We start from the raw sequence: 57,220 nt of genomic DNA, 5'->3' as shown, positions 1-57,220 counted from the left end.
AGCCTACGATCTGAAGAGTTGTGGCGGCCAATACCAAAAAACCCGACGCTAAGGTCGGGTTTTTTGTTCACTGCGACATCAAACTGCCCGGTTTATGATAATTAATGCGCCCATTCACAACGGCTTAAATTGCCGCGCGTCACTTTCTGGTCTGCGTTGCTATCAATGGAATAGCGGCGAGGCTTCATTTAGTCGCCCATCAGTTGGGCAAAATAAAAGCCCTTGCTTTCGCTTGGGCTTTCGTTTTTGAGTACGACGATAATATTGCTAAAACTTTACACTTAAGGTGCAAAAGACAGCCTGTCAGCGGAACCGTTTCACGGCTTAGTGAAAACGGTTCACGCCTTAATGAAAATGACAGGTGGCTGAAATCAATCCCAGCTCAACGCCCCACCCGTCTGATACTCGATAACCCGCGTCTCAAAGAAGTTCTTCTCTTTCTTCAGGTCCATGATTTCGCTCATCCACGGGAACGGGTTAGTGGTGCCTGGGTACTCTTCCTTCAAGCCGATCTGGGTCAGGCGGCGGTTGGCGATGAACTTGAGGTAGTCCTCCATCATCGCGGCGTTCATGCCCAGGACGCCGCGCGGCATGGTGTCGCGGGCGTATTCGATTTCCAGTTGGGTGCCTTCCAGGATCATCTGGGTGGCTTCGTCCTTCATTGCGGCATCCCACAGGTGCGGGTTTTCGATCTTGATCTGGTTGATCACGTCGATGCCGAAGTTCAGGTGCATGGATTCGTCGCGCAGGATGTACTGGAACTGCTCGGCGACGCCGGTCATCTTGTTACGGCGGCCCATGGAGAGAATCTGGGTGAAGCCGCAATAGAAGAAGATGCCTTCCAGTACGCAGTAGTAGGCGATCAGGTTGCGCAGCAGTTCTTTATCGGTGTCGTCGGTGCCGGTTTCGAACTTGGGGTCGGAGATCGAACGGGTGTACTTGAGGCCCCAGGCGGCTTTTTTCGCGACCGACGGGATCTCGTGGTACATGTTGAAGATTGCGCCTTCGTCCATGCCCAGCGATTCGATGCAGTACTGGTAGGCGTGGGTGTGGATCGCTTCTTCGAAGGCCTGGCGCAGGATGTACTGGCGGCACTCGGGGTTGGTGATCAGGCGGTAGACGGCCAGCACCAGGTTGTTGGCGACCAGGCTGTCGGCGGTGGAGAAGAAGCCGAGGTTGCGCATGACGATGCGGCGTTCGTCGTCGGTCAGGCCGTCAGGGGTTTTCCACAACGCGATGTCCGCGTTCATGTTCACTTCCTGGGGCATCCAGTGGTTGGCGCAACCATCCAGGTACTTCTGCCAGGCCCAGTCGTACTTGAAGGGTACGAGCTGGTTGAGGTCGGCGCGGCAGTTGATCATGCGCTTCTCGTCGACCGCGACGCGGGCGGAGGCGCCTTCGAGTTCGGCGAGGCCTTCGGCGATGTCGAGCTGGTCGAGGGCGGCCTTGGCGCGGGCCACGGCGGCGCTGTCGTCAGCGGCGATAGCGCGCGCTTCAACAGCGGCGGCACCGCCGACCTGGTCGAGCTTGTCGATGTTCATGTCTGCCAGTTGGGCAGAGGCGTTGTTTGCTACAACGGCTTCGGCGCCGTCTTCCTTGTCAAATTCATCCCAGCTCAGCATGGCTTGGCTCCTGCTTCAGGGTCGGTGGAATAACCGGCCTGTGTGGATATACAGTGATCTTGAGTATGTTCTGTTGCGGTTTACGCGCAAGGTGAAAACGGGTGCCGCTGGTCGGGGGGGGCTGGTGTGGCTGGCCTCGCCCTTTGTTCTCTTTACTCTTTCCCGCGAGCGGGAGAGGGTGGTTATTCATGGGGAGTGGCGGTGTTGCTTGAGTAGATTGATGGGTATCGCTGCGCTCAACCTGCGCGGCGCGGCCCATCCTACGAATCTGATCGTGTGCGGCGTTGGCTTTTTTGCTCCCTTCGAGCCTGTAGTTTCGCGGCCAAGGCCCCTCCTACAAAAAGCGTGTCACCTTTGGAGCGTGTAGCTGAGCGAGTGAGCGCTAGGCGCCTGGTAGGTTGGAGCCCCTGAGCATACGACTGTATGTGATGGGGGCCGACCTACCAGGCAACAACGCGCGCGCCGCTCAGATCCGCGCGCTTATTGACACGCCTCGCAGTCTGGTTCATCGATCGAGCAGGCTTTCGGTACTGGAGCTGGGCCGGCGGACATTTCTATTTCCGGGGCTTTGACCGGTGCTGCGCTGAGGCCGTCGTTGCCACCGCTGGACACGGCGTTGAGCTTGCCGGTGTTGACGGTGGATTTCTCGGTGCTGGTGGCAGCCAAGGCGCGGAGGTAGTAGGTGGTTTTCAGGCCACGGTACCAGGCCATGCGGTAGGTCACGTCGAGCTTCTTGCCCGAGGCACCAGCGATGTACAGGTTCAGCGACTGCGCCTGGTCGATCCACTTCTGGCGGCGGCTGGCGGCGTCGACGATCCACTTGGTGTCGACTTCAAACGCGGTGGCGTAGAGGTCTTTCAACTCCTGCGGGATGCGCTCGATCTGCTGCACCGAACCGTCGTAGTACTTGAGGTCGTTGATCATGACCGAGTCCCACAGGCCGCGGGCTTTGAGGTCGCGTACCAGGTAGGGGTTGATCACGGTGAATTCGCCCGAGAGGTTCGATTTCACGTAGAGGTTCTGGTAGGTCGGTTCGATCGACTGCGACACGCCGGTGATGTTGGCGATGGTGGCAGTCGGGGCGATGGCCATGATGTTCGAGTTACGAATGCCTTTCTGTACACGGGCACGTACCGGCGCCCAGTCGAGGGACTCGGTCAGGTCGACGTCGATGTACTTCTGGCCGCGTTGCTCGATGAGGATCTGTTGCGAATCCAGCGGCAGGATGCCCTGGCTCCACAGCGAACCCTGGAAGGTCTGGTAGCTGCCGCGCTCGTCGGCCAGGTCACAGGAGGCCTGGATGGCGTAGTAGCTGACGGCTTCCATGGATTTATCGGCAAAGTCGACTGCCGCGTCCGAGCCATACGGGATGTGCTGCAGGTACAAGGCGTCCTGGAAACCCATGATGCCGAGGCCGACCGGGCGGTGCTTGAAGTTGGAGTTCTTCGCTTGCGGCACCGAGTAGTAGTTGATGTCGATGACGTTATCGAGCATGCGCACGGCGACCTTGATGGTGCGTTCGAGCTTGGCGCGGTCGAGCTTGCCGTCAACGATGTGGTTGGGCAGGTTGACCGAGCCCAGGTTGCACACGGCGATTTCGTCGGCGTTGGTGTTGAGGGTGATCTCGGTGCACAGGTTCGAGCTGTGGACCACGCCGACGTGCTGCTGCGGGCTGCGCAGGTTGCATGGGTCCTTGAAGGTCAGCCATGGGTGGCCGGTTTCAAACAGCATGCTGAGCATCTTGCGCCACAGGTCTTTGGCCTGGATGGTTTTGAACAGCTTGATCTTGCCGCCGTACTGGGTCAGGGCTTCGTAGTACTCGTAGCGCTCTTCGAAGGCTTTACCGGTCAGGTCGTGCAGGTCTGGTACTTCGCTCGGGCTGAACAGGGTCCATTGGCCGTCGTCGAACACGCGCTTCATGAACAGGTCCGGGATCCAGTTGGCGGTGTTCATGTCGTGGGTGCGGCGGCGGTCGTCACCGGTGTTCTTGCGCAGCTCGATGAACTCTTCGATGTCCATGTGCCAGGTTTCGAGGTACGCGCAGACCGCGCCCTTGCGTTTGCCACCCTGGTTGACGGCAACTGCGGTGTCGTTGACCACCTTGAGGAAGGGCACGACGCCCTGGGATTTACCGTTGGTGCCCTTGATGTAGGCACCGAGTGAGCGCACTGGGGTCCAGTCGTTGCCAAGGCCGCCGGCGAATTTGCTCAGCAGGGCGTTGTCGCGGATGGCGTCGTAGATGCCGCCCAGGTCGTCCGGCACGGTGGTCAGGTAGCACGAGGACAGCTGCGGGCGCAGGGTGCCGGCGTTGAACAGGGTCGGGGTGGACGACATGTAGTCGAACGAGGACAGCAGGTTGTAGAACTCGATAGCGCGTTCTTCTTTCTGCTTCTCTTCGATCGCCAGGCCCATGGCCACGCGCATGAAGAAGATCTGCGGCAGTTCGAAGCGGATGCCGTCCTTGTGAATGAAGTAGCGGTCGTAGAGGGTCTGCAGGCCCAGGTAGGTGAACTGCTGGTCGCGCTCGTGGTTGATCGCCTGGCCGAGTTTTTCCAGGTCGAAGGTCTTCAGGATCGGGTTGAGCAGTTCCAGCTCGACGCCTTTGTCGATGTAGGCCGGCAGGGCCTTGGCGTAGAAGTCGACCATCTCGTGGTGGGTGGCGCTGGTGGCGACACCGAGAAAGCCCAGGCCTTCGGCGCGGATGTTGTCCATCAACAGGCGGGCGGTGACGTAGCTGTAGTTTGGCTCACGCTCGACCAGGGTGCGGGCAGTCATCACCAGGGCGGTGCTGACGTCGCTCTGGGCCACGCCGTCGTAGAGGTTTTTCAGGGTTTCTTTCTGGATCAGTGCGCCGTCGACTTCAGCCAGGCCTTCGCAGGCTTCGGTGACGATGGTGTTGAGGCGACCCATGTCCAGCGGCGCTACTGTGCCGTCGGCGTGGGTGACGCGCAGGCTCGGGTGCGGCTGGGCGACGTCGCTGCCGCCGCGCTTGCGTTCCTGGCTGCGCGATTCACGGTAGATCACGTAGTCGCGGGCAACTTTCTGCTCGCCGGCACGCATCAGGGCCAGTTCGACCTGGTCCTGGATTTCTTCGATGTGGATAGTGCCGCCCGATGGCATGCGGCGCTTGAAGGTGGCGCTGACTTGTTCGGTCAGGCGCTCGACGGTTTCATGGATACGCGACGAGGCGGCTGCGGCGCCGCCTTCTACTGCGAGAAACGCTTTGGTGATGGCGACGGTGATCTTGTCATCGGTGTACGGCACCACGGTGCCGTTACGTTTGATCACGCGCAACTGGCCAGGCGCGGTGGCGCTCAGCTCCAGGTTGCCATCGTTGGCCTGTGGCGCTTGGGCCTTCGAGTTCTCGCGAGTGGTGTCGGTATGCATGTAGGCGTGTCTCCGTGATCTGTAATTTATCGAGTCGGGCGCTTTCGGTGGATCTACTGCCGCTCAACACCATTTCAATATCGCCTGCACGCAGCAGATGCTGGGGGCAGGTGGCTTACAAACTGGCTGCAAGGGACTGAGAGGGGTATGTACACGTTATCGCTTGAACCCTGCTTCGCTTGCGAGCCCGGTCAGATTGCTCATGACTGCGCGTTCGATTTGCTGGGCTCAATCCTGTGGGGCGATGCGGCGTTTCGGCTAATTGCGCCTGGCTACGCGCCCCGGGCTGGCTATCGCCCGTAACGGTGTAAATACCCTTTAGATGAAAGCGCCTCCCTGGCTTCGTGTGTTGTGTCGGCCGTGGCCGGCATTACTAGATGTAGTGGTCGGGCGCAAGGGCTACCTACCGTTATTCTGGCTCTTGCAGGCACGTTGCGCTGCTGGAGCAATGGCCGCTTCGCGTGTGCGGAGGCCGCCATCGAGGTTGTTTTTATTCACCAATTCAGGTTGGGGTCTAGACCGTTTATGGGCAATTGTGCTTGTGCCGTTTTTTCGGTCAAAACCCAACATGTAGGTGTTTAGTTCGATGGAGATACAAGATAGTGCGGTGTTGGGGGGATGGCAAGTCCCGTAGCCTGTGGATAAAGCTGTGGGTTACCTTGGGGTAACTTACGCAAACCCGCGTGTCTGCTGGGGTGGGCGACGTTGCACCGTTCGTCGTTGTCGCAGGTTTATTTTTGCGTTCATGAGCGAGTTTTGAAGTTCTTTGCATAAACACAATATGTAGTTTTTTTTGTGGCGTTTTGGCCTGCTCTGTGCAGATGCTCGCGGGGGCTTTGCAGAGTGGGTGTCTGTGCGCCGGGTGACGTGCATCTGACCGATCGGACAAGGATTATCGTCTGCTGCGGCTGCCTGGCGATGGTCGCGCTGCGGTGCATGCTGTTGTCACCTTCTTTAAGCATGCCGCTGGCGCACGCCGATCTGCGCCATGGGGTTTTGCATTGCTACAATCAGCGACTTTTCGCCGTCGTTGACCTGTCCCTGGAGGCAGCCGTGCAGCAGCAAGACACCTGGCACATCCTTATTGTCGAAGACGACCAGCGCCTGGCCGAGTTGACCCGTGATTACCTGCAGGCTAATGGCCTGGCAGTGAGCATTGAGGGCGATGGCGGCCGGGCGGCAGCGCGGATTCTGAAAGAGCAGCCGGATCTGGTGATTCTCGATCTGATGCTGCCGGGCGAGGACGGGTTTTCGATCTGCCGCAAGGTGCGCGATCAGTACGACGGGCCGATCCTGATGTTGACCGCCCGTACCGACGACATGGACCAGGTCCAGGGCCTGGAAATGGGCGCCGACGATTATGTCTGCAAGCCGGTGCGCCCGCGGTTGCTGCTGGCCCGTATTCGCGCGTTGCTGCGGCGGCGTGAGGGCGTGGCTGCGCCGGAAGGCGAAGGCACGCGGCGCCTGGAGTTTGGTCGGCTGGTGATCGACAGTGCAATGCGTGAGGCCTGGCTGAGCGGGCAGGGCATCGAGCTGACCAGCGCCGAGTTTGATCTGCTCTGGCTGCTGACGGTGAATGCCGGGCGGATCCTCTCGCGCGAGGAGATCTTCAATGCCTTGCGTGGGATCGAATACGACGGCCTGGATCGCTCCATCGATGTGCGTATTTCGCGGATACGGCCCAAGATCGGCGATGACCCCATGCACCCGCGAATGATCAAGACGGTGCGCAACAAGGGCTATCTGTTCGTCGCCGAGGCTGCCGAAGCGCTGCTATGAATTCGATCTTTCTGCGCATCTATGCCGGCATGCTGGCGGTGCTGGTGTTGGTGGCGCTGCTCGGCGTCGGTACGTTGCACCTGGTCAACGAGGTGCGCGCGGAGCAATACCGCGAGGACCTGGCGCGCGGTACCTTTCGCTTGATGGCCGACAACCTGGCGCCCATGAACGATCTGGAGCGGCGCCGTGCACTGGTGCTGTGGACGCGTTTGTTGGGTATTCCCCTGGCTATTGAGGCGCTGCCTGATGCGAGCCTCGACAGTGGCGCCCGTAACCGCCTGCAGCGCGGGCAGGTCCTGGTGCAGCAGATCGGCCCCCACGCAGCGACCATCTATAGCCAGATCAGCAAGCAGCAACCGCTATTGCTGACCGGCGAGGTGCAGCAGATCAGTGAGCAACTGTTGCGCGCTACCGTTTACCTGTTGATCGATGAGCTGGTCCGCGCGCCGCAGGACGAGCAGCCGCAACGCCTGGCCGAGCTGAAGCAGGCCAAGCAGTTTGGCTTTGATCTGCGCTTGGTCAGCCTCGACCAGGCCGCTCTGGACGCCGATCAGCGCCGGCGGGTAGATGAGGGCGATACGGTGATGGCGCTGGGCAAGGGGGGCGACAGCATCCATGTGTTCGCCGGTATCGTCGGTACGCATTGGGTGCTGGAAATTGGCCCGCTGTACCAGATGAGTCCCTATCCAGCGCAGTTGTTGGTGTTGATCGGTGTGCTGGGCCTGAGCTTGATCGGCTTGACGGTCTACCTGCTGGTGCGGCCGCTGGAGCAGCGCTTGGGTGATCTGGAGGGCGCCGCTTCGCTGATCGCCAGTGGCCGCCTGGATGCGCGGGTGCCGACTCGGGGTACGGATTCGGTCGGGCGGCTGGCAGCGGCGTTCAATGCCATGGCCGAGCATTTGCAGCGTTCCCTGAGTATTCAGCGCGAGATGGTGCAGGCGGTGTCCCACGAGTTGCGCACACCCGTGGCGCGCCTGCGCTTCGGTCTGGAGATGATCGGCGATGCCGAGAGCGAAGTGGCGCGGCGCAAATACATGGATGGCATGGACAGCGATATTCAGGACCTCGACAAGCTGGTCGACGAGATGCTGACCTATGCGCGCCTGGAGCAGGGTGCGCCGGCACTGAACTTCCAGCAGGTTGATCTCGCTCAGCTGATCGACCAGGTGATCGACGAACTGGCGCCGTTGCGCCCAGGTATACGGGTCGAGCTCGGCCCGGCACTGCCTGCCCTGGATGGCAGCGGTGCGCTGGTCGAGGCGGAACTGCGCTACCTGCACCGCGCCATGCAGAACCTGGTGAGCAACGCCATGCGCCATGCCGAATCGCGGGTGCGGGTGAGTTATCAGGTAGGTGCACAGCGTTGCCGCCTGGATGTCGAGGACGACGGCCCCGGCGTACCGGAAGACGCCTGGGAGCGCATCTTCAACCCCTTCCTGCGCCTGGACGACAGCCGTACCCGCGCCTCCGGCGGCCATGGCCTGGGCCTGTCGATCGTACGGCGGATCATCTACTGGCACGGCGGCCGCGCCCAGATCAGCCGCAGCGAACACCTGGGCGGCGCCCGTTTCACCCTGATCTGGCCGCGCAAACAGGCGTGAACGACGGCGTTATTTCAGCCCGAACCGGCTGCGCCCGCAGGCGTGAGCGACGGCGCTCCGACGAGTGCTGTCGCGGACAAGGCTAGGCGCCCCCGTCGCTCCTACATGGTCGAGCGGTGAACCTGTGGGAGCGGCGGGGCGCCTAGCCTTGTCCGCGAAGCTGTTTGATGGCGCCCACGACCTGCATGGTGACCCCGGACCCCGGATGCGCTGCGCACGCAGGCGTGAGCGACGGTGCTCCGGCGAGTGCTGTCGCGGACAAGTCCCCTCCTACATGGTCATGCGGTGAACCTGTGGGAGCTGCGGGGGGCGCCTAGCCTTGTCCGCGAAGCTTTTTTGGGTGGCGGTCGCGCATGGGCACGGCCCTGTTCGCGCGGCTTGCTTGGGTCGGATCCAGAGCGGTGCGGGCGAGTCTGAGGCCGTGGCGCGGGGGGTTATTGGTGCGCGCGGCGCACCCTACGTGACGCGTTCAGATAAGCGATATGCGCAGTCAGCATGGCGCACCCTACGTGATGCTAGAACGGCGCGGGACAGTCGAAGCGCAGGCGTTCGCCGCTTTGTGGGTGGGTCAGGCCGAGCATGCAGGCGTGCAGGCACAGGCGCGGGTAGGCGGCCAGGGCTTGTTCGTGGGCGTACAGGGCGTCACCGAGTAGCGGGTGGCCGATCGACAGCATGTGCACGCGCAGTTGGTGCGAGCGGCCGGTGATCGGCGTCAGTTCGACCCGGCAGTAATCCGCGTAGCGTTCGAGCACCCGCCAGTGGGTCAGGGCGTGTTTGCCGACTGCGTGGTCGACCACATGCCTTGGCTTGGTCGGCGGGTCGTAGCGCAGTGGCAGGTCGATGCTGCCGCTGTCCTGCTCCGGCTGGCCCCAGCACAGGGCGATGTAGTTTTTTTCGGTTTCCCGGTCATGGAACTGCCGCGACAGCTCGCGGTGGCTGTCGGCATCGCGGGCCAGGACGATAATCCCTGAGGTTTCCCAGTCCAGACGGTGGACGATGCGCGCTTCCGGGTAGCCGTTTTCCTGCAGGCGGGTGACCAGGCAATCGCGGTTGTCCTCGGCGCGACCGGGCACCGAGAGCAGCAGGGTGGGTTTGTTGATTACCAGCAGGGCGGCGTCCTGGTGGAGAATTTCTACTTGGCTGAGCGGCATGGGGATTCTTGGCTGGGGGTGCTGGAGCCTTTGTGGGAGGGGACTTGTCCGCGAAGCCTTTGTCTTGCTGGTTAAAAGCTTCGCGGACAAGTGACTAGGCGTCCCCCCCCTCCTACAGGTTCTGTGAGTGGCTTAAATAAAATGGCGGCCCTTGGGCCGCCACTTATTCAGCTTTCGCCTGCGGATACAAATTAACGATCCGGCAGGGTGATGTTGAGTTCCAGAATCGAGCAGCTGCCCTGGCTTTCCAGCGCGACCTGCACCTGATCCGAGTCGATATTGACGTACTTGCGGATCACTTCGACCAGTTCTTGTTGCAGCGCCGGCAGGTAATCCGGCTGGCTGCGCTGGCCGCGCTCGTGGGCGACGATGATCTGCAGACGCTCTTTCGCAATCGACGCAGTGGTTTCTTTCTTGCGTTCACGAAAGAAGTCAAAAATGTTCATTCACGACCTCCAAACAAGCGTTGCATGAATCCCTTCTTCTGCACATCGAGGAATCGGTGTGCCACTTCCTTGCCCAGCAGACGGTCAACCGCGTCGCTGTATGCCTGGCCTGCGTCGCTCTGGTCATCGAGGATCACCGGCACGCCCTGGTTAGAGGCTTTGAGAACAGCCTGCGACTCAGGGATCACGCCGAGCAGGCGGATGGCGAGGATTTCTTCGACGTCTTCAACGCCAAGCATTTCGCCTTTGATCACGCGCTCCGGGTTGTAGCGGGTCAGCAGCAGGTGTTCCTTGATCGGCTCTTCGCCTTTCACTGCGCGGCGCGACTTGCTCGCCAGCAGGCCGAGCATGCGGTCGGAGTCGCGGACCGAGGAAACCTCGGGGTTGGTCACGACAATCGCTTCATCAGCGAAGTACATGGCCAGGTGCGCACCTTTTTCGATACCGGCCGGCGAGTCGCAGACTACGTATTCGAAATCTTTGCGCAGTTCTTCGATGACTTTTTCCACGCCTTCTTCGGTCAGCGCATCCTTGTCACGGGTTTGGCTGGCGGCCAGCACGTAGAGGTTGTCCAGGCGCTTATCTTTGATCAGTGCCTGCTTCAGCGTGGCTTCGCCGTTGACCACGTTGACGAAGTCGTACACCACGCGGCGTTCGCAACCCATGATCAGATCGAGGTTACGCAAGCCGACGTCGAAGTCGACAATCACAGTTTTGTGCCCACGCAAAGCGAGGCCGGTACCGATGGCGGCGCTGGTGGTGGTTTTACCCACACCACCTTTGCCGGAAGTGACTACGAGGATCTTGCCCAAGGTGATTCACCCCAAAATATAAAGAAAGACGGGAATCCGAGAGCCATGCGAGGCTTCCAGATGCCTTTTTTAGTCCCTGAAAATTGGCGGCAGTATCCGTTAAAGACGGGTGATGTTCAACACGTCACCCGACAAGCTGACCTGTATTGCTTCGCCCCATAGCGGGTCGCGGCGCAGGTCTTCAGAAACCTTGTATTGCCCGGCTATTGAAAGCAGTTCTGCACCCAATTGCTGGCAGAAGATCCGCGCCGCGGTGTTGCCCTTTATGCCGGCTAGCGCGCGACCACGCATGGGTGCGTAAACATGGATGTTGCCATCGGCGAGAAGTTCCGCGCCGGAGCTGACTGGCGCCAAGACAATAAGGTCGCCACCCTGAGCATAGACCTGCTGGCCGCCACGCACCGGGCTGGTGATGATCTTGCTCGGTCTGACCTCTGGTTCTGCGGGGGGTTCCGGCTTTTTGGGTGCGGCGTTACCGTCGCTGGGTTCGATCGGCCGTTCGCGCGCGCCGGATGGCGGTAGCACGGGTAAGTCCAGGGCGCTGGCAGCGGCGATGTCGTTCTCACGGTTGGCGCGCACGGCCAGGGTGCGCAAGCCATGCCTGCGGCACAAGGTAATCAAGGCGCCCAGGTCAAGGCTGCCTTCGCCTTCTGGCAGCTTGTCCAGCGCCAATATCAACGGCGCGTTACTGAAGAAGTTCGGTGCCTGGGCGACTTTGGCCGCCAGTTGCTGGTCGAGGCGCTCAAGGTCGTTGTATGCCAGTTCCATCACGGTGATGGCCAGCATACTGCCCTTGAGTTGGAATACGGGGTCTTGGTCGAGTAGATCGGCTTGGCTCATGGTCTGCCTGATACGCCTTGTCGGTCGTGACGAAAGTAGCCGGGACTTATAGCGATAACCCCGCTGTGCTGCAAGCCGGGCCGCGCTTTTGCGCGATTTCTGATAAAACGCGGGTGATAAAAACGTCGGTGCTAGAATGCCCCGCTTTACGCTTTGTTCGGGATAGTTGATGGATCGTCCAGTCTTTCGTGCCTATTTCCTGCATCCACGCTTCTGGCTGCTGTGGGTGGGGCTTGGTTTGCTGTGGTTGCTCGCGCTGCTGCCTTATGCGTGGTTGATGTGGCTTGGCCGCCGCCTTGGTGGGCTGATGTACCACCTCGCCGGGGCGCGCCGGGAAATTGCCGCGCGCAACCTGGAGCTGTGCTTCCCTGAGCTGTCTGCCGCTGAGCACAACAGCCTGCTACGCGAAAACTTCGCCTCGACGGGCATGACTTTTTTCGAGATGGCGATTAGTTGGTGGTGGCCGGCTGCACGGCTGGCCAAGCTGGGCCAGGTCGAGGGGCTAGAGCATCTGCGCGCGGCTGAGGCCGACGGGCAGGGCGTGCTGTTGATGGCCTTGCACTTCACTACCCTGGAAATGGGTGGCGGCCTGCTGGGTATGCGCCAAGACATGTATGGCATGTACCGCGCACACAAAAATCCATTGTTCGACTATGTTCAGCGCCGTGGCCGCGAGCAGCGTTTGCAGGGGGTGATCGAGCGCGACGATGTGCGCGGCATGCTCAAGTTGCTGCGCGCCGGCAAGGTGATCTGGTACGCGCCGGATCAGGACTATGGCGCGCAACGCAGTATTTTCGTGCCGCTGTTCGGCGTGCCGGCAGCGACTGTGACGGCGACCAGCAAGTTCGCCCGCCTCGGTCGGGCGCGGGTTATACCGTTCACCCAGACACGCCTGGCCAACGGTGGCGGCTATAAAGTGGTGGTGCACCCGCCACTGGCGGATTTCCCCGGGGAGAGCGAGGAGGCCGACTGTTTGCGGGTCAATCAGTGGATCGAGGCGGCGATCCGCCAGCAGCCGGAGCAGTATTTGTGGGCCCACCGGCGCTTCAAGACGCGGCCGCCGGGTGAGGAAAAGCTCTACAAGAAGCGTCGCGGGTAGTGTCGGCAATAGTGGCGAGGAGCGAAGGCGCGCGCGATTGGCGATCAATGTCTTCGACGCCGCGCTGTCGCGCAGCACACTGTGTAGGAGCCCGGGGGACGCCTAGTCCTTGCTGCGGTTCGGCGCTCCGACGATGCTTTTGATCTGCAGGTATCGCCAGATCGCCAGCAAGCTGGCTCCTACAGGATTCATGTCAGGATTTAATTTATACATATAAAACAACAGGTTATTTTTTTGACAAGAGGGCTTCAGTCGCGAAGCTTTTGCTGTACATCGGAAATTTCGCGGCCTAAGCGGGGGTGTTGCTCAATGAAACGCCCTCCTGCCAGGCCCTACAGCCTTTCAGGCTGCAAGTTAAGGATTCGGAATCCCCTATGACGCCAAACACTCCTTCCAGCGAACCGGTCACCGGGCTGATTCTTTCCGGTGGCGGCGCGCGGGCGGCCTATCAGGTCGGGGTGTTGGCGGCGATTGCCGATTTGCTGCCGGATGCCGCGCAGAATCCGTTTCCGGTAATCGTCGGCACCTCGGCCGGGGCTATTAATGCAGTCGGTCTGGCGTGTGGCGCCTTGCATTTTGGCGAGTCGATCCGGCGCCTGACCAAGGTTTGGCAGGGCTTTCATACCGCCCAGGTGTACCGCAGCGATTGGCCGGGTGTGTTGCGTCAGGCCAGCCGTTTTGTCGGCCACAGCTTGCTGGGCTTGGGCGGGGACGTGCCGGTGGCGCTGCTCGACAGTGCGCCGTTGCGTGAGTTGTTGCAGCGTGAACTGGATCTTTCCGGGATCGCCGCGTCGGTGCGTCATCGTCAATTGCGGGCGGTGGCGGTGACGGCGTTCGGTTACGAGTCCGGGCATGCCGTGACCTTCTATCAAGGGCGCGCCACCATCGACCCCTGGATGCGCCATCGCCGGGTCGGCGTGCCGACTCGCCTGACTGTCGACCACTTGCTGGCCAGTTCTGCGATTCCGCTGCTATTCCCGCCCGTGAAGATCAATCGCGAGTATTTCGGCGACGGCGCTGTACGCCAGTCCGCCCCTATCAGTCCGGCACTGCACCTGGGCGCTACCCGGGTATTGGTGATCGGTGTTGGCGGCAAGCCGCAGGCTGAGCCAGACGGCGCTGTCAGCGGCACGATGCTGGCTGCCAAGCCGCCGAGCCTTGCGCAAATCGGTGGGCATCTGCTCAACAGCACCTTTATTGACAGCCTGGAAGGCGATATCGAACTGCTCGAGCGCCTCAATGTGATGAGTGATCTGATCCCGCCGGAGCATCGCCCGCGCGGTCTTGGGCTCAATCCGGTGGAGGTGCTGGTGATTTCGCCAAGCCAGCCGCTGGACGTAATCGCCGCCCGCCATCGCCACGAACTGTCGGCGGTGCTGCGCCTGTTTTTGCGCGGGCCGGGGGCAACCAAGGCCAGTGGCGCGGGGGTGCTCAGCTATTTGCTGTTTGAAGCCGGCTATTGCAACGAGCTGATCGAGTTGGGTTACCAGGATGCGATGACCCAGCAAGCTGCCTTGAGCGATTTTCTAGGCCTGAGTAGCCAGCCGGTGGAGCAGGGGCAGCCGATCACGGCGTAGCGTCGCGTCAACCATGATATGTCGGTTCAATGCCAGGCTTGTGTGGGAGGGGCTTTAGCCGCGATTGACCTTGAAGGCGCTGAAAGCATCGCGGCTAAAGCCCCTCCCACGGAAAGCGACAGATTATTCGTGTCGCGACACGAGCCAAGCGCTAAAACCTGCCGGTCAGCTTGTGGATAATCTCCGCGCGCTGTGCACGGAAGTGGCGAACAGCGTTTAAACTGCGCCTTCCCGACGCTTTCTGTCGCATTTGCGAAAGCTCAGGTTTTCCTCGGGTTGGCGCTATAAGAAGTTGTCGCATAGCGGCAATGCCGGCCCCGAATCAATCCCTACAATCCACCAACTGCCTGCCACTGCATGCAGGTGTTACTCGTCAGGAGAGTTCCGATGTCCGTTCAGCACGACCCGGTTCAACGCGCCGATTTCGACCAAGTGATGGTTCCCAACTATGCCCCGGCCGGCTTTATTCCGGTGCGCGGTGCGGGTTCCCGAGTCTGGGATCAAAGTGGTCGTGAGCTGATCGACTTCACTGGCGGCATCGCCGTGAATGCCCTGGGTCATTGCCATCCGGCTCTGGTCGCGGCGTTGACCGAGCAGGCCAATACGCTGTGGCATATTTCCAACGTGTTCACCAACGAGCCGGCCTTGCGCCTGGCGCACAAGTTGGTCGAGGCGACGTTCGCCGATCGGGCGTTTTTCTGTAACTCCGGCGCCGAAGCCAACGAGGCCGCTTTCAAGCTGGCCCGTCGGGTGGCTTTTGACCGGTTCGGTGAAGACAAGTACGAAATCATCGCGGCAACCAACAGCTTTCACGGCCGCACGTTGTTTACCGTCAGCGTAGGTGGTCAGCCTAAGTATTCCGATGGCTTTGGGCCGAAGATCCAGGGCATCAGCCATGTGCCGTACAACGATATCGAGGCGCTCAAGGCCTTGGTTTCCGCCAAGACCTGCGCCGTGGTGCTGGAGCCAATCCAGGGTGAAGGCGGTGTTTTACCAGCCGATCTGGCCTACCTGCAGGCGGCCCGCGATTTGTGCGATGAGTACGATGCGCTGCTGATCTTCGACGAAGTGCAGAGCGGCATGGGCCGCAGCGGTTCGCTGTTCGCCTATCAGCATTACGGGGTGATCCCGGACATTCTCTCCAGCGCCAAGAGTTTGGGCGGTGGTTTCCCGATCGGTGCCATGCTCACCACCGAAGCGCTGGCCAAGCATTTGGCGGTCGGCACCCACGGCACCACTTACGGCGGTAATCCGCTGGCTTGCGCGGTGGCCGAGGCGGTGATCGATGTGGTCAATACCCCGCAGGTGCTCGCCGGGGTGAAGGCCAAGCAGCAACGCTTCAAAACCACCCTGGAGCATCTGGGCGAGCAGTACGGGGTGTTCAGTCAGGTACGCGGCCTCGGTCTGCTGATCGGTGCGGTGTTGAGTGATGCCTGGAAAGGCAAGGCCAAGGCGATTCTCGATGCCGCGGCATTGCACGGCGTGATGGTGCTGCAAGCCGGTCCGGACGTGGTGCGTTTTGCCCCGAGCCTGGTGGTGGAAGATGCCGATATTGATGAGGGTCTGGCGCGCCTTGAACGTGCGCTCATTGAGCTGACGCAAGCCTGAGTCGACAGCCTGGCGGTGAGTCGTTTGTGCTCGCCACGGGCTGCGCTTGCTTGGTTTATGGATAAACCGAGCCACTTCCAGGGATGACTTTCTCCGTGTGTGCTGTGGCCTTCGGGTTGCGGTTTCCCCAGGTTGTTCGTGATGAGCGGTCTGGGGCTTTTCTTGAAAAGGAGTGACACCATGCTGGTGATGCGTCCCGCGCAAATGGCCGACCTGAGCGAAGTGCAGCGTCTCGCCGCGGACAGCCCGGTTGGTGTGACTTCGCTGCCGGATGATGCCGGACGGCTGCGCGACAAGATCGCGGCGTCGGATGCATCGTTGGCCGCCGAGGTGAGCTTCAATGGTGAAGAGAGCTACTTCTTTGTCCTCGAAGACAGCGACAGCGGACGCCTGCTCGGCTGCTCGGCGATTGTCGCCTCGGCCGGTTATTCCGAGCCGTTCTACAGCTTTCGCAACGAAACCTTCGTGCACAATTCCCGCGAACTTAAGATCCATAACAAGACCCATGTGCTCTCGCTGTGCCATGACCTGACGGGTAACAGTCTGCTGACCAGCTTCTATGTCGAGCGGCCGTTGGTGGGCAGCGTCTGGTCCGAGCTGAATTCGCGCGCGCGTCTATTGTTCGTTGCCAACCATCAGGAACGGTTTGCCGATGCGATGGTGGTGGAGATCGTCGGGCACAGCGACGAGCATGGTGACTCGCCATTCTGGGACGCCGTGGGGCGCAACTTCTTTGACATGACCTACGCCGAGGCCGAGCGCCTGTGCGGGCTGAAGAGCCGGACCTTTCTCGCCGAGTTGATGCCGCATTACCCAATATATGTGCCACTGCTGCCGGATGCGGCGCAGGAAGCCATGGGTCAGGTGCACCCGCGGGCTCAGGTGACCTTCGACATTCTGATGCGCGAAGGCTTCGAGACCGATCATTACATCGACATTTTCGACGGCGGGCCAACCCTGCATGCGCGTACTTCGGGGATTCGTTCGATTGCCCAGAGCCGTGTGGTGCCGGTCAGGATCGGCGAGCCGATCAAGGGTGGGCGTGCATACTTGGTGAGTAATGGCCTGTTGCAGGATTTTCGCGCGATTGTCGCGGACCTCGACTGGGTGCCTGGCAAACCGGTCACTCTCAGTCTTGAAGCTGCCGAAGTACTCGGCGTCGGCGAGGGCGCCAGCGTGCGCCTGGTTGCGGTTTAAGGAGTTAGCGCATGATCGTTCGTCCCGTTCGCACCGCCGATCTACCGGCTTTGATTGATCTGGCTCGCTCCACCGGTGCCGGCCTGACTACCTTGCCCGCCAATGAGGAGCGCCTGGCGCATCGCGTCGGCTGGGCGGAGAAGACCTTCGCCGGCGAGGCCGAGCGCGCCGATGCCGACTACCTGTTCGTGCTGGAAAACGACGCCGGCCAAGTGGTGGGTATCTCCGCCGTGGCCGGCGCGGTCGGGCTGCGCGAGCCCTGGTACAACTACCGCATGGGCCTGACCGTCTGCGCCTCGCAGGAATTGAAGATTCACCGGCAGATTCCCACCCTGTTTCTCGCCAATGACCTGACCGGCAACTCCGAGCTGTGTTCGCTGTTTTTGCGTAGCGATCACCGTTCGGGGCTCAATGGCCGCCTGCTGTCCAAGGCGCGCCTGCTGTTTATTGCCGAGTTTCGCGAGTTGTTCGGTGACAAGGTGATCGCCGAGATGCGTGGCATGTCCGACGAGCAGGGCCGTTCGCCATTCTGGGAAAGCCTGGGCCGGCACTTCTTCAAGATGGAGTTCAGTCAAGCGGACTACCTGACCGGGGTCGGCAACAAGGCCTTCATCGCCGAGTTGATGCCCAAGTTTCCGCTCTATACCTGCTTCCTCTCCGAAGATGCACGCAACATCATCGGTCGCGTCCACCCGGATACCGAGCCGGCGCTGGCCATGCTCAAGGGTGAAGGCTTCAGTTATCAAGGCTACGTCGACATCTTCGACGCCGGTCCGGCCGTCGAGGCGGAAACCGCGAAAATCCGTGGCGTGCGTGACAGCCAGGCGCTGGTGCTGGCCATCGGCACGCCTGGGGACGATGCCACCACCTTCCTGATCCACAACCGCAAGCGCGAAGACTGCCGTATCACCGTCGGTGCCGCACGTCTGGCCGCTGGCACCCTGGTGGTCGATCCGTTGACTGCCAAACGTCTGCAGTTGGCCGTTGGCGACCAGGTAAGAGCGGTGCCACTGTCGGCCCGCGGCTGACTGCTTCACGCCTGATTCGTGCCGCTCAATCGAATAGTCCACCCGGGGCAACGCCGGGTGATTAAATTGCTGAGAGTGATAAAACAATATGAGCACTCATTACATCGCCGGTAGCTGGCAGCTTGGTCAGGGCGAAGCCCTGGAATCGTTGAATCCGGTCAGTCAGGCTGTGGTCTGGCGTGGCCAGGCGGCCTCCGCCGCCCAGGTCGAGGCCGCTGTGGTGGCCGCCCGTGCAGCCTTTGCGGACTGGGCTTGCTGTTCACTGGACGGGCGTATCGCCGTACTGGAGCGTTTCGCTGTGGCCCTCAAGGCACATGCCGACGAGCTGGCTCAGGCGATTGGCGAGGAAACCGGCAAGCCGCTGTGGGAGTCTGCCACCGAGGTGACCAGCATGGTCAACAAGGTTGCCATTTCGGTGCAAAGCTACCGCGAACGTACCGGCGAGAAGAGTGCGCCACTGGCCGATGCTACTGCCGTGTTGCGGCACAAGCCGCATGGCGTGGTGGCGGTGTTTGGCCCTTACAACTTTCCTGGTCACCTGCCCAATGGTCACATCGTTCCGGCGCTGCTGGCGGGTAACTGCGTGCTGTTCAAACCCAGCGAGCTGACGCCGAAAGTCGCTGAGCTGACGGTCAAGTGCTGGATCGAAGCCGGTCTGCCGGCCGGCGTGCTTAATCTGTTGCAGGGCGCGCGGGATACTGGCGTGGCTTTGGCTGCCGAGCCAGGCATCGACGGGCTGTTCTTCACCGGGTCGAGCCGCACCGGCAACCTGCTGCACAGCCAGTTTGCCGGTCGCCCGGAGAAAATTCTGGCCCTGGAAATGGGCGGTAACAACCCGCTGGTCGTCGATCAGCTCGCCGATTCAGAGGCGGCGGTCTACACCATTATCCAGTCCGCGTTTATTTCCGCCGGTCAGCGCTGCACCTGTGCGCGCCGTTTGCTGGTGCCGCAGGGCGCGTGGGGCGATGCCTTGCTCGCGCGTCTGGTGCAGGTCGCCGGGCAGATCAAAGTCGGTCGTTATGATGAACAGCCGGCGCCTTTCATGGGCTCGGTGATTTCTCTGGGCGCAGCCGCACAGCTGATCACGGCCCAGCAACAGTTGCTCGACAAAGGCGCCACGGCGTTGTTGGCGATGACCCAGCCGCTGCCAGGTGCCGCCTTGCTGACGCCCGGGATTATCGATGTGACGGCGCTGACCGAACGGCCGGACGAAGAGTTCTTCGGCCCGTTGCTGCAGGTCATCCGCTATGCCGATTTCGAGGCTGCGATCACTGAGGCCAACAACACCCAGTTCGGCCTGGCCGCCGGTTTGCTGTCCGACTCCCACGCACGCTACCAGCAGTTTTGGTTGCGCAGCCGCGCGGGCATCGTCAACTGGAACAAGCAGCTGACTGGCGCAGCGAGCACGGCCCCGTTCGGTGGCGTCGGCGCTTCTGGCAACCATCGCGCCAGTGCTTATTACGCGGCGGACTACTGCGCCTACCCGGTAGCCTCACTGGAAAGTGAACGCCTGAGCCTGCCTGCCACCCTGACTCCGGGAGTAAGTCTGTGAAGCCTGCGTATGAAGTGAATTTCGATGGATTGGTCGGCCCGACGCACAACTACGGCGGCTTGTCCTACGGCAACGTTGCTTCGCAGAGCAGCAGTCAGGCCGCTTCAAATCCGAAGCAAGCGGCCAAGCAAGGCCTGGAGAAGATGAAGGCGCTGATGGACATGGGCTTCAAGCAGGGCGTACTGGCCCCGCAGGAACGCCCGGATGTCGCGGTACTGCGGCGCCTTGGTTTTACCGGCAGCGACGCCCAGGTGATCGAGCGGGCAGCGAAGGACGCCATGCCGTTGTTGGTTGCGAGCTGCTCGGCCTCGAGCATGTGGTCGGCTAATGCCTGCACCATCAGTCCAAGTGCCGATACCGTGGACGGTCGGGTGCACTTCACTGCAGCCAACCTCAATTGCAAGTTCCACCGTTCAATCGAGCATCCGACTACCAGCCGCCTGCTCGGCGCCATGTTCGCCAATACGCAGCACTTCGCTCACCACGCTGCCTTGCCGGCGGTGGCGCAGTTCGGCGACGAGGGCGCGGCCAACCACACGCGCTTCTGTAAAGGCTATGGCGACGCCGGGGTGGAGTTTTTCGTGTTTGGTCGCAGTGCCTTCGACAGCCGCTACCCGGCGCCGCAACGCTACCCGGCGCGGCAGACCCTGGAAGCCTCGCAGGCGGTGGTGCGCCTGCATGGGCTGAGCGAGGCGGGGGTGGTCTATGCTCAACAGAATCCGGCGGTGATCGATCAGGGCGTATTCCACAACGATGTGATCGCGGTGGGCAATGGTGAGGTGTTGTTCTATCACCAGGATGCCTTTCTCGATACCGACAGGGTGCTGGCTGAGCTGAGCGAGAAGCTCGCTCGTCGTGGCGGTAACCTGCAGGCCGTTTGCGTGCCGCGCGATGCGGTCATGGTCGAGGATGCGGTGAGGTCCTACCTGTTCAACAGCCAGTTGCTGTCGCGCGCCGACGGCAGCATGTTGCTGATCGTGCCCGAGGAGTGCCGCAACAACGCCACTGTGTGGAGTTACCTGCAGCAGCTCACCAGCGGCAGCGGGCCGATACGCGAGGTCAAGGTGTTCGATCTCAAGCAGAGCATGCAAAACGGTGGCGGCCCGGCCTGCCTGCGTTTGCGCGTGGCGCTCAAGGAGCATGAACTGGCTGCGGTGAATCCGGGGGTAATCATGACCCCGGATCTGTATGACACGCTCAACGTCTGGGTCGACAAGCATTACCGCGATCGCCTCAGCGAGAGCGAGTTGGCTGACCCGCAATTGTTGATTGAATGTCGCACGGCACTGGATGAATTGACCCAGATCCTTAAACTGGGCACGGTTTATCCTTTTCAATTAGCCTAAGTGGCAAGGTCATAGGGTGGATGTCGCTTTTTACATCCACCATTTTCTCGCCATGGTGGATCGATAAAGCGTGATCCACCCTACGTCCAAATCTGTGGAGATTTTATGAGCGACGCCCTGCAACTGATCCTCGAAGACGAAGATGGTACCCAGCTGGAAACAACCTGCACCCGTTTTGCGGTGATGTGGCAGGGCAAGGAAGTCTGGTTTCAGCAGGTAGGTAACGGTCAACTGATGATCGGCGTTGACGTGGAGGAGGGGGACAGCGAATACGCCAACCTGCTGCTGCGCCCGCTGGCCACCAACCTGGTCAGTCTGGAATTGGAGATGGAAGCGGCAGAGCCCGGCGACGACGAGCACGTGCACGGCCCTGATTGCAATCACGAGTGAGGTAACTCCTATGCTTGCCCTCGGCAAACTGCTTGAACTGACCCTGGCCGGTTTTGAGCCGTCAGCGAAGATCCAGCTCACGCCTGAGGGCGCGCGTTTACGCTGGCTTGCCGAGGGCGCGCTGGAGGTGACGCCGCCAGTGGCCAGCGACAATGGCCTGGACCTGCTGCTTTCGGCGGGCATCCACGGTAACGAAACAGCCCCTATCGAATTACTCGACCGCCTGCTGCGCGGCATTGCTCGTGGCGAGCTGAAGCCGCGGGCGCGCATCCTCTTCCTGTTCGGTAATCCACCGGCGATCCGTCGCGGTGAGCGTTACATCGACCAGGACATCAATCGCCTGTTCAATGGTCAGCACGAGCAACATGCCGGGGTCGAAGCCATGCGTGCTTGTGACCTTGAGCACCTGGCCGCGAGATTTTTCAGCAACCCCGAGCGCGAGCGCCTGCATTACGACCTGCATACCGCGATCCGCGCCTCGCAAATCGAGCAGTTTGCACTCTACCCCTGGCAGGAGGGACGACCGCGCAGCGTGCGTGAGCTGGCCCGGTTGAACGCCGCAGGAATCGAGGCGGTGCTGCTGCACAACAAGAGCTCGATCACCTTCAGCGCATACACCTACACCCAGCTGGGCGCCGAGTCGTTCACCCTGGAGTTGGGCAAGGCGCGTGCCTTTGGGCAGAACCAGCAGGTCAACCTGGATCTACTCGAACAGCGCCTGCAACACATCATCGAAGGCAGTGAGCCAGAACCTGAGCCGCAAGGGCGCGAGCTGGAAGGGCTACAGATGTTTGCCGTGGCGCGGGAAGTCATCAAGCACAGCGACACCTTCAAGCTGCACTTGCCGGCGGATATCGAGAACTTCAGCAAGCTGCCGGTTGGCTACCTGCTGGCCGAGGACCTTGCGGGCACTCGCTGGGTAGTTGAGGAGCCGGAGACGCGGATCATCTTCCCCAACCCCAAGGTGAAAAACGGTCTGCGCGCGGCCATCCTCATCGTTCCCGCCGTAGACGTGCAACTGGCCTGATCGCCCCTCAGAGGGGAACCCACAAGCCTCGCTGCGCTCAACCGTCGTAGGGTGCGCCGTGCGCACCAAGGTAATGCGGTGCATGATTGGCTTCGGGATGATCCATGTATTCGGTGCGCACGGCGCACCCTACGGGGGTAGCCGCTCCCGCATGCCCAGACCGGCCATTCGGACGCAAAACCCAGGTTGTACCACGCCGCGATGGGCATCGCCGCGCTCAGCGGTCGTAGGGTGCGCCGCGCGCACCAAGGTAATGCGGTGCATGATCGGCTTCGGGATGATCCATGTATTCGGTGCGCGCGGCGCACCCTACGGGGGTAGCCGCTCCCGCATGTCCAGCCCGGCCGGGCGCACGCAAAACCCAGGTTGGGCCCGGCCGCCATGGGTATCGCCGCACCCTACGGGGGATATATTGACCCATCTGTACCTTGTTCCCATGCCAGGGGCGCCTTAGCATCGGGTTTTTCGTCACGTTAAAGGGAACCGTTCATGGCCATCATCGACCTGCGTAGCGACACCGTCACTCAGCCGACTCCGGGTATGCGCGAGGCCATGCTGGCGGCCGAGCTGGGCGATGACGTCTACGGCGAGGACCCTACGGTCAATCGCCTGGAGCGCTATCTGGCCGCTGAATTGGGCTTTGCCCGCGCGCTGTTCGTGCCGACCGGCACCATGAGCAACCTGCTCGGCCTGATGGCCCATTGTGAGCGAGGCGACGAATACATCGTCGGCCAGCAGGCGCACACCTATAAATACGAGGGCGGCGGCGCCGCGGTGCTGGGCTCGATCCAGCCGCAGCCGATCGAGGGCGAAGCCGATGGCTCGCTGGACCTGGCCAAGGTCGAGGCGACCATCAAACAGGACGACTTCCACTTCGCCCGCACTCGCCTGCTGGCGCTGGAAAACACCATGCAGGGTAAGGTCCTGTCGTTGAGTTATTTGGCGGCTGCCCGCGAGTTGACCCGCAGACGTGGCCTGGCCCTGCATCTGGATGGCGCGCGGCTGTACAACGCGGCGGTCAAGCTGGGCGTGCCGGCGCAGGAGATCACCCAATATTTCGATTCGGTTTCGGTCTGCCTGTCCAAGGGCCTTGGCGCGCCAATTGGCTCGGTGTTGTGCGGCAGCGACGAGTTGATTGGCAGGGCGCGGCGCTGGCGCAAGATGGTTGGCGGCGGCATGCGCCAGGCCGGCATCGTGGCTGCCGCTGGACTCTATGCCCTGGAGCATCAGGTGGCGCGCCTGGCCGAAGATCACTCCAATGCCGATCGGCTGGCTGCCGGGCTGCGCAGCTTGGGTTACTCGGTCGAGCCGGTGCAGACCAATATGGTCTATGCCCAGGTTGGCGAACAGGCCGGCGCACTCAAGGCTTTCTGCGCCGACCGCGGGGTCAAGCTGACGGCTGCGCCGCGCCTGCGCATGGTTACGCACCTGGATGTTCGCGCCGAGGATATCGGGCGGATACTCGAGACCTTTGCCGCCTTCCGGCGCTAGGCTGGGGCGGGATTACGGATCCTGTCAGGCGACCCCCGTAGGAGCCAGCTTGCTGGCGATAGCACTGGCATGATCGCCAGCAAGCTGGCTCCTACATGTTGTGCGGCTGGTGATCAGCCTGGCTGCTTGAATAAGACGCGCTACAACGTCCGTGCAGCAATTTGCTTGTCGGCATTGCCCTCATCTATTAATAAAGGTACTAGCCCCATAGCCCAGGCCCGATATAATGCGGCCCTTTGCCGGCTTTGCAGTGGCCGCCTGTTTCCGTGGATGATCCTATGAAAAGCGCAGAAATCCGTGAAGCCTTCCTCAGCTTCTTCGAAGAGAAGGGGCACACCCGTGTCGCTTCCAGCTCCCTGATTCCGGGCAATGACCCGACGCTGCTGTTCACCAACGCCGGGATGAACCAGTTCAAAGACTGCTTCCTGGGCCTGGAAAAGCGCGCCTACACCCGCGCCGCGACCAGCCAGAAGTGCGTGCGTGCCGGTGGCAAGCACAACGACTTGGAAAACGTCGGCTACACCGCACGGCACCATACTTTCTTCGAGATGCTGGGAAACTTCAGCTTCGGTGATTATTTCAAGCGTGATGCCATCCACTTCGCCTGGGAGTTTCTCACCGGCGAAAACTGGCTGAAGCTGCCGAAGGACAAACTCTGGGTCACCGTCTACGCGACCGACGATGAGGCCTATGACATCTGGACCAAGGAAGTCGGCGTGCCGGCCGAGCGGATGATCCGTATTGGCGACAATAAAGGTGCGCCATACGCCTCCGACAACTTCTGGACCATGGGCGATACCGGCCCGTGCGGCCCCTGCACCGAGATTTTCTTCGACCATGGCGAGCACATCTGGGGCGGCCCACCCGGCAGCCCGGAAGAGGATGGCGACCGCTACATCGAGATCTGGAACAACGTGTTCATGCAGTTCAACCGCACCGCGGATGGCGTGCTGCACCCGCTGCCGGCGCCGAGCGTGGACACCGGTATGGGCTTGGAGCGCATCAGTGCGGTGCTGCAGCACGTCAACTCGAACTACGAGATCGACCTGTTCCAGAGCCTGCTCAACGCCGCGGCCAAGGCCATCGGCTGCGCCAACGAAGGCCAGGCTTCGCTGAAAGTGGTGGCCGACCATATCCGCTCGTGCGGCTTCCTGGTTGCCGACGGCGTAACCCCGTCCAACGAAGGCCGTGGCTATGTGCTGCGCCGCATCATCCGTCGCGCCTGCCGTCACGGTAACAAGCTGGGCGCCAAGGGCAGTTTCTTCTACCAGATTGTTGCCGCGCTGGTGGCCGAAATGGGTGAAGCTTTCCCGGAACTGACACAGCAGCAGGCGCATATCGAGCGCGTGCTGAAAACCGAAGAAGAGCAGTTCGCCAAGACCCTGGAGCAGGGCCTGAAGATTCTCGAACAGGATCTGGCTGAGCTCAAAGGCACGGTGATTCCGGGCGATGTGATCTTCAAACTGTACGATACCTTCGGCTTCCCGATGGACCTGACCGGCGACATCGCCCGTGAGCGCGAGCTGACCCTGGATGAAGAAGGTTTCGAGCGCGAGATGCAGGCCCAGCGCGAGCGCGCCCGTTCGGCCAGTTCGTTCGGCATGGATTACAACGCCCTGGTCAAGGTCGATAGCGACACGCGTTTCCTCGGCTACAGCGGCACCAGCGGCAGCGGTGCGATCATCGCGCTGTTCCAGGGTGATAAGGCGGTCGACAGCCTGAGTGAAGGCGAGGAGGGCGTGGTGGTCCTCGACCAGACGCCGTTTTATGCTGAATCCGGTGGTCAGGCGGGCGACTGCGGTTTCCTTGAGGGTGCCGGCGTACGCTTCGATGTGCGTGACACCACCAAGGCCGGTGGCGCTTTTCTGCACCACGGCATCGTCAGCAAGGGCGGCCTGAGCGTAGGTGCTTCGATCAAGGCCGAAGTTGACGCCAATGTGCGTCAGGCCACTGCACTCAACCATTCGGCGACCCACCTGTTGCACGCCGCCTTGCGTCAGGTGGTTGGCGAGCATGTGCAGCAGAAAGGCTCGCTGGTCGATAGCCAGCGTCTGCGTTTCGACTTCAGCCACTTCGAGGCGATCACGCCGGAACAGTTGAAGGCCCTGGAAGATATCGTCAACACCCAGGTGCGCAGCAATAGCGCTGTGGAGACCGTCGAAACCGATATCGAAACCGCCAAACAGAAAGGCGCCATGGCGCTGTTCGGCGAGAAATACGGCGATCAGGTGCGCGTATTGAGCATGGGCGGCGATTTCTCCGTCGAGCTCTGTGGCGGCACTCACGTATCCCGTACCGGTGACATCGGCCTGTTCAAGATCACCAGCGAAGGCGGTGTGGCGGCGGGCGTGCGACGTATTGAGGCGGTCACCGGTGCAGCTGCTTTTGCTTATCTGAATGCCGCTGAAGAACAGTTGAAAGAGGCCGCGGCACTGGTCAAGGGCAGCCGCGACAACCTGCTGGACAAGTTGACTGCCATGCTGGAGCGCAATCGTCAGCTGGAGAAAGAGCTGGAGCAGTTCAAGGCCAAGGCCGCCAGCGCCGCCGGGAACGATCTGGCCGGCTCTGCTGTCGAGGTCAAGGGCATCAAGGTGCTCAGTGCGCGGGTTGATGGCCGGGATGGCAAGGCCTTGCTGGCCATGGTCGATCAGTTGAAGAACAAGCTTGGCAGCGCAGTGATCCTGCTTGGCGGCGTGCAGGACGACAAGGTCGTGCTGGTGGCCGGCGTGACCCAGGACCTGACTGGCAAGCTCAAGGCCGGCGATCTGATGAAGCAGGCTGCAGCAGCAGTCGGTGGCAAGGGCGGCGGTCGTCCGGACATGGCGCAGGGTGGCGGTATTGATGCTGGCGCGCTGGATGGCGCGTTGGCGCTGGCCGTGACCTTTACCGAGCAAGGTCTGTAAGCATCGATCTGGGCGAGTGCGAGCACCAGGCTCGGCACTACGCCCGGTAGTGTATTGAGTTGACTGTTTAATGGGCGCCCTTCACGGGCTGAGGCGGCTTTGAAATGGCTTTGATCGTACAGAAATTTGGCGGCACCTCCGTCGGCACTGTTGAGCGTATTCAGCAGGTTGCCGAGAAGGTGAAGAAATTCCGCGAAAACGGCGATGACATTGTGGTCGTGGTTTCCGCCATGAGCGGTGAAACCAACCGATTGATCGAACTGGCCAAACAGGCGAGCGATGATCAGCCGGTGCCGCGTGAACTCGACGTAATGTTGTCCACCGGTGAGCAGGTGACCATTGCCCTCTTGACCATGGCGCTGATTCGCCGTGGTGTGCCGGCGGTGTCTTACACCGGTAATCAGGTGCGTATTCTCACCGATAGCGCGCACAATAAGGCGCGTATCCTGCAGATTGATGACCAGAAACTGCGTGCCGACCTCAAGGCTGGGCGCGTGGTCGTGGTTGCAGGCTTCCAAGGGGTGGATGAGCACGGCAATATCACCACGCTCGGGCGTGGTGGCTCCGATACCACCGGTGTGGCCCTGGCGGCCGCACTGAAGGCTGACGAGTGCCAGATCTATACGGATGTCGATGGTGTCTACACCACTGATCCGCGTGTGGTGCCTCAGGCTCAGCGTCTGGAAAAGATCACCTTTGAAGAAATGCTGGAAATGGCCAGCCTGGGTTCCAAGGTGCTGCAAATTCGCTCGGTGGAATTCGCCGGCAAATACAACGTCCCGCTGCGCGTATTGCACAGCTTTAAAGAGGGTCCGGGTACCCTCATTACCCTTGATGAAGAGGAATCCATGGAACAGCCGATTATTTCCGGCATCGCTTTCAATCGCGACGAAGCCAAGCTGACTATCCGTGGCGTACCGGACATCCCGGGCGTGGCGTTCAAGATTCTCGGCCCGGTCAGTGCCGCCAATATCGAAGTCGACATGATCGTGCAGAACGTGGCGCACGATAACACCACCGATTTCACCTTTACCGTGCACCGCAACGACTACCAGGCCGCGCAGCAGGTATTGGAAAATACCGCGCGTGAGCTGGGTGCGCGTGAAGTGGTTGGCGACATCAAGATTGCCAAGGTTTCTATCGTCGGCGTCGGTATGCGCTCCCATGCGGGGGTTGCCAGCCGGATGTTCGAGGCGTTGGCCAAGGAAAACATCAATATCCAGATGATCTCTACCTCGGAAATCAAGGTGTCCGTGGTCATCGAGGAGAAATACCTGGAGTTGGCAGTGCGTGCTTTGCACACTGCGTTCGAATTGGATGCCCCCGCCCGACAGGGTGATTGACGGCATTGCCCAAAAGGCGCGCACTATTTGCGCGCCTTTTGTCTTTTTGGTTGGCGTGGATGGACTTTCTTTCTGTCCACACTAGTCAATACTTGGGTGAAGGCCTCGTTTGAGCTGTAGGGGGCCGCCACCATTTGCTTTTTTGCAGACTGCTGTATTGGACTTAAATCCGTGAGGAGAAAGGAATGCTGATTCTAACTCGCCGGGTCGGTGAGACCCTGATGGTGGGTGACGAGGTCACTGTCACCGTGTTGGGCGTGAAGGGTAATCAGGTGCGCATTGGCGTTAACGCGCCGAAGGAAGTAGCCGTGCATCGTGAGGAAATTTACCAGCGCATTCAGAAGGAGAAGGACGAAGAACCAAGCCATTAATTTTTATCTGATTTTTGGCTTTGCAAGCGGGGCGTTTATGAGTATTATACGCCCCGTGTTGCGGAGAGGTGGCCGAGTGGCCGAAGGCGCTCCCCTGCTAAGGGAGTACATCTCATAAGGGTGTCGGGGGTTCGAATCCCCCCTTCTCCGCCATTATTCAGTGTTGTAGGGTGTGGTCCTGCTTTGATCAGTAAGTTGTTGAAATTAATCTGATTCAGGCTTGATTGATAAATTTTTCACCCTATAATGCGCCCCGGACAGTGCACTCATAGCTCAGCTGGATAGAGTACTCGGCTACGAACCGAGCGGTCGGAGGTTCGAATCCTCCTGAGTGCACCATATTGAAGATGACCTGCAGCAATGCAGGTCGTGTTTAAAGCCAGCGGTGATCTGGTTAAAAAGCGCCACTTGCACTCATAGCTCAGCTGGATAGAGTACTCGGCTACGAACCGAGCGGTCGGAGGTTCGAATCCTCCTGAGTGCACCAACAAATAGAAGGGCCTGCAGCGATGCAGGCCCTTTTTCTTTGTGCCGCCGAAAGTAGCCGTTTAGCGCGGCATGCCACGCCTCGATGCCCTGTCAGGCATGGGTTGCCCTGCAGACCTACCAATACCAGCTCGATCTCCTCCCAAAGTACCATTCTGTCGCGGGCGTTCTGGGTGCATAACTAGCACTGCCGGAATTCACCGGTTTTGATAAGAAGAGGACCGCGCCATGTGGACTAAACCCGCCTTCACCGATATGCGCATTGGTTTCGAAGTCACCATGTACTTCGCCAATCGTTGATCCGCCTTGCCCCGGCCCTGTCGGGGCATCTCACCCGGAACTCATCATGCATATCCAGATTCTCGGTTCCGCCGCTGGCGGTGGTTTTCCTCAGTGGAATTGTAATTGCCACAACTGCCGTGGCGTGCGTGACGGCAGCCTGAATGCGCAGCCGCGTACCCAGTCGTCCATTGCCCTGTCCGACGATGGGGTCAACTGGATACTGTGCAACGCCTCGCCGGATATCCGCGCGCAAATCGAAGCCTTTCCGCTCCTGCAGCCGGCACGCAAGCCGCGTGATACGGCGATTGGCGCGATTATCCTGCTGGACAGCCAGATCGATCATTGCACCGGTCTGCTGACCCTGCGCGAAGGCTGTCCGCACAAGGTCTGGTGTACCGAGATGGTGCATCAGGACCTTACCAGCGGATTTCCCCTGTTCACCATGCTCGACCACTGGAATGGTGGTCTGCAGCATCAACTGATCGAGCTGGGCGGGGTGCCGTTCACGATCCCGGCCTGCCCGAACCTGTCGATCACCGCCATTGCCCTGCGCAGCAGTGCTCCGCCTTATTCGCCGCACCGCGGCAACCCGCACCCAGGCGACAATATCGGCTTGTTCGTCGAGGACCGGCGCACGGGCGGCACGTTGTTCTATGCCCCGGGGCTGGGGCAGGTTGACGATGCCTTGCTGGCCTGGATGCGTCGTGCCGATTGCCTGCTGGTCGACGGCACCCTATGGCGCGATGACGAAATGCGTCACTGCGGGGTGGGCGACAAGCTCGGCAGCGAAATGGGTCATCTGCCGCAAAGCGGTTCCGGTGGCATGATCGAGGTGCTTGACGGCCTGTCGGCAAAGCAGAAGATCCTTATTCATATCAACAACACCAATCCGATCCTCAATGTCGACTCGCCTGAGCGCGCTGAGTTGTGCGCCCACGGCATAGACGTCGCCTGGGACGGTATGAGCATCAATCTTTAGGGTGCGCCGTGCGCACCGAAGGCAGACCACAAGAGCACCGGAGAGCTGCGATGAGCCAGACCGCCATGAGCCCCGCCGAATTCGAGCAGGCGTTGCGCGCCAAGGGCGCTTATTACCACATTCATCACCCTTTCCACCGCGCGATGTATGCCGGTCAATCCAGTCGCGCGCAGATTCAGGGCTGGGTCGCCAACCGTTTCTATTACCAGCTGAATATCCCGTTGAAGGATGCGGCGATCATGGCCAACTGTCCGGATCGCGACACGCGCCGTGAGTGGGTGCAGCGCATTATTGACCACGATGGCGCACCCGGCGAGGAGGGCGGAATCGAAGCCTGGTTGCGCCTGGCCGAAGCTGTAGGGCTGGATCGAGAGCAGGTGCTGTCCCAGGAGTTGGTGTTGCCAGGGGTGCGCTTCGCGGTCGATGCCTACGTCAACTTCGCCCGCCGTGCCTGCTGGCAGGAGGCAGCCAGCAGTTCGTTGACCGAACTGTTCGCACCTACCATCCATCAGTCGCGCCTGGATGCCTGGCCGCAGCATTACCCCTGGATTGATGCCAGCGGTTATGACTACTTTCGCAAACGCCTGAAAGAGGCGCGCCGCGATGTCGAGCACGGCCTGCGCATCACCTTGCAGCACTACACGACCTATGAGGGCCAGCAACGCATGCTGGAGATCCTGCAGTTCAAACTGGATGTGTTGTGGAGCATGCTTGATGCCATGAGCATGGCCTATGAGCTGGAACGAGCGCCTTACCATTCGGTGACGACTGAACGGGTCTGGCATAAGGGGATCGCGCTGTGAGCAGCCGTCTACTGGTGCGCCTGGCGCACCCTACGGCCGGCGTATCCCTCTTAGGGTGCGCGGCGCGCACCACTGCGGAGTCGAGTGTATGAGTCAGTCCCTTGCAAGCAAGATCCCCACGTTGCGCCGTGGCTTTCGTCTGCAGTTCGAGCCCGTGCAAAACTGCCACGTGCTGCTTTATCCGGAAGGCATGATCAAACTCAACGACAGCGCCGGGGAAATCCTCCAGCAGGTCAATGGTACGCACAGCGTCGGTGAGATCATTGATACGTTGAGCGAGCGCTTCCCGGATGTGCCGGGGCTCGATGAAGACATCCTGGCCTTTATGGAGGTAGCCAATGCTCAGTTCTGGATCGAGTTGCAGTAAGCCTGGGCATGAACCCGGTCCACCGTTGTGGCTGTTGGCCGAGCTGACCTATCGCTGTCCGTTGCAGTGCCCGTACTGCTCCAACCCGCTGGATTTTTCTCAGCAAGGTCAGGAACTGACTACTGCTGAGTGGATCGAGGTGTTTCGTCAGGCGCGCGCGCTGGGTGCCGCGCAATTAGGCTTTTCCGGTGGCGAGCCGCTGGTGCGCCAGGATTTGGCCGAGCTGATCAAGGCGGCGCGGGACCTGGGCTATTACACCAATCTGATTACCTCCGGCATCGGTTTGAGCGAAGCGCGCATCGCCAGTTTCAGCGAGGCCGGTCTGGATCATATCCAGATCAGCTTCCAGGCTGCCGATGAGGAAGTGAACAATATGCTGGCCGGCTCGAAGAAGGCCTTCGCCCAGAAGCTGGCGATGGCCCGGGCAGTCAAGGCGGCTGGTTATCCCATGGTGCTGAACTTCGTTACCCACCGGCACAACATCGACAATATCGAGCGAATTATCGAGCTGTGTCTGGAGCTGGAAGCGGACTTCGTCGAGTTGGCCACCTGTCAGTTCTATGGGTGGGCCGAGCTCAACCGTGCGGGCCTGTTGCCGACTCGCGCCCAGTTGGAGCGTGCCGAGCGCATCACTAACGAATGGCGCGCCAAGCTGGCGGCTGAGAACCACCCATGCAAGCTGATCTTCGTCACCCCGGATTACTATGAGGAACGGCCCAAGGCCTGCATGAATGGCTGGGGCAACCTGTTCCTCGATATCACGCCGGATGGCACCGCGCTGCCGTGTCACAGCGCGCGCCAGCTGCCGGTGCAGTTTCCCAACGTGCGCGAGCACAGTATTGAGCACATCTGGCGCGACTCTTTCGGTTTCAACCGCTTTCGTGGTGACGACTGGATGCCCGAGCCGTGTCGCTCCTGTGACGAAAAGGCCAAGGACCTCGGTGGCTGCCGCTGTCAGGCTTTCATGCTCACGGGCGACGCCAGCAACGCCGATCCGGTGTGCAGCAAGTCGGCGCACCACGGCATCATCCTCGCCGCGCGCGAAGAGGCCGAGCAGGCGCCCGGAGCGCTGGAGAACCTGGTATTTCGCAACGAGAAGGCCTCCAAGCTGATCTGCAAGGCCTAGGGCGCATGAGGCGCACCGAACAGGCCGAGGGTATTTGGAATGCCGTCCAGGCCGCAGCCGCCAGTGGCGATTTCGCCGAACTGCATGCCGCTCATGGTGGCTTGCTGTGGGTGGCTTTCGATCCGCAGCAGGCACGCTGCGGTCTGTTCTTCTGGCGTGACGACGAGGTGCGCGAGCTGACCCCGGCGGATTTTTCCGTGCGCAGCCGCGTCTACGAGTACGGCGGCGGCGCCTGCTGCGCCACCGAGCAGGGTGCGGCGTTCGTCAACGAGACTGACCAGCAGATCTATCTGCTGCCTTGTGGGAGCGGCCTTGGTCGAGAATTATCGACGCCGCCCCAGCAACTGACCACCCGCCCGGATTGCCGTTACGGCGATCTGTCCTTTGTCTCGGTCTGGCAGGCGCTCCTAGCCGTGGAGGAAAGTCATGAGGCGGCCGGGGTGATCCACCGCCTGGTGCGCATCGGTCTGGACGGCAGTCGGCGGGTGCTGGTTGAAGGCGCCGACTTCTATGCCGGCCCGGTTGCCAGTGCCGACGGTCGCCAGTTGGCCTGGATCGAGTGGGACAGGCCCTATCAACCCTGGGTTGCCACTCGCCTGTGTTTGCGTGAGGGGCAGGGCGCCAAGCGGGTTCTGGCCGGCGATGCTAACGACCAGTCTCTGCAGCAGCCGCGCTTCGCTGCCGATGGCCGGCTCTGGGTGCTCTCCGACCGCCACGGCTGGTGGCAGCCGGTGTGCGCTACGGATGTTTCGTCTGCGGCGGCCAGCGCGTACGCCGCACCCTACGATCATGCGCCGGCGCCCTGGCAATTGGGCGGCTGTACCTACCTGCCACTCGAGTCGGGTGACATGCTGCTGAGCCGTTTCGAGCAGGGCTTCGGCGTGCTGCTTGAACGGGCCGTAGGGTGCGCTGCGCGCACCGATGCTTTCAGCGAGAGCACCACTGATGTGCATGGTCACGGCGGCCCTGCGTCGCCGGGCGAGCGGCGTCTGGCCTCGGGCTTCAGCCGCTTTCGCTGTCTGGCCGCAGACGCCGAACATTTTTACTGCATTGCCGGGGCGCCGGATCGTCTGCCAGCGATTCTGGCCATCAGCCGTGACAGTGGGGTGGTGCGCATTCTTGTCGGTGGTGAGCCGCCATTGGGCAAACAGTACCTGCCCATGCCGCAGCCGTTTAGCTGTCCGGTCGGTGAGGGCGAACGCAGTCATGGGTTTTTCTATGCGCCAGCGGGGCTAGCCGAGAAGCCGCCGTTGCTGGTGTTTCTGCACGGCGGACCCACTTCTGCCTGCTATCCGGTGTTCGATCCGCGCATTCCTTTCTGGACGCTACGCGGCTTCGCTGTGCTCGACCTCAATTATCGCGGCAGCAGCGGTTATGGGCGTGCCTATCGGCTGCGCCTGGCGGGCGAGTGGGGGTGTATCGAGGTGGCGGACGCCGAGGCGGCGGTGGCGCACCTGGCCGCCGGTGGTTTGATCGATCCCGCACGTGCATTTATTCGCGGTGCCAGTGCCGGCGGCTACACGGCATTATGCGCCCTGGCCTTCAGTCGGCGGTTTCGCGGCGGTGCGAGTCTCTATGGGGTCAGTGATCCGCTGGCTTTGCGCAAGGTGACGCACAAGTTTGAGGCTGATTATCTGGACTGGCTGATCGGCGATCCACTGCGCGATGCTCAGCGCTATCGGGAGCGCACGCCGCTAATGCACGCCGACCGGATCACCGCGCCGGTGATCTTTTTTCAGGGCGGCCTGGATGCGGTAGTGTTGCCGGCGCAGACCGAGCAGATGGTCGCTGCGCTAAGGCTGCGCAGCGTACCCGTGGAATACCACCTGTACCCGCAAGAGCGTCATGGTTTTCGCCAGGCGACGAACATGGCTCATGCTCTGGAGCATGAGTGGCGCTTTTATCGGCAGCTGCTGACGTCGTGAGTCGGTCCAGGTCTCGCCCGCGGGTGTGGTGGGGCGCCTGGTCAGTATTTTGTAGGGGTTTGCGGATTTCATGGTCAATACCCTGACAACCAGCGTCCCTGGTGTTGCTCGCATGAGTCTGGCGACTGCAGGAGCATTGCATTGGCAGGCGAATGCAGTACGCTGCCCGGTAGTCAAAATAACAAGCAGTAGGCCGTGGCATGAGCCCCGATATTAGTCTTCATCGTAAATTCGTCTCGCCGGAAATTGTCTTTGGTGCTGGTTGCCGGCATAGCGTGGGCAACTACGCCAGTAACTTCGGTGCGCGCAAGGTCCTGTTGGTTTCTGATCCAGGGGTGCAAGCTGCCGGTTGGGTGGCTGATGTGCAGGCCAGCCTATTGCGGCAGGGCATCGAGCACTGCCTGTACACCCAGGTATCGCCCAACCCACGCTGCGAAGAGGTGATGCTCGGCGCCGAGCTTTACCGCAGCCAGGGCTGCAACGTGATCGTAGCGGTGGGCGGTGGCAGCCCAATGGACTGCGCCAAGGGCATCGGCATTGCGGTTGCCCATGGCCGCAATATCATCGAGTTCGAGGGGGTGGATACCCTGCGTGTACCGAGCCCGCCGCTGATCCTGATTCCAACCACTGCCGGTACGTCGGCAGATGTCTCGCAGTTCGTGATCATCTCCAATCAGGATGAGCGGATGAAGTTCTCCATCGTCAGCAAGGGGGCGGTGCCCGACGTCTCGCTGATTGACCCGGAAACCACTCTGAGCATGGACCCGTTCCTCTCGGCCTGTACCGGCATCGATGCGCTGGTGCACGCGATCGAAGCCTTCGTGTCCACTGGCGCCGGACCCTTGACCGATTCCCACGCGCTCGAAGCCATGCGCCTGATCAATGGCAACCTGGTAGCAATGATCGCTAACCCGAATGAAATCGCCCTGCGCGAGAAGATCATGCTTGGCAGCATGCAAGCCGGTCTGGCCTTTTCCAATGCCATCCTTGGCGCGGTGCATGCGATGTCGCACAGCCTGGGTGGATTCCTCGATCTGCCGCACGGTCTGTGTAATGCGGTATTGGTCGAGCATGTGGTGGCGTTCAACTACAAGGCCGCACCGGAGCGCTTCAAAATGGTGGCCGAAACCCTCGGCGTCGACACCCGCGGCCTCACTCATCCGCAAATTCGCCTGCGCCTGGTCGAGCACCTGATTCAGTTCAAGCACGCCGTTGGCTTCCATGAAACCCTCGCGCTGCATGGCGTGGGCAGCTCGGACATCCCGTTCCTGTCACGCAATGCCATGCAGGACCCCTGCATTCTTACCAACCCGAGGGATTCGACCCAGCGCGATGTCGAGGTCGTCTATGCCGAAGCCCTCTGATCAGCAGCGCCAGGCGCTCACCGAACTGCTCGGGCTGGGCAGTCATTCGGTGCGCAAGAGCCATTACCCGGAGTTGCTGGCGCGTCTGGAAGACCTGGAAACCGAGCGTAATCGCTATAAGTGGCTATTCGAGCACGCGGTACACGGCATCTTCCAGGCCAGTCTGCAGGAGGGCCTGCGCTCAGCCAATCCAGCTTTGGCGCGGATGCTGGGTTATGACGATCCACACGAGGTGTTGTGGTCGCTGACCGATCTGGCCAACTACCTGTTCGTGGGTGGTCGTGAGGAGTTGCAGCATATTCGCCAGGTGCTGGAGCATGCTCCCGGGCTGTTTGGCTATGAAACCCAGTTACGCCGCAAGGACGGCAGCGCCATTGATGTCTTGATGAACTTACTGCTCAAGCCTGGTGAAGATGGCCTCATTGAGGGTTTCGTCGCTGATATCACCGAGCGCAAGCTGGCGCAGCAGCGCTTGCAATTGCTCAATGAAGAGCTGGAGCTGCGGGTCAAGGCGCGCACTGTCGAGTTGCAGGAAGCCAACCGCAACCTGTTGCAACAGATCGTCGAGCGCAAGCGCATCGAGCAGGAGCTACGCGAGGCGCGTGATGCCGCGCAAGCTGCCAACCACAGCAAGGATAAGTACCTGGCAACCGCCAGTCATGATCTGTTGCAGCCACTTAACGCTGCGCGTCTGTTGATCTCCACCCTGCGCGAGCGCAGCTTGCCGGCTGCTGAGCATAATCTGGTCGAGCGCAGCCACCAGGCACTGGAGGGCGCCGAGGACCTGCTCACTGACTTGCTCGATATCTCCAAGCTCGATCAGGCGGCGATTAAGCCGGATGTTGATGTATATCGTCTGCAGGATCTGTTGGCGCCTCTGGCGTCCGAGTTTCAGTCGGTGGCCGCTGCCGAGGGTTTGCGCCTGAGGACGCGAATTCCCGACTATACGATCAGCACGGATTTCCGCCTGCTGACGCGCATCCTGCGCAACTTCCTGAGCAACGCCTGCCGCTATACCGAGCACGGCCGCGTCCTCTTGGGCGTGCGAAAACGTGGTGATTTCCTCGACCTGCAGGTCTGGGACACCGGCCGTGGGATATCCGAGGATCAGCTGGGAAACATCTTTCTGGAATTCAACCAGCTGAATGTAGGGCGCGCTGCAGAGCGTCGAGGGGTGGGGTTGGGTCTGGCAATCGTCGAGCGCATCGCACACATGCTGGGCTACCCGGTCGAGGTGCGCTCGCAGCCTGGGCGCGGTTCGGTTTTTTCCATTCGGGTGCCGTTGGCAGTGCGGGGCATGAGTGCGCCACCGGTGGTTTCATCGGTTCAGCCGTTAGTCGGTGATCCTCTGCCGGGGCGGCGCCTGTTGGTGCTGGATAACGAGCTGAGTATCCTGCACAGCATGGCGGCGCTGCTTGAGCAGTGGGGCTGCGTGGTGGTAACAGCTATCGATCAGGATGCTGCCGTCCAAGCGCTTGAAGGGCAGGCCCCAGATTTGATTCTGGCGGACTTTCACCTTGATCATGATGTGCAGGGTTGCGATGTGGTGGCGTATTTACGGGAGCATTTCAGCGCGCCGATTCCTGCGGTGATGATCACGGCGGACCGCAGCGACCAGTGCCGCCGAGAGTTGCAGCGCATGGGTATGCCGTTGCTCAATAAACCGGTCAAGCCTGGCAAGTTGCGCGCGGTGGTCAGTCAGATGCTGCGCGATACAACCCTCTTGTGAGGGCGATGAGCGCGAGACAGTTACATGCGTTATATTGATTATGTTGAGATTGAACCTATTCAAGCTGTTCTGTTCTAGAGATACGGTTCATCAAGGAGATAACCTGAATGCACAATTATTCGTTCTTCCGTCGTATGGCTGCCATGTTGGCGGTGTTTCACGTTTTGATGATTGTCCAAATGCCCTTGGCTAACGCGGCCATGATAGGCACCGGTGAGGTGCTGGCCGAGCAACAGCAGCAAGTCGATAGGCAGCAATTGCTGAGCATGCTCGATGAGCAGGGTGTCCAGGAAAAATTGCTGGGCATGGGGGTTGACCGCGTTCAAGTGGAAGACCGTATCAACAGCCTGACCAGTGCCGAACTGGCACAGTTCAATCAGCAGCTGTCAGAAGCGCCAGCAGGTGCTGGTGTTGTTGGGGTCATCGTGTTGTTTCTGGTGGTCTTCATCATTACCGACATGCTCTGTGCAACTAATGTGTTCAGTTTCGTCAAGTGCATAAATCGTTGATTGGTAGGTATGTCCCGCTACTCGTTCTGACACTTCTGCTTGCCGCTTGCGCGAAGTCTCCGGTGTTGCCACCCGAGACGTCGCGTTTGCCTGAACGGGTAGAGCTGAGCGATGTGCCGTTTTTTCCGCAGAGCGCCTATCAATGCGGGCCGGCGGCGCTAGCGACGATGCTCAATCAGCGCGGCGTCGTGACCAGCCCCGGTCTGCTCAAGGACAAGGTGTTTATTCCGGCGCGTGGCGGTAGCCTGCAAGTCGAGATGGTGGCGGCCGCGCGTACACACGACATGCTGGTGTACCCACTGCAACCGAACCTGCAGGCAATACTTGGCGAGGTGGCGGCGGGTAATCCGGTGTTGGTCTTGCAAAACCTGGCTTATGACTGGTACCCGCTCTGGCACTTCGCTGTGGTAGTCGGCTATGACCAGCGTGAACGGACCTTGATCTTGCGCTCGGGTACCACGCGGCGCGCAATGACCAGCTTCAGCAGCTTCGATAAGACGTGGGCGCGCGGTGGGCGTTGGGCTGTTTTGACCTTGCCGACGGATACGCTGCCGGCTCAGGCTGAGCTGCGGCCGTGGCTTAAGGCGGCCAGCGACCTTGAGGAAACCGGGCGGGTTGCTGCCGCGCAGCGTGCCTATCGCAGCGCCACCCAGCAATGGCCGGCTGAGTCTCTGGGGTGGTTTGCCTTGGCCAATAGTCGCCATGCCAGCGGCGATTCGCTGGGGGCCGAAGAGGCTTTACGGCAAAGTCTGGCGCAGCAGCCAGACTTCGCTGCAGGCTGGTTTAATCTGTCGCAGGTGCTGGTCGATCGTGGTTGCCCGCAGGCAGGCGAGCAGGCGAGGGCTTGTGCTCAGCGGCTAGCTCCGGACGATCAGCGCTTTGCCGCAGGGGTGAAGCCCGCCACTGGTGGGGCAGCGCAGCAGTGCTCGTCTCCCCTGGTCTGCCCGCAAGCTAACTGAGTGAGCAGACAAAACAACGGCGCCATAAGGCGCCGTTGCTTTGTCCGGGCAAGTGGCTAGAAGCCGAGCTTGTCGCGCAGGCTGTAGTACCAGGCGCCCATTGCCGTAAAGGGGATGCGCAGCAGTTGGCCGCCGGGGAAGGGGTAGTGCGGCAGTTCGGCGAAGGCATCGAAGCGCTCAGCCTGGCCACGCAGCGCTTCGGCCAGCACCTTGCCCGCCAGGTGGGTATACGTCACGCCATGGCCGCTGCAACCCTGTGAGTAGTAGATGTTGTCGCCAAGGCGGCCGACCTGAGGCAGGCGCGACAGGGTCAGTAGAAAGTTGCCGGTCCAGGCGTAATCGATCTTCACGTCTTTGAGCTGCGGGAAGGTCTTGAGCAGGTTCGGCCGGATGATCGCCTCGATGTTGGCCGGGTCACGCGCCCCATAGACCACGCCGCCACCGAAGATCAGGCGGTTATCCCCACTCAGGCGGTAGTAGTCGAGCAGGTAGTTGCAGTCTTCGACGCAGTAATCTTGCGGTAGTAGGCTCTTTGCTACCTCGTCTGACAGCGGCTCCGTAGTAATGACCTGAGTACCGCAGGGCATCGACTTGGCCGAGAGTTCGGGGATCAGATTACCCAGGTAAGCGTTACCGGCAACCACCACAAACTTGGCCTTGATTCGGCCGTTGGGGGTATGCACCACCGGGTTGGCGCCGCGCTCGATACGAATGGCCGGGGATTGTTCGTAAATCACTCCGCCCAGGGATTCAACTGCAGCGGCCTCACCAAGCGCCAGATTGAGCGGGTGGATGTGCCCGCCGCTCATGTCGAGCATGCCGCCGAGGTAGCTGTCGGTCGCCACAACTTCGCGGATGCGTTTGGCGTCCAGCAACTCCAGTTGAGTGTGGCCGTAGCGCTCCCACAGCTTCTTCTGCGCTTCCAGGTGGCCCATCTGCTTGGGTGTTATTGCAGCGAACACACCACCATCTTTGTGGTCGCACTGGATATCGTACTTGGCAATTCGCTCGCGGATGATCCGCCCGCCTTCGAACGCCATTTGGCCTAATAGCTGTGCCTGCTTGGGGCCCACGGTGCGCTCTATGGTGTCGATGTCGCGGCTGTAACTGTTAACGATTTGACCGCCGTTACGGCCGGAGGCGCCAAAGCCGACTTTTGCAGCCTCGACAATACTCACCTTGAAGCCGCTTTCGAGCAGGGCTATGGCCGTGGACAAGCCGGTGTACCCTGCGCCGATGATGCAGACGTCCGTTTCCACGTCGCCATGTAGCTCCGGGCGCGGTGGAGCCGGGTTGGCTGAGGCAGCGTAATAAGATTGTGGGTAAGCCGTGTGCGCCATATTGCAACCTCTGTTCTTTATTTTTTACGGATGCACTGATGCTACCCGAGTTGAAAATGCCCGGCTAGTGTCCCGTGCGAAATATTAAACGCCGCGATGAACAGTAAAAAATTCATTTATTCAGACAGTTAGATAAAAAAGTGTTGACTCTTTTTAGCGCCTCCGTAGAATGCGCACCCATCGGAGGCACATAGCTCAGTTGGTTAGAGCACCACCTTGACATGGTGGGGGTCGTTGGTTCGAATCCAATTGTGCCTACCAATTCGATAAAAAGGGTCGCCTCGGCGACCCTTTTTTATTGGGCGGCTTGCCAGTGCTAAGGCTTTCTGGAAGCATCCGGTCGTTGCTTAATGCGTATTAACCTCCAGTGACCCCGGTTCAGTTTTGGTTGGCTTAACAAGCTCCTGCCACTGTAAGGCAGGCATACCGCCGAATCGCTTACTGGCTCATCCCAACCCATGTGGCCTTTGGTAGAGGTCACCACTAGGAGAGGAGGCGCCATGCCCATCATTACTCTTCCCGACGGCAGTCAGCGTACGTTCGATCACCCGGTATCCGTACTCGAGGTGGCGCAATCCATTGGCGCTGGTCTGGCCAAGGCCACGGTGGCCGGTAAGGTCAATGGCAAGTTGGTTGATGCGTGTGACCTGATCGACAGCGACGCAACCCTGCAGATCATCACGCCGAAAGATCAGGAGGGGCTAGAGATTATTCGCCACTCCTGTGCGCACTTGATTGGTCATGCCGTCAAGCAGCTGTTTCCGACTGCCAAGATGGTGATCGGTCCGGTTATTGAAGAAGGTTTCTATTACGACATTGCCAGCGAGCGTCCTTTTACACTGGATGACGTGGCAGCTATCGAGCAGCGCATGCAGCAGCTGATCGAAAAAGACTACGACGTGGTCAAGAAGGTGACTCCGCGCGCCGAAGTGATCGATGTCTTTGCCTCCCGTGGCGAGGACTACAAGCTGCGCTTGGTTGAAGACATGCCGGATGAGCAGGCCATGGGCCTGTACTACCACGAAGAATACGTCGACATGTGCCGGGGTCCGCACGTGCCGAACACGCGTTTCCTCAAGGCGTTCAAGCTGACCAAGCTGTCCGGCGCCTACTGGCGTGGCGATGCCAAGAATGAGCAGCTACAGCGCATCTATGGCACAGCATGGGCCGACAAGAAGCAGTTGGCCGCCTACGTCCTGCGTATCGAAGAAGCCGAGAAGCGCGACCATCGTAAGATCGGCAAACGCCTGAATCTGTTTCATACCCAGGAAGAAGCGCCGGGTATGGTGTTCTGGCACCCCAATGGTTGGACCCTCTATCAAGTCCTTGAGCAGTACATGCGCAAGGTGCAGCACGAGAATGGCTACCTGGAAATCAAGACCCCGCAGGTGGTAGATCGCTCGCTGTGGGAGAAGTCCGGGCATTGGGCCAATTACGCCGAAAACATGTTTACCACTGAGTCGGAAAGCCGCGATTACGCGATCAAGCCGATGAACTGCCCGTGCCATGTGCAGGTGTTCAATCAGGGCCTGAAGAGCTACCGCGAGCTGCCGATGCGTCTGGCCGAGTTCGGTGCCTGTCACCGTAATGAGCCGTCCGGCGCGCTGCACGGCATCATGCGTGTGCGCGGCTTTACGCAGGACGATGCGCATATCTTCTGCACTGAAGAGCAGATGCAGGTTGAGTCCGCCGACTTCATCAAGCTGACCTTGGCGGTCTATGAGGATTTTGGCTTTACCGATATTCAGCTCAAGCTCTCGACTCGCCCGGACAAGCGCGTTGGCTCTGACGAGTTGTGGGATCGCGCTGAGGCTGCATTGGCGTCGGCCCTTGACAGTGCGGGGCTGGCTTATGACCTGCAGCCTGGCGAAGGTGCCTTCTACGGACCAAAGATCGAATTCTCGCTGAAGGATTGTCTGGGTAGGGTCTGGCAGTGTGGTACCCTGCAGCTCGATTTCAACTTGCCAGTGCGTTTGGGTGCCGAGTACGTCAGCGAGGACAACAGCCGTAAGCATCCGGTTATGTTGCACCGAGCGATTCTTGGTTCCTTTGAGCGGTTCATCGGAATTCTCATCGAGCATTACGAAGGCGCGTTCCCAGCTTGGCTGGCGCCAACTCAGGCTGTGGTGATGAATATCACCGATAAGCAGGCCGAATTTGCCTTGGAAGTGGAAAAAACACTCAGCCAAAGCGGTTTCCGTGCCAAGTCTGACTTGAGAAACGAAAAAATTGGCTTTAAAATCCGCGAGCATACTTTGCTCAAGGCTCCTTATCTCTTGGTTATCGGAGATCGGGAGGTAGAGATGCAAACTGTCGCCGTGCGTACCCGTGAAGGTGCTGATCTGGGCTCGATGCCCGTCGCTCAATTCGCTGAATTTCTCGCGCAGGCGGTTTCCCGGCGTGGTCGCCAAGATGTGGAGTAATCATTATTAAGCGTGAAATGAGACAAGATAAACGAGCTGCCCCGAAAGCCCCGATCAACGAGAATATCTCGGCACGCGAGGTTCGGTTAATTGGCGCTGAAGGCGAGCAAATTGGCATCGTCTCGATTGATGAAGCGCTTAGAATCGCCGAAGAATCCAAGCTGGATCTGGTAGAGATTTCTGCTGATGCGATTCCTCCGGTTTGCCGAGTCATGGACTACGGCAAGTCGATCTTCGAAAAGAAGAAACAGATCGCCGCTGCAAAGAAAAACCAGAAGCAAATCCAGGTTAAAGAAATCAAGTTTCGTCCAGGGACGGAGGAAGGGGATTACCAGGTAAAACTGCGCAACCTGGTACGTTTCCTGAGTGAAGGGGACAGGGCCAAGGTGTCATTGCGATTCCGAGGCCGTGAGATGGCGCATCAGGAGCTGGGTATGGAGTTGTTGAAGCGGGTTGAAGCTGACTTGCTTGAATATGGCTCTGTTGAACAGCATCCAAAGATGGAAGGACGCCAACTGATAATGGTCATCGCCCCCAAAAAGAAGAAGTAACCACCAGGGCACGGCAGGCCTTGCGGTTATGTTTATCAACTGAATGCGGAGTACCGAACATGCCAAAGATGAAAACCAAGAGTGGTGCAGCCAAGCGTTTTCTTAAAACCGCTAATGGCTTCAAGCACAAGCACGCTTTCAAGAGTCACATCTTGACCAAGATGTCCACTAAGCGTAAGCGTCAACTGCGCGGTAGCACCATGGTGCATCCGTCTGACGTGAGAAAAGTGGCGCGCATGCTGCGCGTTCGTTAATCGGTCAAGGTAGAGGAAATTACTCATGGCTCGTGTTAAGCGCGGCGTTATCGCTCGCAAGCGTCACAAAAAAATTCTGAAACTCGCTAAAGGCTACTATGGTGCGCGTTCGCGCGTATTCCGCGTTGCCAAGCAGGCTGTGATCAAGGCAGGCCAATACGCCTATCGCGACCGCCGTCAGAGGAAGCGTCAGTTCCGCGCCCTGTGGATCGCTCGTATCAACGCTGGTGCTCGTGTTAACGGTCTGTCCTACAGCCGTTTCATTGCCGGCCTGAAAAAAGCGTCCATTGAGATCGATCGTAAAGTTTTGGCCGATCTGGCAGTGAACGAAAAAGCGGCGTTTGCTGCGATTGTCGAAAAAGCTAAAGCCACTTTGGCCTAAGTCCCCGACAATCACCGGGTTCGCCCGGTGCAAGAACGTGTTCAAGGTCGTTACAAGCGATGGTCAGGCTGGCTTCTAACGCAGCATGTCCGAGCGCAGTAACACGTTGGCTCGTTCGAAACGTCACCAATAGGGGAAGAGCCTTGGCTCTTCCCCTATTTCGTATCTGGAGTCTGTAAATGGAAAATCTGGATGTGCTGGTCTCGCAAGCGCTAGAGGCCGTTAGCCACACCGACGATGTGAACGCCCTCGAGCAGTTGCGGGTTCACTATCTGGGCAAGAAAGGCGAGCTGACTCAGGTGATGAAGACCCTGGGTAATTTGTCTGCTGAGGAGCGCCCGCAAGCCGGTGCGTTGATCAATGCTGCGAAAGACAGCGTTCAGGAAGCCCTGAACGTGCGCAAAGCCACTCTGGAAAGTGCTGCGTTGAGCGCTAAGCTGGCTGCTGAGCGCATTGATGTGACGTTGCCTGGCCGCGGTCAGACCTCAGGCGGCCTGCACCCTGTTACCCGGACTCTGGAGCGTGTTGAGCAGTTTTTCACTCGGATAGGCTACGGCATTGCCGAAGGCCCTGAGGTGGAAAACGATTACCACAACTTCGAAGCGCTCAATATCCCTGGCCATCACCCGGCCCGGGCGATGCACGACACCTTCTATTTCAACGCAAACATGTTGCTGCGCACCCACACCTCGCCGGTACAGGTGCGCACCATGGAATCCCAGCAACCGCCGATCCGCATCGTTTGCCCGGGGCGCGTCTATCGTTGTGATTCCGATATCACTCACTCGCCGATGTTCCATCAGGTCGAAGGCCTGCTGGTCGACGAGAATGTGAGCTTTGCCGACCTCAAAGGCACGATTGAAGAGTTCCTTCGGGTGTTCTTCGAGAAGCCCCTGGGCGTGCGTTTCCGTCCGTCCTTCTTCCCCTTCACCGAGCCCTCGGCAGAAGTCGATATGCAGTGCGTAATGTGCAGCGGTAAAGGTTGTCGCGTGTGCAAGCAGACCGGCTGGCTGGAAGTTATGGGCTGCGGAATGGTCCATCCAGACGTACTGCGTATGTCCGGTATCGACCCCGAGAAGTACCAGGGTTTTGCCTTCGGCATGGGCGTCGAGCGTTTGGCCATGCTTCGATATGGTGTCAACGATTTACGCCTGTTCTTCGATAACGATCTGCGATTTTTGGCGCAATTTCGCTAGAGCCGCACGACCGTAACCGAATTGTTTAGGAGAGCAGGATGAAATTCAGTGAACAATGGCTGCGTAGCTGGGTAAGCCCGCAGGTTTCCCGTGACGAGCTGGTGGCGCGCCTTTCCATGGCGGGCCTGGAAGTCGATAGCGTGACCCCGGCAGCGGGTATTTTTAGTGGTGTGGTGGTAGGCGAGGTGCTCAGCACCGAGCAGCATCCGGATGCCGATAAGCTGCGGGTGTGTCAGGTCAGTACTGGTGTGGAAACCTTCCAGGTAGTGTGCGGCGCGCCGAATGTGCGCCCCGGCCTGAAGATTCCCTTCGCCATGATCGGCGCCGAGTTGCCGGGCGACTTCAAGATCAAGAAGGCCAAACTGCGCGGCGTCGAGTCCAACGGCATGCTGTGCTCGGCCTCTGAGCTGCAGATCAGCGAAGAAAACGATGGCCTGATGGAGTTGCCCGCCGATGCGCCTGTGGGTCAGGACATTCGGGCTTATCTCGAGCTGAACGATGCCAGCATTGAGGTCGATCTAACGCCTAATCGCGGTGATTGCTTGTCGCTGGCCGGTCTGGCTCGTGAAGTTGGCGCTTTGTATGATGCGCCGGTAACCCGTCCCGTGATCGCCGCAGTTGCACCGAGTCATGATGAGGTGCGCCCGGTTGAGGTGTTGGCGGCGCAAGCCTGTCCGCGTTACCTCGGTCGCGTGGTGCGCAACGTCGATCTATCCAAGCCAACACCGCTGTGGATGGTCGAGCGCCTGCGTCGTGCTGACGTGCGCAGCATTGATGCCGCGGTGGATATCACCAACTACGTGATGCTCGAGCTGGGCCAGCCGCTGCATGCCTTCGATCTTGCCGAGATCAATGGCGGCATCCGTGTGCGCATGGCCGAGGATGGCGAGAAGCTGGTTCTGCTGGATGGTCAGGAAGTAAGTCTGCGTGGCGATACGCTGGTCATTGCCGATCACCAGCGCGCATTGGCAATTGCCGGCGTGATGGGTGGCGAGCACAGCGGCGTGAGCGACAAGACCCGCGACCTGTTCCTTGAAAGTGCCTTCTTCGACACCATAGCCATTGCCGGCAAAGCCCGTTCCTACGGGCTACACACCGACTCCTCGCACCGTTTCGAGCGCGGCGTAGATTGGCAGCTGGCTCGTGAAGCCATGGAGCGGGCAACTGGATTGTTGTTAGATATCGTTGGCGGTGACGCTGGTCCGATCATTGAGGTGGTTGATCCGCAGCAGCTGCCTAGCGTCGCCGCTGTGACTCTGCGTGCCGAGCGCATCGAGCAAATGCTTGGCCTGAAAATGGACGACGACGAAGTCGTGCGCTTGTTGGTCGGTCTAGGCTTGGGTGTCAGCGCCAGCAGTGAGGGGCAGTGGCAAGTAACTGTTCCCAGTCACCGCTTCGATATCAGCATAGAAGTTGATCTGATCGAGGAATTGGCGCGGTTGTACGGTTACAACCGCCTGCCGGTGCGTTATCCGCAAGCCCGGTTAGCACCGCAGCCCAAGATTGAGGCGGCTGTTGAGTTGCCGGTTCTGCGTCGTTTATTGGTGGCGCGCGGTTATCAGGAAGCCATCACCTACAGTTTTATTGATCCGAAACTGTTCGAGCTGTTCCATCCCGGTGTTGCGCCGTTGATGCTGGCCAACCCTATATCGGTCGATATGTCCGCGATGCGTTCATCGTTATGGCCGGGGCTGGTCAAGGCGCTGGAGCATAACCTTAATCGTCAGCAGTCGCGTGTACGTCTATTTGAAAGCGGTTTGCGCTTTGTTGGCCAACTCGAAGAACTCAAGCAGGAGCCGATGCTCGCTGGGGTGATTTGCGGTAGTCGGCTGTCGGAAAACTGGGCAAATGGTCGTGAAAATGTCGACTTCTATGATGTGAAGGCCGACGTTGAGGCATTGCTGGCGAGTGCAGGAGCAGGCGACTGCTTCAATTTTGTTGCTGCAGAGCATCCAGCCTTGCACCCTGGGCAAACCGCGCAAATTGAGCGCGATGGGCGACTGGTTGGCTTCTTGGGGGCGATGCACCCGGAGCTGAGCAAAACGCTTGGGTTTGATCAGCCGGTGTATATGTTCGAATTATTACTGGCTGAAATCACTCAAGGTCGCATGCCAGCGTTTCAGGAGCTCTCGCGCTTCCCTGAAGTGCGCCGAGACCTGGCTCTGCTGGTTGACCGTGACGTGCCTGCGGCGATGTTGCTCGCGGCTATCCGTGATGCAGCTGGCGAGTGGTTGACTGACCTCAAGCTATTTGACGTCTATCACGGTAAAGGCATTGATCCGCATAGAAAAAGCCTTGCCGTCGGCTTGACCTGGCAGCATCCATCGCGCACTCTTAATGACGATGAGGTGAGTGGTGCAGCACAAAACGTTCTCGCCTCCCTGGAACAAAGGTTTAACGCAACGTTAAGGAAGTAGCGTATGGGGGCTCTGACGAAAGCTGAAATGGCGGAACGTCTGTATGAAGAGCTAGGCCTGAACAAGCGGGAAGCCAAGGAATTGGTGGAGCTGTTCTTCGAAGAGATCCGCCAAGCGCTGGAACTCAACGAACAGGTCAAGCTCTCGGGGTTCGGCAACTTTGATCTGCGCGATAAGCGTCAGCGTCCCGGTCGTAATCCAAAAACGGGAGAGGAAATCCCCATCACGGCTCGCCGTGTGGTGACTTTCCGTCCAGGGCAGAAACTGAAAGCCAGGGTCGAGGCATATGCTGGAACCAAGTCATAACGATGAACTGCCCACCATACCTGGTAAGCGGTATTTCACGATCGGCGAAGTAAGCGAGCTTTGTGCAGTAAAACCGCATGTTTTGCGTTATTGGGAGCAAGAGTTCCCGCAACTCAATCCGGTCAAGCGGCGTGGAAATAGACGTTATTATCAGCGCCAGGATGTGCTGATGATCCGTCAAATTCGTGCGCTGCTATATGACCAAGGTTTTACCATCGGCGGGGCGCGTCAGCGTCTCTCAGGTGATGAGGCGAAAGACGACACTACTCAGTACAAACAGCTCATCAGGCAGACCATTGCCGAGCTTGAAGATGTGCTCAGCGTGCTCAAAAAATAGCGGCCATATTCAAAAAAGTTTCCATATTTCAGGAACTTATTGTATAGTCCGCGAGGTTTTAAGCAGTATGAAAATAGTTTAACGCCTAGTCGGGGCGTAGCGCAGTCCGGTAGCGCACTAGCATGGGGTGCTAGGGGTCGAGTGTTCGAATCACTCCGTCCCGACCATATTTTTCAATGACTTAGCCCGGTTCCAAAAGGATCGGGCTTTTTCATGCGCGTGACTTTTGCGTGACAGGTTCAGATTTCACGCCTGCCTCCTCTTTAAAATTGTCAGCACTGGTCCACGAGAGTCAGTCGCTGAAACCTTGTTAGCTGATTCAATTAGCTGTCCGAGTTCTGCCCCAGAGTAGTGACTGGTGATGCTGCCGTTCTTGTGGCCGAGCAAAGCCTTACGATCTTCTTCTGTCACCCCTGCAGCTCTTAGTCTGCGCCCAAACGTATGTTTGAGATCGTGAACCCGGATTGACAGATAACCGGGGTGTGCTGGGTGCAGGTTTTTATCGGTCCAAATTTTTGCTGCTCGTAAACGGGCTTTTTTCCAGGCCGAGTCGTTCATTCGGTGCATGGCAGTGCCGTTATACGGAAAAACCCACTCGTGACTTAGCCCTCGTTGCTTCTCGATGATCGAGCTCGCCACGCTGTTAAGCACCACAAGTCGATCGTCGCGATTCTTTACACCCGCTCGTTCATGCCGGCCGCCAAAATCAGCGGGTATCAGGAATACACTCGCACCGATTTCTGGCACCTGAATCTCCCAATCCCAGCGCAGCTTGCACACTTCCTGTTCGCGGCAACCGGTATTTACTTTAAATGTAGCCATGACCTTTAAGTGGGGTGGTAGTTCTGCGAAGAGAATCGATTGCTCTTCCCATGAAAGTGGATAAGGCTTGCGACTTGATGTCTTCTCTTCCAGCTTAGTCAGCATCGGTACGCTATCGAGCCATGGTCGGCGATCATCGTCCCTCCATTTGCGTGCGCATAGGTTCAAAACGCGGATCACTCTCTCAATCGAGATATTTATCGTCCGATTACTGACGGCTTTTTTAATCTTGCCGTTTGGTAGCGTCTTCTCTGCCAATCTGTCTCGGATGAATGGAGCCAGAGCACGGTCGTCAACATGAGTCAGTGGCAAATCACCAAGAAATCGGTCTAGATCTTTCAGGTGGTGTGCTGACAACTTAATCGAGGACTGGTCCTTGAACTCTATTAAGAATCGCGTCGCTGCTTCTCGCCACGTTCGTACTATTCGTACACCGTAGATTTTTTCTTGTCGTAATTTTTCTAGTCGATGGATCAAGTAGCGCTCGGCTTCCTCCCGGTCACTAGTTCCAGTGCTTTCGTAAAGGCGTTCTCCTTTGACTCGTTTGTCAATGTGCCAAATTCCGGCCCTTTGCGAGAGGCCGGTGATTGTTTTTCGCGCCATGGCATTTTCTCTTCAATACGCTCGTGGGTAAGCTCAAATCCTCGTGTCGAGGTTCTCTTTTTTTCTATCGCATTAATTACGGCATATTCGTCTGCCCACACATCCAGCTCCTCTCGGTCAAATCCAATGCCTCGCATACCGATAGGAAACTCTCCTACATAAGGTCTAACTGTTTTATTGAATTCATCACGGCACATCGCTAGATATGCTGGAGCGTCTCCGGCTCGTATAAATCGGGGGGCAATACCCCGCCGTCGACTACGACAGACTTGCGGTAAATTGTCTTTGCTCATGGGTAGCTCTGGCCATTTAACTGGTTTCGAAATTTTCAATTGCTTAGCACCGACACTGGTGCTATCTGCTGTTGAGGTCATTCTGACCAGTTAATTTTCCCGTTGTGCATCTATTCGGTACCGTTTAGGGACCGAATACAGATGAGCCTTGCTTGTCGCCTTTTCAGATGACGTGCCCCATTCCAAGAGGGCCTGAATTCAATCCATAAGTGCAATGCTTACCCCTGCATAGACACTTCGTATGGGGGCTTCCAGCCGAAGCGTATACGAGAGTGTAAATGGATCTTCGCAACTACCTGATTTACGCTTTCAATGTTCAGCGCACTTAGGCCGCGGCTTTTGGGGAATACTTGCGCAACAGACTATTGGTGTTTTCATTGCTACTGCGCTGGCAGTATGAATACGTTTTGAAAAAATACGCTTGGCGGCGGTTCTTTAGGGCGGTGCGTTCATGGCTCGTAAACTCCTTGCATTAGTCTAGGGGGCGTATGCACGAGATGACCCTTGAACTGCCAGTTGATCTCCCGAGTGGCCTGCTGGCGGGTTCGGCGTTTGATCGGGTAAGTGCAGTTGTGTCTTCGTTTAATCACTCAGCTACATAGATTATGGTCATCGAAAATCTCCCGATCTGTTGAGTGACGGATGGTGCACTTGGACTGGTTAGCGATAGGTCCGATAGAGATTTGCATTGCAATGGTTGCAGGCATGTACCCGGCGCTGATCATTACGCGCCTCTAAACCTAACTGGCGGATGCTGCGGGAGCCGCAGTAGCAGCAAGCACTGCCATTCCGGCCGCTGCGACTGAGTGGGTTCCGTTGATTGTATTTATCGACAACAGGTAGCCTTAGCCAGCCGCGATGAATGCGGTCTCGCTCCCGCTGTTTAAGCATCACAGACCAATACACCAAGCCAATGCCTAGAATGATGAACGCAGCAATCAGTTTCATATCGTTTTTTTCCTATGGCTTTATGAGTGGTCGTGAGCTTGGAGGGCGAATTTCTCTGCGCGTCTAGCGTTGTCTTGATCCTGCCACTGCTTCTGGATGCGCTGACTGGCTGTTACTTGAGCTGGCAGCAGAGGGCGATAGCCATTGGCAATAGCAGTGAGTGCGGTTTCCTGTCCGGCCTGAACCAAGTAGTGCGTTGGGGCCGTCAGGAACGTGGAGAGCGAAATAGCGAGCAGTTCCGCGATGTGTGCTTTGACGTAAATATCTGCCCAAGCATCGAGATGTGCTGGTTGGATGGCGTCGAGTGGAAGTGAATTTTGATATTTCATTAACTGGCTCCGTCTGGATTACGGAGTCCAGTTTCCTTTGCTTTCAAAAAATGCAAGCCCAGTTGCTGGCGTACTTGCGAGGCGCTCTGCATATTGTCTATCAGGCCTTATAGAAATAAGGCCTGAGAGGTGGCGAGAGGCCACCGCTGCGAGTGCAAGCCAGAGGTAAATTGCCCGGCGAGCGTTTATGGTTCGATAAACAGGTATTGCTTACCTTGGTTCATGATCGACCGCGGAGCTACACCCGCCAAGCCAGGGCTGTAGATATAAAACCACGCAGGAAGTTGCTCGGACATTTTCAGTGTCATTTGCACATCCTCTGCCTTGGTATACCCACCCCAGGCACCGATGAAGATCGGTCCATATACCTTGCGCTTGGTTTTCATGAAGGGTGGTGCATCGACCAGGTTTGGGGTGTGATCCGTTATCAAGTCCTGAATTCAACTCATAAGTGCAACGCTCACCCCTGCATACACTTCGTACGGTGTCTTCCAGCCCAAGCGTTTGCGTGGTCGTAAATTGATCTTCGCAACAACCCGATTCACGCTTTCCACCGTCAGTGCACTGAAGTCACTGCCCTTGGGAAAATACTGGCGTAACAGGCCGTTGGTGTTTTCGTTGGTGCCGCGCTGGCAGGACGCATACGGGTCGGCAAAATACACCTGGCAGCGGCTCTTCAGGGCGATGCGTTCATGGCCCGCAAACTCCTTACCGTTGTCCAGCGTCAGCGTGTGCACCACATGCCCCTTGAACTGTAAATTGATCGCCCGCGTGACCTGCCGGCGGGTTCTGCGCTTGACCGGATAGGCACTCAAGAAGCCGCTTTTTCGATCCACCAGCGTCACCAGATTGCCACCCACGCCATGCACCGTATCGCCTTCCCAATCCCCCAGCCGCTCGCGAGTTTCGACCTCAGCGGGGCGCTCAGTAATCGACACGCGATTGCGAAGTTGCCCTCGCCGGTCGTGGCTTCCATAGCGTTTGCGGTAGCGCTTTCGACGATGCCGAAGGTGCAGGTAAAGCAACCCGCCGCCCCTTTTATCCACATCGACAAAGCGGTAAATCCACTCATGACTGACGGCTTGATCAGGCTGTTCCAGCTTCAAGCGCTGTGCGATCTGCTCGGGACTAAAACCCTGCTCCAGCCAGAGCGGAATATGCGCATGCAGCCACACTTTCGGCTTGCAGAACTTGTGTGCGCTGCGCTGGCGAACGTCGCTTTGCTGGTCTGCCAAGACCGCCCTGTAGGCCTGTTGAGTCCCATTACGACGAACTTCCCGACTGACCGTCGCGGGATGTACGCCCAGCTGTTTGGCAATGCGCACTTGAGTCATGCCACAGGCCAATCCAGCCTCAATCTGGTAACGTTGGGCCCGGGTCAGCTGCCGGTAATGCGTAGTCATCTGCGCTTGAATCCTTTGGTGTGAGAGCCTGGATTCTACCGGTGGCTGGCCCTCTGCCTATCGTTTCAAGCGTTGCACTTATTCTATGAATTCAGGGATTAAAAACGTAGCAATCAAGAGACTGCGATCAGTCCTCAGCAGAAATAGTTGATGCTTGACTGGCCTCCGCGGCCATCTTCAATCGATCAGCCTTACAAATGTATGTGGACTTACTTTTTGGCGCCAGCTTGGCACTGGCTTTTTTGGCATGCGCCTTTAATAACTGGTTTATCTTTTTACGCCGATTCATGTGTTTCTACCCACGTTATAAACTGTCGAATACTGTCCGCTTTAAATACCGATCCCGCCCCTGTCACGCACCCATGGTGTGTGGCAACTGAACGGAGGCGGCATTTTGCATACTCCTGCAAACGAAGCAAACGATTTGCGCCAGCCATAGGCATTCTCATACGCGGCTGGGGTGATAAGGCGCAGACCACTGTCGTGGCCTAAGCAATCACGTGCAACCAGCCTGGCTGTTCTATTCAATCCTGCTTTTTCTCCGGCATCATAGAAGAATGGTGGCTGGTAATTAGCCACTGCGAACCATTCCAACGATACGTATAGGTGTAGCGGCCACTGACCTTCGCCCCAGTCGTAGCAAACGAGAAGGTATACAGACCGGTATCAACCGCCGTGTTACAACCAAGTTCAACTGTACGCATGTCGATCATGCCTGAGGGGCGGTTCGCCAAGAAGTGCTGGAAGTAGTCCTCTTTCTCCGCCTGCGTGAAGCGTGGTTTGTTTGAAAGGGTCGGCAAGAGCACCGAGCTTTCTGCATAGTTGGCCACCACCTTTTGCGGATCGCCAGTGTGTAACGACTGATTCCAACGATCAAATAGAGAGGCGATTTCCTGCTCTGTAGTGGCCTTACACATTTCCGTACGATCCCCCGGCCCAGTAAGCGACACGTGCGAGGTGGCGCAGCCGGCAAGCAATGCGGAAAGTAGCAAAAGACCTGCATAATTCATCTTCAATTTAACGTCCTCTTTTCTTGTGAATGCAGCGTTGGGTGCCTAACAACCAAATTATGGGAGGGGCTTTAGCCCGATCCAGAGCGCAACAGGTAACGTGCGCACATGTGCTCTACCAATATGCAGGGTTATTGAACGCCTTAGAAGGTGTTAGGGGACATAATGATTAACGCAGCGAATACGCTGACTACACCTGCGTCAGTGTTTTTAATGAACAGGGGACAATTATCTTGTGCAGGGGGGCGACAAAAAACATGTAGATTTTGCCAAGTGCATTATTTACATGCACAACGGTGGTTACGTGAACAATTGCATGCTCGCCATCAGGCTCAAGCAAAAATGAAATGCGCACATCTAGATGCTTGTCGCGGTCTTCCAACACGGCTTCATGTGTTGAATTAGCCACCAGCTTGAATAAACCGATTATGTCACCGACCTTGTAGCCTCTACTGGCCTCGGCGTGCGCAAATTCGTTTATTTTCCCAAGGTCCTTAAGACCCAGTTTAGAGACAATCCAGTTCCTGACATTCATCAGCTCAACCACCCAGCGGGGAGTGTTCTTCGCAACTGTAAGGTACACGTCCAGAGCTGTTTGATTATCGTATCTTGTTTTGACTGAGTAGCTATCCCAGTAATACGCGCTTTCTAACGAGCTCAGAAGCATGGTGTTCTTTGGTGCATTCACTTGTTACCTCCGCAAGTAGTGGGAGCAGCGCGTGACGCCGTCCACCGTAGACTACTGTTAGCCGCCTCGTTCATACGTGCCACATCGCGAGGAATAGGATCAGTGCTATCACGAATGCAAAGAACGAAAAAAGGGAGCAGATTTATTTTCGGCATACTTTCGGCAGCAGGTGTTGCTGAATACATAGGTAAACTCCCTTTCAATCGCTTGTCGTTGCTCTGCGAATTGACTAAGTCCAGCCAGAAACTAAAATCAGGCTTCCCAGAACAAATGGTAAAACGCCAAGTAATAAAAAACAGAATCGAAATATCGGATCAATGATGTGTTTTTCACCGGTATCACGCCAATGCTGTGGATACACGCTTTCGTTAGGCAAATAAAGACCAGGTTCTAAAAGACCATGAATATTGTCCAGGCGAATCAAGATGGCTTGGTGTTCTTCAGTTTTTTGTTGAATCAGCCGCGTCAAGTATGCCCCCGCCCAGCCGAGCAGAGCGAGAATGATACATACGGATATCAGCATGGTTCGAGTAGGGGATGTGGTGCTCAGCGCGAACCCTGCTAGAGCGATGGAACCAGTAACGATGAATATAGTGGAATCTACCGCAAGCTTGTGCCAGTAAACTGCATATGAAGCTACAACCTGACGGACACTCAGTAATATTTGGTGGCGGCGCTCTTCTGCAGCGTCGAATATTGCATCTTTCATTTAAAATCTACCCAAGTAAAATTCATGAAGCTTAACGTTTTAGCTCAGGGCGCGGCCCGTCAGGGACGTCGGCCATGCAGCGAATGGTTGAGCACCACAGCGTACCCGCTGCTTACGCTCGAATATTCTGACACCGACTCCCTGTTTCAAACGGCGGGCATCCCTACTCTACCGGGATCAGAACTTCATTGCGCCTCAGGAACCAAGGCGTGAAAGGCGCATTGTAGCGGGCCCATATTTCGCTTCCTGTAGTGGTCAAACCGTTCTTGCGCACCCATGCCTCAAGTTCAGATTTTTGACGCGAATAGTTTTTTTCACTCCATGTCCCCGAGTAGCGCACGACCGCCATTTTCTGCGCAGGCACCTGCCGTAAAACTACGCTCGGATCCTTTGGCTGCGGTAATGTACTGAGCGTATAGGATTTAGGCATCATGAAACTTACCGCCCACTGCTCCTCGACACGTTGTTGTCCCACGGGAGCAGTCATCTGAATCTTCTCGCTCGCCGGCACTTGGGAAACTGGAGCCGTCATTGCCACCTTTGTACGCGACACGTTGTCGCCAGAGATATATCCAAAAAGCGTCTGGAATGCTTTGCCTCCCGCGCTTTCCAGATCACCAGTCACAAGCGTTTCAGCGAGGACGTGTGGCGCGTACTCACGAACCTCAAATTTTCCGTCGCTTTTAAGGAGCACGTAACTCGCTTCTTCGACTGCCATAGTTTCTTGCGTCCCAATTATCAGCAACAGCGCTGCAAAAAATGCTTTGGACTTCATGTGAACTCTCGCTTTTGGTGCCCAACGTTTGGTTAAGGGGCGGGCTTTAGGCCGTCCCAGAGAACGAAGTGAGTTATTTCAGCGCCTTGTTAGATGCCGTAATCACGCTCGACCTTGGATATTCTGACTTTGAATGATGAGTACCATTTTTCGTGACCGATTTTTTGAGCCTGCTTGTGCACGACATTGGCCTTCCAGTTCTTGATTGATTCGAGATCAGACCAATATAAAACAGTAATGCCTAGGTTTTATTTTGCGGACTCGATGCCTAAATAGCCGGGCTGCTGCGCCGCAAGCTCGATCATATTATTTGCCATATCACCATCGGTACGGTGAGAAGTAAAAATAACGGCATAGTAAGGTGGCTGTGGTGTAGCTGCGATTGTCGACACGGTTTTCCCCGTAGGCATCTAACGTTTGGTTAAGGGGCGGGCTTTAGCCCGTCCCAGTGAGCGAAGCTAGCGATTTGAACCGCTAGTTAGGTGCTTACTGATCGGCCAAATATTTTGCTAAGTTCTGGAATAAAGTCGCGCTCAATTTCTTGAAGTAAACCTGACTCTTTCAAGGCGCTCAACCTGGTTTCATTTTCTTGATCAGTTAACGCAAGCCTCATCCATGCTTCTGTTAAGGCCATGAATGTTAATTTTGCTTTTCTATTCATGAAGCGGAAACTTGTTAGTAAGTTCATGAGCTTCTCACGACCTAGATCTGTATACGGTGAAAATATTGTTGTGCGCGAAATGTTGTGGGTGATGAAGTTTCGTTGTTCGATGTAGTCGGTCATGAACTCATCGAACTCAGGGCTAATCCCTATTTTTGCTCTTAATAAATCAAGAAATTGGCCAAGTGTTTTTTTGGCATATATTTTTTTAAGGTGCTCTATTGACTCAGCCACGGAAAGCCCAAAAACGAGAGACATCACCAAGTGTAATGTCGCCTCTGTTTCTTGCGTCTCATAAGTTACGTACCCTAGGGCTAACATCACGTCATCTTGGCTTGGAGACATTGTTTCACCTAACGTTTGGTTAAGGGGCGGGGTTTAGCCCGTCCCAGTGAGCGAAGCGAACGATTTGAATGCTGTAATGGACTCTCCCCGCGCCACCGTTCTATACCGAGAGTGGTGGTGACTGATCATTGGGAGAGGCGTTATGAAGCGAATTGCGGTTGATCTAGCCAAGTCCGTTTACCAAGTTGCCGAGAGTGTCCGTTCCGGCCAGGTGGTGCAGCGTAAGCGGCTGAACCGAGAGGCGTTTAGGCGATATATACAGGAGCAGGCCGAGCCGGTCGAGTGGGTGATGGAGGCCTGTGGTACGGCCCACTACTGGGGTCGTGTGG

At 58.5% G+C, this 57,220-nt stretch carries 51 protein-coding genes, 5 tRNA genes and 2 pseudogenes; 39 read left to right on the top strand and 19 right to left on the bottom strand.

Features of this window, described 5'->3' with window-relative positions; translation table 11 throughout:
* Window positions 1–371 precede the first annotated feature (371 nt).
* Both Q8K09_RS06285 and Q8K09_RS06280 read right to left on the bottom strand, forming a co-directional pair.
* Window positions 372–1,622 carry a ribonucleotide-diphosphate reductase subunit beta gene (locus tag Q8K09_RS06285; protein WP_305254111.1) on the bottom strand — a complete coding sequence of 417 codons (1,251 nt, stop codon included), beginning with the start codon at window positions 1,620–1,622 and terminating at the stop codon, window positions 372–374.
* A gap of 480 nt (window positions 1,623–2,102) precedes the next feature.
* The gene (locus tag Q8K09_RS06280; RefSeq protein WP_305254110.1) at window positions 2,103–5,009 is read right to left on the bottom strand and encodes a ribonucleoside-diphosphate reductase subunit alpha; all 2,907 of its coding nucleotides are present in this window, start codon (window positions 5,007–5,009) and stop codon (window positions 2,103–2,105) included.
* Window positions 5,010–6,062: 1,053 nt separating this feature from the next.
* Between Q8K09_RS06280 and Q8K09_RS06275 the strand changes: the two genes are divergently transcribed.
* Window positions 6,063–6,788 carry a response regulator gene (locus Q8K09_RS06275; RefSeq protein ID WP_305254109.1) on the top strand — a complete coding sequence of 242 codons (726 nt, stop codon included), beginning with the start codon at window positions 6,063–6,065 and terminating at the stop codon, window positions 6,786–6,788.
* Window positions 6,785–8,389, top strand: coding sequence for an ATP-binding protein (locus Q8K09_RS06270; protein ID WP_305254108.1), 1,605 nt, complete (start codon window positions 6,785–6,787; stop codon window positions 8,387–8,389). The genes Q8K09_RS06275 and Q8K09_RS06270 overlap by 4 nt, the downstream gene beginning before the upstream one ends.
* A gap of 515 nt (window positions 8,390–8,904) precedes the next feature.
* On the opposite strand, the gene Q8K09_RS06265 is transcribed toward Q8K09_RS06270, so the two are convergent.
* The 4 genes from Q8K09_RS06265 to minC form a co-directional block, all read right to left on the bottom strand.
* Window positions 8,905–9,630: an RluA family pseudouridine synthase gene (locus tag Q8K09_RS06265; RefSeq protein ID WP_305254107.1), complete on the bottom strand. Its 726-nt coding sequence runs from the start codon at window positions 9,628–9,630 to the stop codon at window positions 8,905–8,907.
* A gap of 101 nt (window positions 9,631–9,731) precedes the next feature.
* Entirely contained in the window at window positions 9,732–9,986 is a 255-nt protein-coding gene (minE, locus tag Q8K09_RS06260; protein ID WP_305254106.1) for a cell division topological specificity factor MinE, read from the bottom strand.
* Entirely contained in the window at window positions 9,983–10,798 is an 816-nt protein-coding gene (gene minD, locus Q8K09_RS06255) for a septum site-determining protein MinD (protein WP_305254105.1), read from the bottom strand. The genes minE and minD overlap by 4 nt, the downstream gene beginning before the upstream one ends.
* A 99-nt stretch (window positions 10,799–10,897) precedes the next feature.
* A complete protein-coding gene (gene minC / locus Q8K09_RS06250; RefSeq protein ID WP_305254104.1) occupies window positions 10,898–11,638 on the bottom strand; it encodes a septum site-determining protein MinC in 741 nt (246 codons plus the stop codon).
* Window positions 11,639–11,807: 169 nt separating this feature from the next.
* On the opposite strand from minC, the gene Q8K09_RS06245 reads away from it, so the two are divergent.
* The 26 genes from Q8K09_RS06245 (at window position 11,808) to Q8K09_RS06120 (ending at window position 39,099) form a co-directional block, all read left to right on the top strand.
* Complete coding sequence (locus Q8K09_RS06245) at window positions 11,808–12,737, top strand: lipid A biosynthesis lauroyl acyltransferase (RefSeq protein WP_305254103.1); 930 nt, start codon at window positions 11,808–11,810, stop codon at window positions 12,735–12,737.
* 374 nt (window positions 12,738–13,111) lie between these two features.
* The gene (locus tag Q8K09_RS06240; RefSeq protein ID WP_305254102.1) at window positions 13,112–14,314 is read left to right on the top strand and encodes a patatin-like phospholipase family protein; all 1,203 of its coding nucleotides are present in this window, start codon (window positions 13,112–13,114) and stop codon (window positions 14,312–14,314) included.
* Between the two features lie 387 nt (window positions 14,315–14,701).
* The gene (locus Q8K09_RS06235) at window positions 14,702–15,922 is read left to right on the top strand and encodes an aspartate aminotransferase family protein (protein WP_305254101.1); all 1,221 of its coding nucleotides are present in this window, start codon (window positions 14,702–14,704) and stop codon (window positions 15,920–15,922) included.
* 180 nt (window positions 15,923–16,102) lie between these two features.
* The gene (aruF, locus tag Q8K09_RS06230) at window positions 16,103–17,119 is read left to right on the top strand and encodes an arginine/ornithine succinyltransferase subunit alpha (protein ID WP_305254100.1); all 1,017 of its coding nucleotides are present in this window, start codon (window positions 16,103–16,105) and stop codon (window positions 17,117–17,119) included.
* Window positions 17,120–17,130: 11 nt separating this feature from the next.
* A complete protein-coding gene (gene astA, locus Q8K09_RS06225) occupies window positions 17,131–18,147 on the top strand; it encodes an arginine N-succinyltransferase (RefSeq protein WP_305254099.1) in 1,017 nt (338 codons plus the stop codon).
* Window positions 18,148–18,235: 88 nt separating this feature from the next.
* Window positions 18,236–19,699 carry a succinylglutamate-semialdehyde dehydrogenase gene (astD, locus tag Q8K09_RS06220; RefSeq protein ID WP_305254098.1) on the top strand — a complete coding sequence of 488 codons (1,464 nt, stop codon included), beginning with the start codon at window positions 18,236–18,238 and terminating at the stop codon, window positions 19,697–19,699.
* Complete coding sequence (astB, locus tag Q8K09_RS06215) at window positions 19,696–21,045, top strand: N-succinylarginine dihydrolase (protein ID WP_305254097.1); 1,350 nt, start codon at window positions 19,696–19,698, stop codon at window positions 21,043–21,045. The genes astD and astB overlap by 4 nt, the downstream gene beginning before the upstream one ends.
* 105 nt (window positions 21,046–21,150) lie before the next feature.
* Window positions 21,151–21,435 carry a topoisomerase II gene (locus tag Q8K09_RS06210; protein WP_305254096.1) on the top strand — a complete coding sequence of 95 codons (285 nt, stop codon included), beginning with the start codon at window positions 21,151–21,153 and terminating at the stop codon, window positions 21,433–21,435.
* 10 nt (window positions 21,436–21,445) lie between these two features.
* Window positions 21,446–22,462: a succinylglutamate desuccinylase gene (gene astE, locus Q8K09_RS06205; protein ID WP_305254095.1), complete on the top strand. Its 1,017-nt coding sequence runs from the start codon at window positions 21,446–21,448 to the stop codon at window positions 22,460–22,462.
* A gap of 489 nt (window positions 22,463–22,951) precedes the next feature.
* Complete coding sequence (ltaE, locus tag Q8K09_RS06200) at window positions 22,952–23,953, top strand: low-specificity L-threonine aldolase (RefSeq protein ID WP_305254094.1); 1,002 nt, start codon at window positions 22,952–22,954, stop codon at window positions 23,951–23,953.
* 278 nt (window positions 23,954–24,231) lie between these two features.
* The gene (gene alaS / locus Q8K09_RS06195) at window positions 24,232–26,856 is read left to right on the top strand and encodes an alanine--tRNA ligase (RefSeq protein WP_305254093.1); all 2,625 of its coding nucleotides are present in this window, start codon (window positions 24,232–24,234) and stop codon (window positions 26,854–26,856) included.
* Between the two features lie 104 nt (window positions 26,857–26,960).
* On the top strand, window positions 26,961–28,199 hold the full coding sequence (locus Q8K09_RS06190) for an aspartate kinase (protein WP_305254092.1): 1,239 nt from the start codon (window positions 26,961–26,963) through the stop codon (window positions 28,197–28,199).
* 185 nt (window positions 28,200–28,384) lie between these two features.
* Entirely contained in the window at window positions 28,385–28,570 is a 186-nt protein-coding gene (gene csrA / locus Q8K09_RS06185) for a carbon storage regulator CsrA (RefSeq protein WP_010490393.1), read from the top strand.
* A 62-nt stretch (window positions 28,571–28,632) separates the two neighbouring features.
* Window positions 28,633–28,723 (top strand) — tRNA-Ser (locus Q8K09_RS06180).
* A 109-nt stretch (window positions 28,724–28,832) separates the two neighbouring features.
* Window positions 28,833–28,909, top strand: a tRNA-Arg gene (locus tag Q8K09_RS06175).
* Window positions 28,910–28,980: 71 nt separating this feature from the next.
* Window positions 28,981–29,057: transfer RNA gene (locus tag Q8K09_RS06170), tRNA-Arg, on the top strand.
* Between the two features lie 227 nt (window positions 29,058–29,284).
* Window positions 29,285–29,356: a pyrroloquinoline quinone precursor peptide PqqA gene (pqqA, locus tag Q8K09_RS06165; RefSeq protein ID WP_003284930.1), complete on the top strand. Its 72-nt coding sequence runs from the start codon at window positions 29,285–29,287 to the stop codon at window positions 29,354–29,356.
* A 46-nt stretch (window positions 29,357–29,402) separates the two neighbouring features.
* A complete protein-coding gene (gene pqqB, locus Q8K09_RS06160; protein WP_305254091.1) occupies window positions 29,403–30,317 on the top strand; it encodes a pyrroloquinoline quinone biosynthesis protein PqqB in 915 nt (304 codons plus the stop codon).
* A 50-nt stretch (window positions 30,318–30,367) separates the two neighbouring features.
* A complete protein-coding gene (gene pqqC / locus Q8K09_RS06155; protein ID WP_305254090.1) occupies window positions 30,368–31,120 on the top strand; it encodes a pyrroloquinoline-quinone synthase PqqC in 753 nt (250 codons plus the stop codon).
* Between the two features lie 88 nt (window positions 31,121–31,208).
* Window positions 31,209–31,487, top strand: a complete 279-nt coding sequence (gene pqqD / locus Q8K09_RS06150) for a pyrroloquinoline quinone biosynthesis peptide chaperone PqqD (RefSeq protein WP_305254089.1) — start codon at window positions 31,209–31,211, stop codon at window positions 31,485–31,487.
* Window positions 31,459–32,613 carry a pyrroloquinoline quinone biosynthesis protein PqqE gene (gene pqqE / locus Q8K09_RS06145; protein ID WP_305254088.1) on the top strand — a complete coding sequence of 385 codons (1,155 nt, stop codon included), beginning with the start codon at window positions 31,459–31,461 and terminating at the stop codon, window positions 32,611–32,613. Before pqqD ends, pqqE begins: the two co-directional genes overlap by 29 nt.
* Before the next feature lie 5 nt (window positions 32,614–32,618).
* Window positions 32,619–34,538, top strand: a complete 1,920-nt coding sequence (locus Q8K09_RS06140) for a prolyl oligopeptidase family serine peptidase (RefSeq protein WP_305254087.1) — start codon at window positions 32,619–32,621, stop codon at window positions 34,536–34,538.
* Between the two features lie 200 nt (window positions 34,539–34,738).
* Window positions 34,739–35,902 (top strand): alcohol dehydrogenase-like regulatory protein ErcA, encoded by a 1,164-nt coding sequence (gene ercA / locus Q8K09_RS06135; protein ID WP_305254086.1) that lies wholly within the window; start codon window positions 34,739–34,741, stop codon window positions 35,900–35,902.
* Window positions 35,886–37,631, top strand: coding sequence for a NahK/ErcS family hybrid sensor histidine kinase/response regulator (locus Q8K09_RS06130; RefSeq protein ID WP_305254085.1), 1,746 nt, complete (start codon window positions 35,886–35,888; stop codon window positions 37,629–37,631). The genes ercA and Q8K09_RS06130 overlap by 17 nt, the downstream gene beginning before the upstream one ends.
* Before the next feature lie 107 nt (window positions 37,632–37,738).
* Window positions 37,739–38,140: a PA2779 family protein gene (locus Q8K09_RS06125; RefSeq protein ID WP_305254084.1), complete on the top strand. Its 402-nt coding sequence runs from the start codon at window positions 37,739–37,741 to the stop codon at window positions 38,138–38,140.
* A gap of 35 nt (window positions 38,141–38,175) precedes the next feature.
* Window positions 38,176–39,099: a PA2778 family cysteine peptidase gene (locus tag Q8K09_RS06120; protein WP_305254129.1), complete on the top strand. Its 924-nt coding sequence runs from the start codon at window positions 38,176–38,178 to the stop codon at window positions 39,097–39,099.
* Window positions 39,100–39,155: 56 nt separating this feature from the next.
* On the opposite strand, the gene Q8K09_RS06115 is transcribed toward Q8K09_RS06120, so the two are convergent.
* A complete protein-coding gene (locus Q8K09_RS06115) occupies window positions 39,156–40,439 on the bottom strand; it encodes an FAD-binding oxidoreductase (protein WP_305254083.1) in 1,284 nt (427 codons plus the stop codon).
* 184 nt (window positions 40,440–40,623) lie between these two features.
* Here Q8K09_RS06115 and Q8K09_RS06110 point away from each other — a divergent pair.
* From Q8K09_RS06110 to Q8K09_RS06065, 10 genes are all read left to right on the top strand, one after another.
* Window positions 40,624–40,700, top strand: a tRNA-Val gene (locus Q8K09_RS06110).
* A 239-nt stretch (window positions 40,701–40,939) separates the two neighbouring features.
* Window positions 40,940–42,862 (top strand): threonine--tRNA ligase, encoded by a 1,923-nt coding sequence (gene thrS / locus Q8K09_RS06105; protein WP_305254082.1) that lies wholly within the window; start codon window positions 40,940–40,942, stop codon window positions 42,860–42,862.
* The gene (gene infC / locus Q8K09_RS06100) at window positions 42,862–43,413 is read left to right on the top strand and encodes a translation initiation factor IF-3 (RefSeq protein ID WP_238041854.1); all 552 of its coding nucleotides are present in this window, start codon (window positions 42,862–42,864) and stop codon (window positions 43,411–43,413) included. Before thrS ends, infC begins: the two co-directional genes overlap by 1 nt.
* A gap of 59 nt (window positions 43,414–43,472) precedes the next feature.
* Window positions 43,473–43,667: a 50S ribosomal protein L35 gene (rpmI, locus tag Q8K09_RS06095; protein ID WP_305254081.1), complete on the top strand. Its 195-nt coding sequence runs from the start codon at window positions 43,473–43,475 to the stop codon at window positions 43,665–43,667.
* Window positions 43,668–43,692: 25 nt separating this feature from the next.
* On the top strand, window positions 43,693–44,049 hold the full coding sequence (gene rplT, locus Q8K09_RS06090) for a 50S ribosomal protein L20 (RefSeq protein WP_079202155.1): 357 nt from the start codon (window positions 43,693–43,695) through the stop codon (window positions 44,047–44,049).
* A 179-nt stretch (window positions 44,050–44,228) separates the two neighbouring features.
* Window positions 44,229–45,245 carry a phenylalanine--tRNA ligase subunit alpha gene (gene pheS / locus Q8K09_RS06085; protein ID WP_305254080.1) on the top strand — a complete coding sequence of 339 codons (1,017 nt, stop codon included), beginning with the start codon at window positions 44,229–44,231 and terminating at the stop codon, window positions 45,243–45,245.
* 38 nt (window positions 45,246–45,283) lie between these two features.
* Entirely contained in the window at window positions 45,284–47,662 is a 2,379-nt protein-coding gene (gene pheT, locus Q8K09_RS06080) for a phenylalanine--tRNA ligase subunit beta (protein WP_305254079.1), read from the top strand.
* 3 nt (window positions 47,663–47,665) lie between these two features.
* Window positions 47,666–47,968 (top strand): integration host factor subunit alpha, encoded by a 303-nt coding sequence (gene ihfA, locus Q8K09_RS06075; protein WP_003243414.1) that lies wholly within the window; start codon window positions 47,666–47,668, stop codon window positions 47,966–47,968.
* On the top strand, window positions 47,949–48,305 hold the full coding sequence (locus tag Q8K09_RS06070; protein ID WP_305254078.1) for a MerR family transcriptional regulator: 357 nt from the start codon (window positions 47,949–47,951) through the stop codon (window positions 48,303–48,305). The genes ihfA and Q8K09_RS06070 overlap by 20 nt, the downstream gene beginning before the upstream one ends.
* A gap of 90 nt (window positions 48,306–48,395) precedes the next feature.
* A tRNA-Pro gene (locus Q8K09_RS06065) sits at window positions 48,396–48,472 on the top strand.
* A 79-nt stretch (window positions 48,473–48,551) separates the two neighbouring features.
* Here Q8K09_RS06065 and Q8K09_RS06060 read toward each other — a convergent pair.
* The 12 genes and pseudogenes from Q8K09_RS06060 to Q8K09_RS06005 all read right to left on the bottom strand — a co-directional run bounded on the left by Q8K09_RS06060 (window position 48,552) and on the right by Q8K09_RS06005 (window position 56,891).
* On the bottom strand, window positions 48,552–49,730 hold the full coding sequence (locus tag Q8K09_RS06060) for a tyrosine-type recombinase/integrase (RefSeq protein WP_305254077.1): 1,179 nt from the start codon (window positions 49,728–49,730) through the stop codon (window positions 48,552–48,554).
* 953 nt (window positions 49,731–50,683) lie between these two features.
* Window positions 50,684–50,971 carry a hypothetical protein gene (locus Q8K09_RS06055; RefSeq protein ID WP_305254076.1) on the bottom strand — a complete coding sequence of 96 codons (288 nt, stop codon included), beginning with the start codon at window positions 50,969–50,971 and terminating at the stop codon, window positions 50,684–50,686.
* A gap of 20 nt (window positions 50,972–50,991) precedes the next feature.
* Complete coding sequence (locus Q8K09_RS06050; RefSeq protein WP_305254075.1) at window positions 50,992–51,300, bottom strand: hypothetical protein; 309 nt, start codon at window positions 51,298–51,300, stop codon at window positions 50,992–50,994.
* 185 nt (window positions 51,301–51,485) lie between these two features.
* Window positions 51,486–51,608 (bottom strand): hypothetical protein, encoded by a 123-nt coding sequence (locus Q8K09_RS06045; RefSeq protein ID WP_305254074.1) that lies wholly within the window; start codon window positions 51,606–51,608, stop codon window positions 51,486–51,488.
* A gap of 132 nt (window positions 51,609–51,740) precedes the next feature.
* Window positions 51,741–52,703, bottom strand: a complete 963-nt coding sequence (locus tag Q8K09_RS06040; protein WP_305254073.1) for an IS30 family transposase — start codon at window positions 52,701–52,703, stop codon at window positions 51,741–51,743.
* 127 nt (window positions 52,704–52,830) lie between these two features.
* Complete coding sequence (locus Q8K09_RS06035) at window positions 52,831–52,992, bottom strand: DUF2986 domain-containing protein (RefSeq protein WP_305254072.1); 162 nt, start codon at window positions 52,990–52,992, stop codon at window positions 52,831–52,833.
* A gap of 235 nt (window positions 52,993–53,227) precedes the next feature.
* Window positions 53,228–53,713: an SgcJ/EcaC family oxidoreductase gene (locus tag Q8K09_RS06030; RefSeq protein ID WP_305254128.1), complete on the bottom strand. Its 486-nt coding sequence runs from the start codon at window positions 53,711–53,713 to the stop codon at window positions 53,228–53,230.
* A 190-nt stretch (window positions 53,714–53,903) separates the two neighbouring features.
* Complete coding sequence (locus Q8K09_RS06025) at window positions 53,904–54,401, bottom strand: DUF2867 domain-containing protein (protein WP_305254071.1); 498 nt, start codon at window positions 54,399–54,401, stop codon at window positions 53,904–53,906.
* A gap of 229 nt (window positions 54,402–54,630) precedes the next feature.
* Entirely contained in the window at window positions 54,631–55,110 is a 480-nt protein-coding gene (locus Q8K09_RS06020; protein ID WP_305254070.1) for a hypothetical protein, read from the bottom strand.
* A 163-nt stretch (window positions 55,111–55,273) separates the two neighbouring features.
* Window positions 55,274–55,885, bottom strand: coding sequence for a heme-binding protein (locus tag Q8K09_RS06015; RefSeq protein ID WP_305254069.1), 612 nt, complete (start codon window positions 55,883–55,885; stop codon window positions 55,274–55,276).
* 89 nt (window positions 55,886–55,974) lie between these two features.
* Window positions 55,975–56,277 (bottom strand): annotated as a pseudogene (locus tag Q8K09_RS06010) (antibiotic biosynthesis monooxygenase).
* 86 nt (window positions 56,278–56,363) lie between these two features.
* A complete protein-coding gene (locus Q8K09_RS06005) occupies window positions 56,364–56,891 on the bottom strand; it encodes a hypothetical protein (protein WP_305254068.1) in 528 nt (175 codons plus the stop codon).
* Between the two features lie 142 nt (window positions 56,892–57,033).
* Here Q8K09_RS06005 and Q8K09_RS06000 point away from each other — a divergent pair.
* Window positions 57,034–57,220, top strand: a pseudogene (locus Q8K09_RS06000) (IS110 family transposase); the annotation flags it as partial.

Origin of the sequence: Pseudomonas sp. (assembly GCF_030683065.1) — a bacterium.
Taxonomy (GTDB): Bacteria; Pseudomonadota; Gammaproteobacteria; order Pseudomonadales; family Pseudomonadaceae; genus Aquipseudomonas.
This window is presented reverse-complemented; position numbering and strand designations above follow the sequence as displayed.

Bases quoted from the DNA above. Each gene is read 5' to 3' on its own strand.
- Q8K09_RS06285 (WP_305254111.1), bottom strand. From the start codon at position 1,622: ATGCTGAGCTGGGATGAATTTGACAAGGAAGACGGCGCCGAAGCCGTT.
- Q8K09_RS06280 (WP_305254110.1), bottom strand. From the start codon at position 5,009: ATGCATACCGACACCACTCGCGAGAACTCGAAGGCCCAAGCGCCACAG.
- Q8K09_RS06270 (WP_305254108.1), top strand. From the start codon at position 6,785: ATGAATTCGATCTTTCTGCGCATCTATGCCGGCATGCTGGCGGTGCTG.
- minE (WP_305254106.1), bottom strand. From the start codon at position 9,986: ATGAACATTTTTGACTTCTTTCGTGAACGCAAGAAAGAAACCACTGCG.
- minC (WP_305254104.1), bottom strand. From the start codon at position 11,638: ATGAGCCAAGCCGATCTACTCGACCAAGACCCCGTATTCCAACTCAAG.
- Q8K09_RS06245 (WP_305254103.1), top strand. From the start codon at position 11,808: ATGGATCGTCCAGTCTTTCGTGCCTATTTCCTGCATCCACGCTTCTGG.
- Q8K09_RS06240 (WP_305254102.1), top strand. From the start codon at position 13,112: ATGACGCCAAACACTCCTTCCAGCGAACCGGTCACCGGGCTGATTCTT.
- Q8K09_RS06235 (WP_305254101.1), top strand. From the start codon at position 14,702: ATGTCCGTTCAGCACGACCCGGTTCAACGCGCCGATTTCGACCAAGTG.
- aruF (WP_305254100.1), top strand. From the start codon at position 16,103: ATGCTGGTGATGCGTCCCGCGCAAATGGCCGACCTGAGCGAAGTGCAG.
- astA (WP_305254099.1), top strand. From the start codon at position 17,131: ATGATCGTTCGTCCCGTTCGCACCGCCGATCTACCGGCTTTGATTGAT.
- astD (WP_305254098.1), top strand. From the start codon at position 18,236: ATGAGCACTCATTACATCGCCGGTAGCTGGCAGCTTGGTCAGGGCGAA.
- Q8K09_RS06210 (WP_305254096.1), top strand. From the start codon at position 21,151: ATGAGCGACGCCCTGCAACTGATCCTCGAAGACGAAGATGGTACCCAG.
- astE (WP_305254095.1), top strand. From the start codon at position 21,446: ATGCTTGCCCTCGGCAAACTGCTTGAACTGACCCTGGCCGGTTTTGAG.
- ltaE (WP_305254094.1), top strand. From the start codon at position 22,952: ATGGCCATCATCGACCTGCGTAGCGACACCGTCACTCAGCCGACTCCG.
- alaS (WP_305254093.1), top strand. From the start codon at position 24,232: ATGAAAAGCGCAGAAATCCGTGAAGCCTTCCTCAGCTTCTTCGAAGAG.
- Q8K09_RS06190 (WP_305254092.1), top strand. From the start codon at position 26,961: ATGGCTTTGATCGTACAGAAATTTGGCGGCACCTCCGTCGGCACTGTT.
- csrA (WP_010490393.1), top strand. From the start codon at position 28,385: ATGCTGATTCTAACTCGCCGGGTCGGTGAGACCCTGATGGTGGGTGAC.
- pqqB (WP_305254091.1), top strand. From the start codon at position 29,403: ATGCATATCCAGATTCTCGGTTCCGCCGCTGGCGGTGGTTTTCCTCAG.
- pqqC (WP_305254090.1), top strand. From the start codon at position 30,368: ATGAGCCAGACCGCCATGAGCCCCGCCGAATTCGAGCAGGCGTTGCGC.
- pqqD (WP_305254089.1), top strand. From the start codon at position 31,209: ATGAGTCAGTCCCTTGCAAGCAAGATCCCCACGTTGCGCCGTGGCTTT.
- pqqE (WP_305254088.1), top strand. From the start codon at position 31,459: ATGCTCAGTTCTGGATCGAGTTGCAGTAAGCCTGGGCATGAACCCGGT.
- Q8K09_RS06140 (WP_305254087.1), top strand. From the start codon at position 32,619: ATGAGGCGCACCGAACAGGCCGAGGGTATTTGGAATGCCGTCCAGGCC.
- ercA (WP_305254086.1), top strand. From the start codon at position 34,739: ATGAGCCCCGATATTAGTCTTCATCGTAAATTCGTCTCGCCGGAAATT.
- Q8K09_RS06130 (WP_305254085.1), top strand. From the start codon at position 35,886: ATGCCGAAGCCCTCTGATCAGCAGCGCCAGGCGCTCACCGAACTGCTC.
- Q8K09_RS06125 (WP_305254084.1), top strand. From the start codon at position 37,739: ATGCACAATTATTCGTTCTTCCGTCGTATGGCTGCCATGTTGGCGGTG.
- Q8K09_RS06115 (WP_305254083.1), bottom strand. From the start codon at position 40,439: ATGGCGCACACGGCTTACCCACAATCTTATTACGCTGCCTCAGCCAAC.
- thrS (WP_305254082.1), top strand. From the start codon at position 40,940: ATGCCCATCATTACTCTTCCCGACGGCAGTCAGCGTACGTTCGATCAC.
- rpmI (WP_305254081.1), top strand. From the start codon at position 43,473: ATGCCAAAGATGAAAACCAAGAGTGGTGCAGCCAAGCGTTTTCTTAAA.
- rplT (WP_079202155.1), top strand. From the start codon at position 43,693: ATGGCTCGTGTTAAGCGCGGCGTTATCGCTCGCAAGCGTCACAAAAAA.
- pheS (WP_305254080.1), top strand. From the start codon at position 44,229: ATGGAAAATCTGGATGTGCTGGTCTCGCAAGCGCTAGAGGCCGTTAGC.
- pheT (WP_305254079.1), top strand. From the start codon at position 45,284: ATGAAATTCAGTGAACAATGGCTGCGTAGCTGGGTAAGCCCGCAGGTT.
- ihfA (WP_003243414.1), top strand. From the start codon at position 47,666: ATGGGGGCTCTGACGAAAGCTGAAATGGCGGAACGTCTGTATGAAGAG.
- Q8K09_RS06070 (WP_305254078.1), top strand. From the start codon at position 47,949: ATGCTGGAACCAAGTCATAACGATGAACTGCCCACCATACCTGGTAAG.
- Q8K09_RS06060 (WP_305254077.1), bottom strand. From the start codon at position 49,730: ATGGCGCGAAAAACAATCACCGGCCTCTCGCAAAGGGCCGGAATTTGG.
- Q8K09_RS06055 (WP_305254076.1), bottom strand. From the start codon at position 50,971: ATGAAACTGATTGCTGCGTTCATCATTCTAGGCATTGGCTTGGTGTAT.
- Q8K09_RS06050 (WP_305254075.1), bottom strand. From the start codon at position 51,300: ATGAAATATCAAAATTCACTTCCACTCGACGCCATCCAACCAGCACAT.
- Q8K09_RS06045 (WP_305254074.1), bottom strand. From the start codon at position 51,608: ATGACACTGAAAATGTCCGAGCAACTTCCTGCGTGGTTTTATATCTAC.
- Q8K09_RS06040 (WP_305254073.1), bottom strand. From the start codon at position 52,703: ATGACTACGCATTACCGGCAGCTGACCCGGGCCCAACGTTACCAGATT.
- Q8K09_RS06035 (WP_305254072.1), bottom strand. From the start codon at position 52,992: ATGAATCGGCGTAAAAAGATAAACCAGTTATTAAAGGCGCATGCCAAA.
- Q8K09_RS06030 (WP_305254128.1), bottom strand. From the start codon at position 53,713: ATGAATTATGCAGGTCTTTTGCTACTTTCCGCATTGCTTGCCGGCTGC.
- Q8K09_RS06020 (WP_305254070.1), bottom strand. From the start codon at position 55,110: ATGAAAGATGCAATATTCGACGCTGCAGAAGAGCGCCGCCACCAAATA.
- Q8K09_RS06015 (WP_305254069.1), bottom strand. From the start codon at position 55,885: ATGAAGTCCAAAGCATTTTTTGCAGCGCTGTTGCTGATAATTGGGACG.
- Q8K09_RS06005 (WP_305254068.1), bottom strand. From the start codon at position 56,891: ATGTCTCCAAGCCAAGATGACGTGATGTTAGCCCTAGGGTACGTAACT.